At 62.8% G+C, this 57304-nt stretch carries 46 protein-coding genes, 1 tRNA gene and 2 pseudogenes (1 of these 49 cut by a window edge); 22 read left to right on the top strand and 27 right to left on the bottom strand.

The features are described 5' to 3' along the window. A protein-coding gene (locus NKJ78_RS25980) for an ABC transporter substrate-binding protein (protein WP_023723360.1) crosses the window boundary here: on the bottom strand, positions 1–558 show its 5' portion. 495 nt of this gene lie to the left of the window's left edge; 558 of the gene's 1053 nt are visible here — the first part of the coding sequence; the start codon lies at positions 556–558; its stop codon lies beyond the left edge, outside the window. Between the two features lie 229 nt (positions 559–787). On the opposite strand from NKJ78_RS25980, the gene NKJ78_RS25975 reads away from it, so the two are divergent. The 5 genes and pseudogenes from NKJ78_RS25975 to NKJ78_RS25955 all read left to right on the top strand — a co-directional run bounded on the left by NKJ78_RS25975 (position 788) and on the right by NKJ78_RS25955 (position 4199). Next, positions 788–1594 (top strand): IclR family transcriptional regulator, encoded by an 807-nt coding sequence (locus NKJ78_RS25975; RefSeq protein WP_023723361.1) that lies wholly within the window; start codon positions 788–790, stop codon positions 1592–1594. Between the two features lie 1488 nt (positions 1595–3082). After that, the gene (locus NKJ78_RS25970; protein WP_023704493.1) at positions 3083–3400 is read left to right on the top strand and encodes a hypothetical protein; all 318 of its coding nucleotides are present in this window, start codon (positions 3083–3085) and stop codon (positions 3398–3400) included. 47 nt (positions 3401–3447) lie between these two features. Continuing rightward, a complete protein-coding gene (locus NKJ78_RS25965) occupies positions 3448–3576 on the top strand; it encodes a hypothetical protein (protein WP_352460428.1) in 129 nt (42 codons plus the stop codon). Positions 3577–3757: 181 nt separating this feature from the next. Further along, a pseudogene (locus tag NKJ78_RS25960) lies at positions 3758–3877 on the top strand (zinc-binding dehydrogenase); the annotation flags it as partial. Positions 3878–3944: 67 nt separating this feature from the next. Continuing rightward, a complete protein-coding gene (locus NKJ78_RS25955) occupies positions 3945–4199 on the top strand; it encodes a hypothetical protein (protein WP_023681865.1) in 255 nt (84 codons plus the stop codon). Between the two features lie 139 nt (positions 4200–4338). Here the strand turns inward: NKJ78_RS25955 and NKJ78_RS25950 are convergent. Then, a tRNA-His gene (locus NKJ78_RS25950) sits at positions 4339–4415 on the bottom strand. A gap of 345 nt (positions 4416–4760) precedes the next feature. Further along, positions 4761–5219: a phasin gene (locus NKJ78_RS25945; protein ID WP_352460427.1), complete on the bottom strand. Its 459-nt coding sequence runs from the start codon at positions 5217–5219 to the stop codon at positions 4761–4763. Positions 5220–5543: 324 nt separating this feature from the next. Here NKJ78_RS25945 and NKJ78_RS25940 point away from each other — a divergent pair, with 324 nt between their 5' ends. Then, entirely contained in the window at positions 5544–9548 is a 4005-nt protein-coding gene (locus NKJ78_RS25940; RefSeq protein WP_352460426.1) for a PAS domain S-box protein, read from the top strand. Between the two features lie 265 nt (positions 9549–9813). Here the strand turns inward: NKJ78_RS25940 and NKJ78_RS25935 are convergent, their stop codons facing one another. Then, a complete protein-coding gene (locus NKJ78_RS25935) occupies positions 9814–11784 on the bottom strand; it encodes an acetoacetate--CoA ligase (protein WP_352460425.1) in 1971 nt (656 codons plus the stop codon). Between the two features lie 368 nt (positions 11785–12152). Here NKJ78_RS25935 and NKJ78_RS25930 point away from each other — a divergent pair, with 368 nt between their 5' ends. Continuing rightward, positions 12153–14006 carry an AsmA family protein gene (locus NKJ78_RS25930; RefSeq protein WP_352460424.1) on the top strand — a complete coding sequence of 618 codons (1854 nt, stop codon included), beginning with the start codon at positions 12153–12155 and terminating at the stop codon, positions 14004–14006. Positions 14007–14048: 42 nt separating this feature from the next. On the opposite strand, the gene NKJ78_RS25925 is transcribed toward NKJ78_RS25930, so the two are convergent. The 7 genes and pseudogenes from NKJ78_RS25925 to NKJ78_RS25895 form a co-directional block, all read right to left on the bottom strand. Continuing rightward, positions 14049–14867 carry an ABC transporter permease gene (locus NKJ78_RS25925; protein ID WP_023669326.1) on the bottom strand — a complete coding sequence of 273 codons (819 nt, stop codon included), beginning with the start codon at positions 14865–14867 and terminating at the stop codon, positions 14049–14051. Next, entirely contained in the window at positions 14864–15829 is a 966-nt protein-coding gene (locus NKJ78_RS25920) for an ABC transporter permease subunit (protein ID WP_352460423.1), read from the bottom strand. The genes NKJ78_RS25925 and NKJ78_RS25920 overlap by 4 nt, the downstream gene beginning before the upstream one ends. Before the next feature lie 9 nt (positions 15830–15838). Beyond that, positions 15839–16978, bottom strand: a complete 1140-nt coding sequence (locus NKJ78_RS25915; protein WP_352460422.1) for an ABC transporter ATP-binding protein — start codon at positions 16976–16978, stop codon at positions 15839–15841. Between the two features lie 83 nt (positions 16979–17061). Beyond that, positions 17062–18159 (bottom strand): polyamine ABC transporter substrate-binding protein, encoded by a 1098-nt coding sequence (locus NKJ78_RS25910; RefSeq protein ID WP_023681872.1) that lies wholly within the window; start codon positions 18157–18159, stop codon positions 17062–17064. Positions 18160–18583: 424 nt separating this feature from the next. Beyond that, positions 18584–19536, bottom strand: a pseudogene (locus tag NKJ78_RS25905) (DMT family transporter). A gap of 161 nt (positions 19537–19697) precedes the next feature. Next, on the bottom strand, positions 19698–20597 hold the full coding sequence (locus tag NKJ78_RS25900; RefSeq protein WP_031253330.1) for a DUF2167 domain-containing protein: 900 nt from the start codon (positions 20595–20597) through the stop codon (positions 19698–19700). Between the two features lie 150 nt (positions 20598–20747). Continuing rightward, positions 20748–22175: a helix-turn-helix domain-containing protein gene (locus NKJ78_RS25895; RefSeq protein WP_023738250.1), complete on the bottom strand. Its 1428-nt coding sequence runs from the start codon at positions 22173–22175 to the stop codon at positions 20748–20750. A 250-nt stretch (positions 22176–22425) separates the two neighbouring features. Between NKJ78_RS25895 and aceA the strand changes: the two genes are divergently transcribed. The 3 genes from aceA to NKJ78_RS25880 all read left to right on the top strand — a co-directional run bounded on the left by aceA (position 22426) and on the right by NKJ78_RS25880 (position 24748). Next, positions 22426–23715 carry an isocitrate lyase gene (gene aceA / locus NKJ78_RS25890; protein WP_352460421.1) on the top strand — a complete coding sequence of 430 codons (1290 nt, stop codon included), beginning with the start codon at positions 22426–22428 and terminating at the stop codon, positions 23713–23715. 51 nt (positions 23716–23766) lie between these two features. Then, complete coding sequence (locus tag NKJ78_RS25885; RefSeq protein WP_023669318.1) at positions 23767–24009, top strand: SMc00767 family acetate metabolism repressor; 243 nt, start codon at positions 23767–23769, stop codon at positions 24007–24009. A gap of 277 nt (positions 24010–24286) precedes the next feature. Beyond that, on the top strand, positions 24287–24748 hold the full coding sequence (locus NKJ78_RS25880) for a response regulator (RefSeq protein WP_023697301.1): 462 nt from the start codon (positions 24287–24289) through the stop codon (positions 24746–24748). 30 nt (positions 24749–24778) lie between these two features. Here the strand turns inward: NKJ78_RS25880 and NKJ78_RS25875 are convergent, their stop codons facing one another. Continuing rightward, complete coding sequence (locus NKJ78_RS25875) at positions 24779–25480, bottom strand: HAD family hydrolase (protein ID WP_031201930.1); 702 nt, start codon at positions 25478–25480, stop codon at positions 24779–24781. A gap of 86 nt (positions 25481–25566) precedes the next feature. Here NKJ78_RS25875 and NKJ78_RS25870 point away from each other — a divergent pair, with 86 nt between their 5' ends. The 5 genes from NKJ78_RS25870 (at position 25567) to NKJ78_RS25850 (ending at position 31428) form a co-directional block, all read left to right on the top strand. Then, the gene (locus NKJ78_RS25870; protein ID WP_156929752.1) at positions 25567–26382 is read left to right on the top strand and encodes a class I SAM-dependent methyltransferase; all 816 of its coding nucleotides are present in this window, start codon (positions 25567–25569) and stop codon (positions 26380–26382) included. Between the two features lie 2 nt (positions 26383–26384). Next, on the top strand, positions 26385–27353 hold the full coding sequence (locus NKJ78_RS25865) for an ATP-grasp fold amidoligase family protein (protein ID WP_050589025.1): 969 nt from the start codon (positions 26385–26387) through the stop codon (positions 27351–27353). Positions 27354–27455: 102 nt separating this feature from the next. Further along, entirely contained in the window at positions 27456–28892 is a 1437-nt protein-coding gene (locus NKJ78_RS25860; protein ID WP_023681878.1) for a glutamine synthetase family protein, read from the top strand. Positions 28893–29019: 127 nt separating this feature from the next. Further along, positions 29020–30306, top strand: a complete 1287-nt coding sequence (locus NKJ78_RS25855; RefSeq protein ID WP_352460419.1) for an NAD(P)/FAD-dependent oxidoreductase — start codon at positions 29020–29022, stop codon at positions 30304–30306. A 276-nt stretch (positions 30307–30582) separates the two neighbouring features. Then, positions 30583–31428 (top strand): SH3 domain-containing protein, encoded by an 846-nt coding sequence (locus NKJ78_RS25850; RefSeq protein WP_352460418.1) that lies wholly within the window; start codon positions 30583–30585, stop codon positions 31426–31428. Positions 31429–31449: 21 nt separating this feature from the next. Here the strand turns inward: NKJ78_RS25850 and NKJ78_RS25845 are convergent, their stop codons facing one another. Both NKJ78_RS25845 and NKJ78_RS25840 read right to left on the bottom strand, forming a co-directional pair. Further along, a complete protein-coding gene (locus NKJ78_RS25845) occupies positions 31450–32745 on the bottom strand; it encodes a Mur ligase family protein (RefSeq protein ID WP_352460447.1) in 1296 nt (431 codons plus the stop codon). A 180-nt stretch (positions 32746–32925) separates the two neighbouring features. Further along, positions 32926–33672 (bottom strand): SDR family oxidoreductase, encoded by a 747-nt coding sequence (locus NKJ78_RS25840; RefSeq protein ID WP_027049416.1) that lies wholly within the window; start codon positions 33670–33672, stop codon positions 32926–32928. A gap of 321 nt (positions 33673–33993) precedes the next feature. Between NKJ78_RS25840 and zwf the strand changes: the two genes are divergently transcribed. From zwf to edd, 3 genes are all read left to right on the top strand, one after another. Further along, a complete protein-coding gene (gene zwf / locus NKJ78_RS25835) occupies positions 33994–35463 on the top strand; it encodes a glucose-6-phosphate dehydrogenase (RefSeq protein WP_023669307.1) in 1470 nt (489 codons plus the stop codon). After that, a complete protein-coding gene (pgl, locus tag NKJ78_RS25830; RefSeq protein WP_023727769.1) occupies positions 35445–36161 on the top strand; it encodes a 6-phosphogluconolactonase in 717 nt (238 codons plus the stop codon). Before zwf ends, pgl begins: the two co-directional genes overlap by 19 nt. Positions 36162–36225: 64 nt before the next feature. After that, on the top strand, positions 36226–38049 hold the full coding sequence (gene edd, locus NKJ78_RS25825) for a phosphogluconate dehydratase (protein WP_023815092.1): 1824 nt from the start codon (positions 36226–36228) through the stop codon (positions 38047–38049). A 67-nt stretch (positions 38050–38116) separates the two neighbouring features. Here edd and NKJ78_RS25820 read toward each other — a convergent pair whose 3' ends face one another. From NKJ78_RS25820 to NKJ78_RS25805, 4 genes are all read right to left on the bottom strand, one after another. Beyond that, positions 38117–39775: a vWA domain-containing protein gene (locus tag NKJ78_RS25820; RefSeq protein ID WP_352562727.1), complete on the bottom strand. Its 1659-nt coding sequence runs from the start codon at positions 39773–39775 to the stop codon at positions 38117–38119. A 149-nt stretch (positions 39776–39924) separates the two neighbouring features. Next, positions 39925–40923: a GlxA family transcriptional regulator gene (locus NKJ78_RS25815; RefSeq protein ID WP_032891834.1), complete on the bottom strand. Its 999-nt coding sequence runs from the start codon at positions 40921–40923 to the stop codon at positions 39925–39927. Positions 40924–40940: 17 nt separating this feature from the next. Continuing rightward, on the bottom strand, positions 40941–41840 hold the full coding sequence (gene folD, locus NKJ78_RS25810; RefSeq protein WP_023669302.1) for a bifunctional methylenetetrahydrofolate dehydrogenase/methenyltetrahydrofolate cyclohydrolase FolD: 900 nt from the start codon (positions 41838–41840) through the stop codon (positions 40941–40943). A gap of 355 nt (positions 41841–42195) precedes the next feature. Continuing rightward, positions 42196–44484 (bottom strand): GumC family protein, encoded by a 2289-nt coding sequence (locus NKJ78_RS25805; protein WP_352460416.1) that lies wholly within the window; start codon positions 44482–44484, stop codon positions 42196–42198. 198 nt (positions 44485–44682) lie between these two features. Here NKJ78_RS25805 and NKJ78_RS25800 point away from each other — a divergent pair, with 198 nt between their 5' ends. Next, a complete protein-coding gene (locus tag NKJ78_RS25800) occupies positions 44683–45978 on the top strand; it encodes a lipopolysaccharide biosynthesis protein (RefSeq protein WP_352460415.1) in 1296 nt (431 codons plus the stop codon). Here the strand turns inward: NKJ78_RS25800 and NKJ78_RS25795 are convergent. Genes NKJ78_RS25795 through NKJ78_RS25785 form a run of 3 tightly spaced genes read right to left on the bottom strand, consistent with a single transcriptional unit; the run spans position 45975 to position 48858 of the window. Further along, positions 45975–46898 carry a DUF6492 family protein gene (locus NKJ78_RS25795; RefSeq protein ID WP_023689339.1) on the bottom strand — a complete coding sequence of 308 codons (924 nt, stop codon included), beginning with the start codon at positions 46896–46898 and terminating at the stop codon, positions 45975–45977. The genes NKJ78_RS25800 and NKJ78_RS25795 overlap by 4 nt on opposite strands. Beyond that, positions 46895–47689: a WecB/TagA/CpsF family glycosyltransferase gene (locus tag NKJ78_RS25790; protein ID WP_023669298.1), complete on the bottom strand. Its 795-nt coding sequence runs from the start codon at positions 47687–47689 to the stop codon at positions 46895–46897. The genes NKJ78_RS25795 and NKJ78_RS25790 overlap by 4 nt, the downstream gene beginning before the upstream one ends. Next, positions 47686–48858: a glycosyltransferase gene (locus NKJ78_RS25785; RefSeq protein WP_023823677.1), complete on the bottom strand. Its 1173-nt coding sequence runs from the start codon at positions 48856–48858 to the stop codon at positions 47686–47688. The genes NKJ78_RS25790 and NKJ78_RS25785 overlap by 4 nt, the downstream gene beginning before the upstream one ends. A gap of 172 nt (positions 48859–49030) precedes the next feature. On the opposite strand from NKJ78_RS25785, the gene NKJ78_RS25780 reads away from it, so the two are divergent. From NKJ78_RS25780 to proC, 3 genes are all read left to right on the top strand, one after another. After that, a complete protein-coding gene (locus NKJ78_RS25780) occupies positions 49031–50029 on the top strand; it encodes a glycosyltransferase family 2 protein (RefSeq protein WP_352460414.1) in 999 nt (332 codons plus the stop codon). Continuing rightward, positions 49998–51317: an O-antigen ligase family protein gene (locus NKJ78_RS25775; protein ID WP_352460413.1), complete on the top strand. Its 1320-nt coding sequence runs from the start codon at positions 49998–50000 to the stop codon at positions 51315–51317. Before NKJ78_RS25780 ends, NKJ78_RS25775 begins: the two co-directional genes overlap by 32 nt. 88 nt (positions 51318–51405) lie before the next feature. After that, positions 51406–52221: a pyrroline-5-carboxylate reductase gene (proC, locus tag NKJ78_RS25770; RefSeq protein ID WP_023669294.1), complete on the top strand. Its 816-nt coding sequence runs from the start codon at positions 51406–51408 to the stop codon at positions 52219–52221. Between the two features lie 22 nt (positions 52222–52243). On the opposite strand, the gene NKJ78_RS25765 is transcribed toward proC, so the two are convergent. The 6 genes from NKJ78_RS25765 to NKJ78_RS25740 all read right to left on the bottom strand — a co-directional run bounded on the left by NKJ78_RS25765 (position 52244) and on the right by NKJ78_RS25740 (position 56995). Next, complete coding sequence (locus tag NKJ78_RS25765; RefSeq protein WP_023827899.1) at positions 52244–53143, bottom strand: MBL fold metallo-hydrolase; 900 nt, start codon at positions 53141–53143, stop codon at positions 52244–52246. A 276-nt stretch (positions 53144–53419) separates the two neighbouring features. Then, positions 53420–53602, bottom strand: coding sequence for a type II toxin-antitoxin system VapC family toxin (locus tag NKJ78_RS25760; RefSeq protein ID WP_352460412.1), 183 nt, complete (start codon positions 53600–53602; stop codon positions 53420–53422). A gap of 29 nt (positions 53603–53631) precedes the next feature. Beyond that, on the bottom strand, positions 53632–53811 hold the full coding sequence (locus NKJ78_RS25755) for a type II toxin-antitoxin system VapC family toxin (protein WP_245261319.1): 180 nt from the start codon (positions 53809–53811) through the stop codon (positions 53632–53634). Continuing rightward, positions 53811–54053 (bottom strand): type II toxin-antitoxin system VapB family antitoxin, encoded by a 243-nt coding sequence (locus NKJ78_RS25750; RefSeq protein ID WP_023669292.1) that lies wholly within the window; start codon positions 54051–54053, stop codon positions 53811–53813. The genes NKJ78_RS25755 and NKJ78_RS25750 overlap by 1 nt, the downstream gene beginning before the upstream one ends. An 80-nt stretch (positions 54054–54133) precedes the next feature. Beyond that, positions 54134–55447 (bottom strand): NAD(P)H-dependent oxidoreductase, encoded by a 1314-nt coding sequence (locus NKJ78_RS25745; RefSeq protein WP_023732375.1) that lies wholly within the window; start codon positions 55445–55447, stop codon positions 54134–54136. Between the two features lie 153 nt (positions 55448–55600). After that, positions 55601–56995, bottom strand: a complete 1395-nt coding sequence (locus tag NKJ78_RS25740; RefSeq protein WP_352562726.1) for a multicopper oxidase family protein — start codon at positions 56993–56995, stop codon at positions 55601–55603. Positions 56996–57304: the final 309 nt, after the last annotated feature.

Genomic DNA, 57304 nt, shown 5'->3' with positions numbered 1-57304 from the left:
CCTGTCATCGCTGACCGAAACCCCGGCGGGGCCATTGAGGATCAGGATCTTGCCCTTGCCGCCGATGGCGTCGATCAGGAACTTGGCGGCCTGGTCGCCCCACTGCGAAGAATCGGTATTGACCTTGGCGGTGACCTTGTCGGTATCGACGAGGCTGTCGAAGTTGATGATGGCGATGCCCTTGGCGCAGGCATCGGCCAGAACGCGTGCAGGTGCGGTCGACGAACCGGCGATCAGGATGATGGCGTCGACATCGGAATCGATCATCGACTGGATCTGCTGGATCTGGACGTTGGCGTCGCCCTGAGCGTCGGTGACGACGAGCTTGTCGACCAGTCCCTGCTTCTTCAGGGTCTCGACTTCGGCTTCGATCGTGCCTTGGGTCTGCTTCATCCAGGTCGGCACGGAATAGATGTTGGCCCAGCCGATCGTGTACGGCGCCTTGCGGTCGCCCTTGATGCAGTTGGCGGCGGCATTGGCTGCCGAGCCGGCGCCAAAGCTCAGCACGAGACCGAGGCAAAGCGCGCTGGCGGATGCGAAAAACGGTGATTTCATCATGACTGTTCCCTTCAGAGGTTGTGGCCTCGACGTGCAGAACAAGGGCGAGGAAACCCGTCGGTCGCCGGATCTTGGAAACCGTGTGTCGCCTCGGGATTTGTCTGCGTCAGGCTCGTTAGTTTGTCTGGTATTTCAGACAATGTGTCTGTATATCGGACAAACTGGATGCTAGACCGAGCCTTGACATCTTTCAAGCGCCTTGAGACGAGAACCGAAATGATTTTGGTGGATGGTCATGAGCGACGGCACTAACGATGCGATCGGGAAGGAAGCCGGCGCGGAGCCGCGCAACGGCGAACGACGACGCGGCATTGACCGCGTCATCATGCTGCTCGAGGCGTTGCTGCGGCACCGCGCGCCAATGCGCGTCGGCGACATCGCCAAAATGATCGGCGCGCCGCGTTCGACCACCTACGAGATCGTCAACAGCCTGCTCGACGCCGAAATGCTCGAAAACGTCGGCGGTGAAGGTTACGTCTATTTCGGACGCGCCATGCATCTGTTCGGCTGGGCCTACTCACATCACAATGCCCATTACCGTCGCATCATCGAGACCTTGGATAAGTTGGCCGCCGAGACAGGCGAGACGGTCCAGCTATGCGGCCTGCGTGGCAACAAATACGTCGTTCTTGACTGCCGAGATTCGCCGGGCCCGTTCCGGATCTCAAGCGATGTCGGGGTTGAGGTGCCGATCCCATGGACGGCATCCGGACGGCTGCTCCTCGGCCATATGAACGAGCAAGAGTTGAGGGATTTCATCCCATCTGGCGACTACAGGCTTCCCGACGGCCGCATCATTGCACCAGCCGAATTCTTTGCCGATGTTGCCTTGGCCCACCGGCAGGGTTTCAGCGAGACCACAGCCTTGGCCGACCGTTTCACCTGGTGCATGGCGGCCCCCATCCGTGACGGCCACGGCGCCATCAAAAGGACCTTGTGTTTGGTGTTACCCGTCGACACGCCGGAGCCACGGCGCGACGAACTGCTTGCGTTGCTGCGCGAGCGCGCCCGTGGACTGTCTCTGGCGGGAGGCTGACGATCAGCCGTCGTGCCCTCAGGTTGAAGCCTCTTAAAGGCACATGGATTCCGCTCTTCCCCATTGGTTCCATTTAGGTTCCGGACCTTAGTCCCATAGTCGGTGGATAAGGTCCGAACCAGGGAACACGCAACCGGAAGCCACATTAGGAGAAGACCGTCGATCAAAGTCCCTTCATCGCCGGTTGAGGATCCCGCCGCTCTTACTGTCGAGAGCGCGGCGGGATCCTTACGCGCGGAGCGAGCACATGAGATTTGTCGAGATTTTCACAGATGTGCTTACGGCCCTGCTTCTCGCTTTATTCGTGTGCGGGATATTCGCTGTTTTCGGAGGCCATCTGGTTCCTCCACGCTACGCAAAGATGGTGTTGCTGCCGGACCTCGATAAGATGACGACTGCATCATCTACACCCAGCTTGCCCGATTCCATCGACTTGCAACTTCAAAAGCGCCCAGAGGTGCAAAGGTCTGCCGGCGTGACACAGCGCGCAGTCGGTCTGGAGCCGCCAGTGCCATCCAGCAAGCGGTAAGAATCAGCGGAGGTTTTGTGGCTCCCCAGCTATCAGAGAGCGCCGGCGATTATTGACAGACCCGGCTCTTGAAATTGGCTGAAATCGCCGCTCCACATTTCCGCATCTGTTTGAATTGTGTCTATCAACTAGTGCGAACGCTATGGCGAAGCAGGTTGAGCTGGCGGCGTTCCTGGCTGATCCCCGCCAGTGCTTGATCGCGGCGTGGGATCCTTGTCGAGCTTGGGATTTCGGTCCACCGGTTCGCCATTCACATCATCGGCCTTGGAGTTTGCAGGGTCCGTTTGGCCAGGATTTGGGCTGTAAGTATCTGGCGATGGAACCCGGCTGTTTTGCTGTGTCGCCGGTGTCTTAGCCTGCTCGCCATAGATTTCAGCGATCCCCCAGGCAACGAGCGCCAAGACAAGGCCTGCCAAGAGCACGCCAAGGACCGGTCGCCCCAAGCCACCCTGCCTGGCCCGCTTTTCCGGAATGTTTCTGCTCATGATCGCAACCTTGGGCTAAGAGGAGTGGCCCGCGCTCCAGGAGCGAAGACGCGAGACGGTCAAGAGTTCCGGACGTTGGCCATGCGGCGAACAGGGAACTCGCTGCACATACCGAACTCGCTGGCGCTGTTGATGTTCCCACGGAATACAAACAGCGCGCCGCCGGGAGCCGGACTGGCAATTTGGGTTGGAGTGGCTGGAACGAGCCAGCTCAAGGTCAACGAGCGGCGGTGTGCGTAAGCGGGCATTGCGAGCCAGACTGGAACTTTGCCGAATCTGCCGCGTTGCCGACCATGGCCGACTACAACGAGACCACCAATCCGGTGCTGACCGGTTGCAAGGCCCGCGTTGCCACCAGGGACATCTGTTTGAAGGCTATCTGAAATTTGCTCCTCGTTGTCGGCGATTCCGCCCAATGGAACATCCTGATCCGCTCGCGGTTGGGGAAGCCCGGGCCAGCTCAGGAGCATCATCATGAACGTCGAACGTAACCCGGCCGAAGACAGAGGCGATATTCAGTCTGGGGTGACAGAGGACAAGACGCCGGGATTCGACCCGGCGGCGGCGCCTATGGAAACCGATGCCGAAGCGGCAGACACCGGCGCCGTGCCGGTTCCCGCAGCGACGGGCACGCCGGCTTTCGCTAATCAAGCAAGCTTCGCCAATGCGATGCGGCGGCCGGACGACGAGAGCGCCCCGGCCCCGAGTAAAAACGGCCCGGTGCTGGCCATTGTCGCGCTTGTCGTCGTTGCCGCCGTCGTGTTCGTTGTCGCCGCGATGCTGGCGCGATAGCAGATCCTGCGCTTGCGCCAAACCTCTGCCCTTGGACGCGTTCAAGGATGTGGCCGTGGGCAGCAGGCGATCAGCGGCTGGAAAAGCAGGTTGCAGCCGCGCATGCCACGCCGGCCGGCACCCCGACCGAGCAGCATTGCGGCATGGCCGAACCCCGTTCGGTCGCCAAGGGCTGAGGCCGGATGCTCGTTGGAAGCGGGAACATTTCACATCGAGCCAAGTTCGGGCTCGCAGAGCTTGTCGTCAAGGAACAGCACATGCAGGCCCTCACATGGCACGGCAAAGGCGAGATACGCTGCGATCAGGTGGCCGATCCGACGATCCAGGATGAACGCGACATCGCTGCAGAAAGTTCGGAACGGCGATATCGACCCGTCATTCCATCGGGCTGGCCCCAAGGCCGGGCCCGAACTTTACAAAACCTTCCGCGAGAAGGAGGACGGCTGCATCAAAGTCGTGATGCGCCCGCACGGCTGACCGTTCTGCCTCAGTGGCCCGACTATGTTGTCCGGCCGTCTGCATGCTGAAAAGGCGAGAGTTGAAAATGGCCAAGGACAAACCCGTATCGACAAACCCGGCCGCCACACCTTCGGTCAGATCGCCTGAGGCCACCGGCCTGCCACATCCCCGTCGCGACGCTGAAAACAGCGATTCCGGCGCCAAGCCGACGGCGCCCAAGACCGCTGGCGCCCAGCAAGCGTCCAGATCGCCGCTCGACAGCCGTATTGCAAATCGCAATGCCGGCCGTCCTCGTCAGGCAGGCACGACGCCTCGGCCGACCGACGAACCGCTGGAGTAAAATGAAACCTTAGATGCGGCGCGGGTATCTGCACCGCGGTGTGTGTGCAGTCAGGGTCTTCCTGCCCTGCCGACAGCGCCATACAGGTCTTGATCTCCCGTGGATCGCCGGGATCGGCTTACTTTAGCGGAAAATTCGATGGTACCGTTGGCTGGGATCGAACCAGCGACCTCCGGATCCACAATCCGGCGCTCTAACCATCTGAGCTACAACGGCACGTTCGCCTGAGCCAGATCGTGGTGAAAATTCATTCTCCGAGATCCGCTCTGTCGTTCGGCGATGCGTCCAATACGGTCTATCAGAGACTAATTCAAGGCCTTTGATAAGGCAAAGCCGGTCTCCCAACAGACGCCCGTTTCTTCGGCAAAAGAAAAAGGCCGGCGGGAGGAGGTGCCGGCCTTTTCCTGTTACGAGCCAGCGGGAGGAGGTGCTGGCTGGTCACCCCGGAGAGCAGAGGGAGGAGGTTCCACTCGCCGGCTATTCATTTGGACAACTCTATCGCACACCTATTTGTCTGACGAAATGCGACGTTTTGATGCATCGCAGAGTTGTGCGCAATTATTAGGCGGCCTTGATGTCCTTCAGGGCCTTCTCGAAAGCGGTCTTGACCGGCTTGGAGACGTCTTCGGCAGCCTTCGAAGCAACAGCCTGGAAGTCCTTGGCCTGCTCGACGGTGGTCTCGACGCGCTTGCGCAGGAAGGCGGTCTGCAGTTCGACCACTTCCGACAGCGACTTGGCGCCGACGAGGGCCTCGAGATGCGAGAAGCCGGCTTCGGCATTGGCGCGCAGAGCGGCGATGGTCTTGAGCGACAGGTCGCTGGAAACGGTCTTGGCAGTCTCGAAGGTCGATTCCAGGACTTTCTGGGTCTCTTCGGCGCCGGTCTTCAGCTTGGAGTAGGCTTCCTTCGACTGCTCGACGCCCTTTTCGGCGAAAGCGCGGATCTGGTCGGTTGCCTTGGAAGCGTCGAAGCTCGGGAATTCAACGTTTTCGATGGTCTCAGCGGTCTTGGCCTTGGTCATTTTCCATCCTTTCGGGGTAGCGGCTTTGACAAAAAGCCGTCTCGTTCATGTATGATGGCAATATAGCGGTTTTTTTGTGCGATGCAATATCTTTGTTGCAGTGCACCATAATTTCTTCCCACGCGTTACCCCAAGAGGTTACCCAAGGGCATTCCGAGGGGCTGTTAACCAAGTGGCCAGAGATTCCACCTGCTTCCCGCCATGGCTTGTGGACCTTCGCCGCGCGGGCTTTTATTAACAAAGCGTTAACTGCAAATTGCCCGCCTTGTAGGTTCGCCAAGAGGGGTTCGCCAAGAGGTTTCACCGAAAGGGTCCGCCAAGCGCATGCCTTCCGAGAACTACTCTTTCCTCGATGTCGCCGTGCTTGATGCGGTTCGCCAGCGCTTCGCCGCCGGCGACGCGATCGCGATTCTGTCGGCCGACCTCGAACAGGTGATCTGGGCCAACGGCCCGGGCGCTGCGGTGTTCGGCTATCCCGATATCGAGGCCATCATCGGCGCCTCGGCACAGCTGCCGCTGATCGCCAGGCGCCAGATCATGGCGACCGCGGGCTTCCCGCAGATCGGCAGCGACCGCGCCATTACGGTACGGCTGGCGACCGGCATCACCAGCCGCGCCGTCGGCTTCCTGGCCAGTGCGGTGACTATGCCGGACGGCGAAAGCGCCATCATGCTGGTGGTGCCGGCAGCGCAGGCCGGCTCGCGCAGTGCTGCCGACGTTGCGGCCCGCGCGATCAGCGGCTTTACCGAAGACGGCCATTTCATCGCCTTTGTCGACGCCGCCGGCACTGTCGAGGCGGCTTCGGATGGCTTTGGCGCGCTCGCCATCCGGCCTGAGACGCTGGCCGCGCTTGTCGCCGACGTGGCGAGCCAGGACGACCGCATCGTCAAGCGGCTGGTCCCCGGCGGCGCCACGTCCTATCCGGCCGGCTTCGCGCGCCTGACCGAGTCCAGGCATCTGCTGGTGGTCATCGACGAGGATCAGCTCGGTGAGGAAAATCCTGTCGGCGAGCTGGATGCCGAACCTGCTGCAGCGCAGGTCGACGATGGCCCGGCGCAAGCCGCCGCGGAGGACGCGGTAACGGTGGATGCGGTGGCTGACCACCCCCCCGCAAGCGGGAATCAGGGCGCCCCACTCGCGGCCGCGCCTGATGTCGGGGAGACAGGTCCGGCTGCCACCGAGCATGATGCTTCGGCGTCAACCGATACAAAGGCGGACCATCGCGAGCAGACGACCGGCCGCGAGCAGGCGGCGAATGACAGCGCGCCGGCGCAACATGATCATTGGTACTTCCATGCCGGCGAAGAGCCGCAGGCGGGCGAGCCGGACAGCCCGGCGCAGGCCGAGCCGGACTCTGTTTCCCCGGCCGAGAGTGCGCAGTTGGACAGCAGTGCCGCTGCGCCCGCCCTGCCGTCTGACGCAGCCCCACCGGCTACGCCTCCCGCCAAACGTGAGATCGACCGCTCGGCGCCGCCGCTGCGCTTCGTCTGGCGCACCGACGCCGACGGCAAGTTCAGCGCGCTGTCGCCGGAATTCGGCGACATTGTCGGCAAAGCCGCCGCCGACGTGATCGGCCGCCGCTTCAAGGACGTCGCGACAACTTTCGGCCTCGACGCCTCGGGCGAGATCGCGGGCCTGCTTGAACGGCGCGACACCTGGTCGGGCCGCTCGGTACTGTGGCCGGTTGCCGGCTCCGACCTGAAGATACCGGTCGATCTGGCAGCACTGCCTGTCTATGGCCGCAGCCGCGCCTTCGAAGGTTTTCGTGGTTTCGGCGTCGCCCGCGGCGGCGATGCGGTGGTCGATCCGGAAGCAATCGGCATGGCGCTGGTCCCCAATGGCGCGCCAGCGGCAGCAGCCGAGCCGGCCCCGGAACAGCCCGTGGCGGAAGCTCCCAAGGCGGCCGATCCGTTCGAGGGCGAAGTGCCGGCGCTGACCATCGTGCCGAAGCAGGAACGTCGTTTTGCCGATAAGGTCATCCGGCTGGCCGAGCATCGGCAGCCCGCCAACGACAAGCAGCCGACAAGCGAGAGGGGCCTGTCGACGCTGGAGCGCAGCGCTTTCCGCGAAATCGGCGAGCGGCTGAAGAAGGACAATCCCCCGCCGGAGCAGCCGGAGACTGCCAAGCAGGCCGAACCGGCCAATCCGGATCAGGTAACGCCAGACCAGGCCAAGGCAGATGAGCCCAAGCCGGATCATGTCGAGGCGGACCAGCCTGAAACAGCCGCGCCAGCCCGACAACCCGCCGAGGTCTCGAGTCCGGACGAAGCCGGCCCGGCTGCCGTGGCTGAACCATCGGCAGCCGCACCCGAAAGCGAAACGGCTGAGGCCGAACCGCCGGAAAGCGATGCCGAGGACGAAAAGGACCTGACGCGGCTTGACGGCGAGCAGCCGGACGACGGCCTTGCGGACGGCGAAGCAGGCGAGGCGAAGGCGCCGACAGTGTCGCGCTCCCTGCTCGACTATGCCGATCCCGAACCAGGCTCCGTCACCGAAGACAGTACGGAAGCAACGTCGTCCAACGACGAACTTGCGCCGGCTTCCGAACCGGATGATACGCAAGCCCAAGAGATCGTCGAGGCCGCAGAGCCACAGCCGGTTGTTGCCGAGACGCCGGCCAATGCCGGTGAAGACGACAGCATGACGTCGGCCGACTTCCGCGATGCCGAGGACAATGAGGATTGGGCGCCGTCCGACGAGGCGACTGACTCGGCCGTGGAAGACGGGGACAAGGCCGGCGATGCGGACACAATGCCGGCAGAACCACAGCGCCTGAAAGTGCCGCCGCTCAAGCTTGAGGGGTTCATGCCTTCGGCATTCTCGGCCGGAGATGAACACAAGGCCCCTGACACGTCGATCCTCGGCAAGCTGCCGGTGCCGCTGCTCATCCATTCGGGCGACGAGCTTCATTACGCCAATGAGGAATTCCTCGGCCTGACCGGCTATGACACGCTTGAGGACCTGAGCGACGCCGGCGGGCTCGACGCGCTGTTTGCCGACCCCTATTCAGAAACGGCCGGCGAAAGCGACCACACACTCAAACTGAAGACGCGCGAGGGCCAGGAATTTCCGATCGAAGCCATTTTGCGTTCGGTGCCGTGGCGCGCCGGCAAGGCGCTGATGCTGGTGGTGCGACGTACCGGCGATAACGAGCCGCCGATGGTTGCGCATCTCGCAGCCGAGGAGCAGACGCAGCCCGATGTCTCCGAACTCAAAGCGCGCATTGCCGAGATGCGCACCATCATCGACACCGCGACCGATGGTGTGGTGTTGATCGGCCGCGACGGCGACATCCGCTCGATCAGCCGGCCGGCCGAGGCGCTGTTCGGCTTCGACAGCGACGACGTCACCGGTAAACCGTTCGCCTCGCTGTTTGCCATCGAAAGCCAGCGCGCGGCGCGCGACTATCTGAACGGCCTGTCCGAGCCCGGCGTGGCGAGTGTGATGAACGATGGCCGCGAGGTGATCGGGCGCGAGGCGCAAGGGCGCTTCATCCCGCTGTTCATGACCATCGGCAGGCTGCCCAATGACAGCGGCTTCTGCGCCGTGGTGCGCGACATCACGCAGTGGAAGCGGGCCGAAGAGGATCTGACCCAGGCGCGCGCGGTGGCCGAGCGCGCCTCCTCGCAGAAGACCGATTTCCTCGCCCGCATCAGCCACGAGATCCGCACGCCGCTCAACGCCATTATCGGCTTTTCCGAGCTGATGGTGGACGAGAAGTTCGGCCCGGTAGCCAATGACCGCTACCGCGACTATCTCAGAGACATCAACCGCTCGGGCAACCATGTGCTCGATCTCGTCAATGACCTCCTCGACATTTCGAAGATCGAGGCCGGCCAGCAGGAAATGGACTACGAGGCGGTGTCGCTCAACGATACGCTGGCCGAGACGGTGGCGATGATGCAGCCGCAGGCCAACCGCGAGCGTGTCATCATTCGCTCCAGCTTCGCCTCGCGACTGCCCGAAGTGGTCGCCGACCTCAGAAGCGTGCGCCAGATCGCGCTCAACATCCTGTCCAATGCCATTCGTTATACGCAAGCCGGCGGACAGGTGATCGTGTCGACCGCCTATGAAACCTCCGGCGACGTTGTCATGCGGGTGCGCGATACCGGCATTGGCATGAGCCATGCCGAGATCGAGCAGGCGCTGAAGCCGTTCAAGCAGATCAATGCGCTGAAGCGCGGGCGTGGCGACGGCACCGGTCTCGGCCTGCCGCTGACCAAGGCGATGGTGGAAGCCAACCGCGCCCGCTTCACCATCACCTCGACGCCGGGCGAAGGGACGCTGGTCGAGGTCGCCTTCCCGTCGACGCGGGTGCTTGCCGAATAGGGCCGGCCATTCCCGGGCGAGAATCCCGGACAAAGAAAAGGCGTCCAACAGGACGCCTTAGATGGGATTTGCTGTCACAACGGGGGCTTGAGCGAATCTGATCCTCAGGGGACGAGGAACGGGATTTCTCCCTCAAGTTACGTGCGACTATCGACGCCGGGCCTTAACAACTCCTTACCGGCCGTCCAAAAAATTTACGAATGTGTACCACTCATGAAATCTAGGTAAATTCGACCGACATATCTGGTTAACCATCCCGGCCGCGTCACTCAGCCAGCTGCGGCAGGTTCCTGAACAGCTCCAGCGCCTCTGGATTGGCCAACGCTTCCTTGTTCTTGATGGAGCGGCCATGCACCACGTCGCGCACTGCAAGCTCGGTGATCTTGCCCGATTTGGTGCGCGGAATGTCGCTGACGGCGACGATCTTTGCCGGCACGTGGCGCGGGCTGGCGCCGCTGCGGATCTTGGAACGAATGCGCTTTTCCAGATCCTCGTCCAGCGTCACGCCGGCGGCCAGCCGCACGAACAGCACGACGCGCACGTCATTGTCGAAATCCTGGCCGATGCACAGCGCCTCAAGGATCTCCGGCATCTGTTCGACCTGATTGTAGATCTCCGCCGTGCCGATGCGCACACCGCCCGGATTGAGCGTCGCGTCGGAACGGCCGTGGATGATCATGCCGCCATGCGCGGTCCATTCGGCGAAGTCGCCGTGGCACCAGACATTGTCGAAGCGCTCGAAATAGGCCGCATGGTATTTCTTGCCCTCAGGATCGTTCCAGAAGCCGATCGGCATCGACGGAAACGCCTTGGTGCAAACCAGCTCACCCTTTTGCTCGCGGATCGGCTTGCCGTCATCGTCCCATACATCGACGGCAAGGCCGAGGCCGGGACCCTGGATCTCGCCGGTCCAGACCGGTTGCGTCGGTACGCCGAGCACGAAACAGGAGACGATGTCGGTGCCGCCGGAAACCGAGGCCAGATGTACGTCCTTCTTGATGCCGTCAAAGACGAAGCGGAAATCCTCCGGCGACAACGGTGAGCCGGTCGAGGAAATCGCCCGCACACTCGACAGATCATGGCTGTGGATAGGCTTGAGCCCGGCCTTGCGCACGGAATCGATGAATTTGGCTGAGGTGCCGAAAAAGGTCATCTTCTCGGCATCGGCGAAGCTGAACAGCACATTGCCGTCGGGGTGGAAGGGTGAGCCGTCATAGAGCAGCAGCGTGGCGCCCGAGGCCAGGCCCGACACCAGCCAGTTCCACATCATCCAGCCGCAGGTGGTGAAGTAGAAGAAGCGGTCGCCTTCGACGAGCCCGGCATGCAGCCGGTGTTCCTTGACGTGCTGGACCAGCGTGCCGCCGGCCGAATGGACGATGCATTTGGGAATGCCGGTGGTACCTGACGAAAACAGGATGTAGAGCGGATGCGCAAACGGCAGCCGCTCGAACGTGACCGCTTTGGCGGCAAAGGGTGACAGCGCCTCTTCGAGCGCCACGGCCTTATCGATGACCGCGGCGATGTCACGCGACGTACCGAGATAGTCGACGATCAGGACCTTGGCTACTGTTTCGAGCTTCGCTGCAACGGCAGCGATCTTGTCGGCGACCTCGATTGCCTTGCCATTGTACCAATAGCCATCCGGCGCAATGAATATGACCGGCTCGATCTGGCCGAAACGGTCGAGCACGCCCTGCTCGCCGAAATCGGGGGAACAGGACGACCAGACCGCGCCGATGGAGGCGGCCCCCAGCATGGCGGCGACGGTTTCCGGCATGTTGGGCATCATGGCCGCGATGCGGTCGCCCTTTTTCACCTTGAGCGACAGGAAAAGCTGCTGAAAGCGCGAGGTCAGCTGGTTCAGTTCGCTCCACGACAGCCGCCGCTCGATCTTGTCCTCGCCGCGAAAGACGATCGCGTCACCGGAACCGATCTTCTTCAGCAGGTTCTCGGCGAAGTTCAGCGTCGCATCGGGAAAGAACGATGCGACGGGCATCTTGTCGCCATCGACGAGCACGGTCTCGCCCGCATCGGTCCCTTTGTCGCCGACAATGCCGCAAAAGTCCCACAGCAGGCTCCAGAAGCCCTCGCGATCCTCGACCGACCAGCGGTGCAGTTCGGCGTAGGAGGCGAAGGATGTGCCGCTTTTGGCCGCTGCTGCCTTCATGAACGCGGTCAGTGGTGCTGCGTCGATCTGGTCTTGCGTCGGGGTCCAGAGCGGTGCTTCGGCAGCCATGATCGATCCTCCTTGAAGCCCGTCGCGTCGCAAGATAGATATGCTTTTGTTTTGATGCACGTCGTTGTCCCGGAACCGCTGCACTCTTCCGGGCGACATGCACTAGCCTCAGCTTTACAGGCGCCGCTGTCCCAAAAACGCCGCGCCTCGTAGCAGGCTGAAGCTGCATCGCTTATGCCTACCACCGTGCGGCAGAGCAAGATTTTGTTCCGCTAAAACTCGGCCATATGTTCGCAATTGCCATCGCCGGGCCATAAAGACTTGAAATGCCTCAGCCCTAAGTCGTAGTGACGACTGGAAGGCGTGGTGACAACTGGCGGTTACACCCGTCAGGCGATTTTTATCGGAATGAAAGCAACCGGGGCAATATGCCATCACCTTTGATCCGGCGCGGAATATGGGCGATCGGCGTTGCCGTGCTCGTCATCGCGCTGGTCGTCGCCGCTCTGCCGCTGTTTGCCTCGACCCGGATCGTGCGCGATCGCATCGCCTGGGAGATGAGCGCGTGGAGCGGTTTCAGGGTCACCATCGCCGGTTCGCCGCGCATCGAGGTGTGGCCGAAGTTCCGCGCCATATTGAGCGACGTCACGCTGTCGCAGTGGACCGAGACCGACGCGCCGCCGGTGATCGAGGCCGAACGGGTCGAGGTCGACCTTTCGGCCATGGCGGCGCTGCAGGGCGATGTGGTGTTTTCGACGGCGCGGCTGGTGCGGCCGACGATCCGGGTCCAGCGCGCCGCAAACGGCATGTTCCTGCCCGCCATACCAACGGGCGGACGCATCACCCGCTCCATCGACACGGCGCGCGGCGTGGTCAACGCCGATCCGACGAAGCCGGATCTGAGCAAGCTGCCCGCCGATCCGTTCGGCACCGTGGAATTCAGGGACGGCCGCATGGTCGCCTCCGTCGGCGGCAAGGACGTCGAACTGCTGACCAGCCTGTCCGGCCAGGCGAGCTGGGCAGCGATGAACAGCAACGCGACCTTGTCGGCGACCGGAATCTGGCGCGGCGAGAGCGTCACCGTCGATGCCGCCTCGCCCAAGCCGCTGGTGCTGTTTGCCGGCGGCGCCGCACCGGTCACGTTTTCGTTCAAGGCAGCGCCGGCCAGCTTCTCGTTCGACGGCACGGCCAGCATGTCGCAAAACGCCTATTTCGATGGCCAGGCGAAATTCGCCGCGCCCTCGCTGCGGCGCGTGCTGGAATGGTCGCAGGCCGGCATTGCCCCTGGTACGGCGATCGGTTCGGTCTCGATTTCGAGCAAGATCACGGCGACCGCCGGCCGCGTCAAATTCGAAAACACCGCGGTGACGCTCGACAGCAACCCGGGAATGGGGGCCCTGGATTTTTCGTTCGGCGACGCCTTGCCGGTGATATCAGGCACACTCGCCTTCGATACGCTCGACCTCAGGTCGCTGTTTTCGGCCTTCACGCCGCTGGCGCCGACCGGCGAGACCGGTCCCGGCGAAATCGACACCAGCTTCGCCGACCGGATCAATCTCGATCTGAGGCTGTCAGCGGCACATGCCTCGGCCGGCGCAATCCAGCTTGCCGACGTCGCCGCCACGGCGCAGGTGAAGAACGGGCTTGCCGTCTTCGATATCTCCGATGCGTCGGCCTTTGGCGGCAACGTGCAAAGCAGCCTGCGTTTCGACCGCAAACCGGAGGGCTCGCAGGTCGAGATCCGGCTGCTCGCCTCCGACATTGACGGCGCCGCTTTCGGCACCGCGGCCGGAATGACGCGGCTGGTGCCGGCCAGCACCGGCACTGTCTCGGTCATTCTCAAAGGGCCGGGCAAATCCTGGGACTCGATCTTCGAGAACGCGGACGGCTCGGTCTCTGCGACGTTCGGGCCTGGCGCGCTGAGCGGGCTCAATTTGCCGGCATTTCTGAAGCACACGGAACAGGGCGGCTTCTTCGCGCTCGACGACGTCTCGGACGGGACACTGCCGATGGACGGCGCCGAGCTCAAGGCCACCATCTCGAAGGGTGTGGCAAGGCTGGACAAGGCCGAGGCCAATTCGGCGAAATACAAGGTCTGGCTGTCCGGCATCGCCTCTTACGGCGGACGCGGGCTGGCGCTTTCGGGGGGTGTCACCCAGGCCGACCCGGCAGCGGCACCGGTCAATGGCCAGCAGGGATCCAACCAGTCGTCATTCTTCGTCGGCGGCACCTGGAGCACGCCGTTCATCTCGCCGATCAGCCGCGGCGTCTCAGGCGAATAGGCGGTCCCTTACCGGAACCGCCCTATCCCTCGTTTGACGCAATCAACCGCGCTGCGCGGCCTGCTCGTCGAGCTGGCGCTGCACCTCACGCCGCTTGTTGGCGACCGAAGCGATGATGACGCCTACCGCCACGACGGCGATCAGGATGGTGCAGGCGGCGTTGATTTCCGGCGTCACGCCGAGACGCACCTGGCTGTAGATCTTCATCGGCAGCGTGGTGGCGCCAGGCCCGGAGGTGAAGGAGGCGATGACCAGGTCGTCAAGCGACAGGGTGAAGGCCAGCATCCAGCCGGAGACGATGGCCGGCATGATGACCGGCAGCGTGATCTGAAAGAAGGTCTTTACCGGCGTTGCGCCGAGGTCCAAGGCAGCTTCTTCCAGCGAACGATCGAACGACACCAGGCGCGACTGCACGACGACAGCCACGAAGCACATGGTCAAGGTGATGTGAGCAAGCGTCACGGTCAGGAAGCCACGGTCGAGACCGACGGCAACGAACAGCAGCAACAGCGACAGGCCGGTGATGACTTCCGGCATGACCAGCGGCGCAAACACCATGCCGGAAAACAGGATGCGGCCGCGGAAGCGGGTGTAGCGGGTCAAGGTCAGTGCTGCCAGCGTGCCGAGCACGGTTGCCACAGTGGCGGAGATGACACCCACACGCGCGGTCACCCAGGTGGCGTCCATCAGCCCCTGATTGTGGAACAGCGAGGCATACCATTTGGTCGAGAAGCCGCCCCAGACGGTGACCAGCTTCGACTCGTTGAAGGAGAAGACGATGAGCAGCACGATCGGCAGATAGAGAAAGGCAAAGCCCAGCACGACCGAGGTGACGTTGAAGCGGCTCCAGGTGGCGTTCATTTGTCCTGCTCCTGGGCGCGTGCCTGGGCCTGCTGGAAGAGCATGATCGGCACGATCAGGAGCAGCAGCAGGATGACGGCGACGGCCGACGACACCGGCCAGTCACGGTTGGCGAAGAATTCATTCCACAAGGTCTTGCCGATCATCAGCGTCTGCGAGCCGCCGAGCAGATCGGGAATGACGAACTCGCCGACCGCTGGAATGAACACCAGAAGGCAGCCGGCAATGACCCCGGGCAGTGACAGCGGGAAGGTGATCTTCCAGAAGGCTGATGTCGGCGGGCAGCCGAGATCCTTTGCCGCCTCGATCAGCGAGTAATCCATCTTTTCCAGCGACGAATAGAGCGGCAGCACCATGAATGGCAGGTAGGAATAGACGATGCCGATGAAGATCGCCGTGTAAGTGTTGAGGATGATCAGTGGCTGATTGATGATGTGCAGCGACAACAGCAGCTGATTGAGCAGACCCTCGGGCTTGAGGATGCCGATCCAGGCATAGACGCGGATCAGGAACGACGTCCAGAACGGCAGGATTACCAGCATCAGCAATGTCGGACGGATCGTCGCCGGCGCGCGGGCCATGCCGTAGGCGATCGGGAAGCCGACGAGCAAGGTCAGGATCGTCGAGACTGCAGCGATGATAACGCTGGTCACGTAGGCTTTGAAGTAAAGCGCGTCCTGCGTTAGCCAGACATAATTGTCGAAGCTGAGTTCGCGGGAGCGGACAAAGAACCCGGACATGCCGTCCCTGAAATCGAGCGTCGGCGTGTAGGGCGGCATGGCGATCGCCGACTGCGACAGCGAAATCTTGAAGACGATGATGAACGGGATGAAGAAGAAGAACAGCAGCCAGAGATAGGGCACGATGATGACGAGCCGGCTGACGAAGCCGGCACCGAGCCGCGTCAGGAACGGTTTGGCCGCGGCCGATGGACCGGCGTCAGTGAGTGCAATGTTGGACATGGCCGCCCCCTACCGTGTCAGCACGACGCCGGCATCCGGCCGGAAGGAGACCCAGGCGCGGTCGTTCCAGGTCAGCGGGTCGTCGGTGACGCGTGCAGCGTTGAGCGCGCTTGCCCTGATGATCTGGCCGTCATCCAGCCTGATGTGGTAGACGGTCATGTCGCCGAGATAGGCGACGTCGTAGACCTCGCCCTCAAGCGCATTGACGGCGTCGGCCGGTTTCGTCGAGGACACCTTGATCTTCTCCGGCCTGATGGCGAAGACGATGTCGGAACCGGCCTTTGTATCGGTGCTGTTTTCGACGACGATCTGGGCCCCTGTCGCGCCGGTGATGCGCGTGGTGTTTGCCGCACGCTCGGCGACCTTGCCCTCGAACATGTTCACATTGCCGACGAAGTGGGCAACGAAGCGCGAACTGGGGGCTTCATAGACTTCCGCCGGCGTCGCCACCTGCATCACCTCGCCCTTGTCGATGATGGCGATGCGGTCGGCCATGGTCATCGCCTCTTCCTGGTCGTGGGTAACGACGACGAAGGTAAGGCCGAGATTTTGCTGCAGGTCCATCAGCTCGAACTGCGTTTCCTCGCGCAGCTTCTTGTCAAGCGCGCCGAGCGGCTCATCGAGCAGCAAGACTTTTGGCCGCTTGGCAACCGAGCGGGCGAGCGCGACGCGCTGGCGCTGGCCGCCCGACAATTGGTGCGGCTTGCGCTTGGCGAACTGCTCGAGCTTGACTAGCTTCAGCATCTCGGCGACGCGCTTTTCGATATCCGGCGCCGGCATACCTTCCTGCTTGAGGCCGAAGGCAATGTTCTTTTCCACCGTCATATGCGGGAACAGCGCATAGGACTGGAACATCATGTTGACCGGGCGGCGGTAGGGCGGGATGCCGCGCAAGTCCTGGCCGTCGAGAAGGATACGGCCGGCGGTCGGCTCCTCGAAGCCGGCAAGCATCCGCAGCAACGTCGACTTTCCGCAGCCCGACGCGCCGAGCAGGGCGAAGAACTCGCGCTCGAAAATGGTCAGCGACAGATTGTTGACGGCGGTGAAGTCACCGAACTTCTTGGTGACGTTCTCGAATTGGATATATGGCTTGGCGTTCGGGTCGTTCCATGGCGCGAAATCCCTGCGGATGCTGCCAAGCGATTTCATGTCCCACTCCGTCCTATTTTTTTGCTTCTTGCCCCAGAGAAGAATGGTCCCGGCAGGTGGCTGCCGGGACCATGTCGCATTGCTTACTGGCCGGTGACGATCTTGGTCCAGCTGCGCGTGATCAGGCGCTGGGTCTTGGGATCGTAGGGCTGGACCGTATAGAGCTTTTTCAAGGTCTCGGCGTCCGGATAGACCGCCGGATCATCCAGCAGCGCCTTGTCGACGAACTGCTGCGAAGCCTTGTTGCCGTTGGCGTACAGCACATAGTTGGACGACTTGGCGATCACTTCCGGCTTCATCATGTAGTTGAGAAATTCGAGTGCCTCGGCGGCATGCGGCGCATCAGCGGGAATCGCCATCTGGTCGAACCACATCTGGGCGCCTTCCTTGGGCACGGAATAGCCGATCTCGACGCCTTGCTTGGCCTCGACCGCGCGGTTGCGCGCCTGGAAGACGTCACCCGACCAGCCGACCGCCAGGCAAATATCGCCGTTGGCGAGCGCGTTGATGTATTCGGACGAATGGAATTTGCGGATATACGGCCGCACCTTCAGCAACGTCTCCTCGGCCTTGGCGATGTCGTCAGGTGAGGTGCTGTTCGGATCGAGGCCGAGATATTTGAGCGCCGCCGGAATGATGTCGGCCGGCGAGTCCAGCACATAGACGCCGCAGTCCTTCAGCTTGGCCAGGCTGTCGGGATTGAAGAACACATCCCAGCTGTCGATCTTGTCGGTGCCGAGTGCTGCCTTCACCTTCTTGATGTTGTAGCCGATGCCGACCGTGCCCCACATGTAGTTGATCGAATATTCGTTGCCCGGATCGTATTTGGCGGTGCGCTCCGAAACCGTGTCCCACATGTTGGAAATGTTGGGCAGCTTCGACTTGTCGAGCTTCTGGAACACGCCGGCCTGGATCTGGCGGGCCAGGAAGTTGCCGCTGGGCACGACGACGTCATAGCCGCTGCCGCCGGCAAGCAGCTTGGTTTCGAGGATTTCATTGGAATCGAAGGTGTCGTAGACGACCTTGATGCCGGTCTCCTTGGTGAAGTCGTCGATGATCGAACTGTCGATGTAATCCGACCAGTTGAAGACGTTGACGACGCGATCCTCGGCATGGCCGCCGACGGCGAAAAGCGTCAGAAATGCCGAGGTTGCCGAAAGCCAGAGCGCTTTGCGGATCATGCTGTTCTCCTTTGATGAGTGTTCCTTCGCCAAGTCGTCGCTGTTCGAGCGCGATTGGGCATTTGCTTCAGAGTATTGAGCTTTCCGGGCAGCCACAAGCATGAACTTCCAGCGCCGTCCGGGCGGTTCGACGAGCGGCAGATGATGGCTATGTGTGCCCGCATGGCGGGCGCGCTGACGCCGTCAGAGGCTTTCGCCGTGGCGCGGGCAGGGATACGACGCTGTGGTCCGGTCTTGGTCCGACCGGCGGGGACACTTGGCAAGATAAGCCTGTCTTGTTGTTGCCGTGCCCCAGCCTGCCCGTGCCGCAGCAAGGTTGTCAATGGCCCGCGCGGGGCAAGCCCGGTCCATATGGCGTGCGGCTTCGTTAATTAGGAAAGACGAGCCTAATAGGGAGAGACGTTGTCAACCAAGGGAAAGGCGGTCAATTAGGCGATGGCAGGCCGCTGGTCCCCGGCCGTGCAGCCTCGCCTGGCGCTTGAATTCAAGCCCGATATGGAGGAGCAGCGCGGCGACCACCACCGCGCCGCCGATGATGGTGCGCACCGAGGGCACCTCGCCATGGACGAGCCAGACCCAGATCGGTCCGAGGATCGGCTCGAACGTGCCGAGGAGTGCTGCGATCGCCGCCGGAACCAGCCTCGCGCCGGTGGCGAAGAAGGCAAGGCCCAGCCCGAGATTGATGACGCCGAAGGCAAACAGGAAAGCCATGTCGTGGGCCGACGTGGCAAACTGCGTGGCTTGCGATGCGGCGAAAGCCGCTGCCAGCATCGTGCCGAGGCACGTCGCCGGCGTCATGCGCACATGGGCGAAGCGCCGGGTGATGACAGTGGCGATCGAGAACATGACGGCGATCAGCAGCGACAGCCCGTCACCGATGGGCGATACGGCGCCGTCGAGCGATTCCGACACCATGATGGCGACGCCGGCGATGACGGCGGCGATCGCCACCCAGGTCGCGACGGCGACGCGTTCGCGAAACAGCACCCAGGCAAGCAATGCCGCCAGCAGCGGCACACCGGCCTGCATCAACAGGATATTGGCAACGGTGGTGTAGGCGAGCGCGACAACGAAGCACGTCGACGCCGTGGCGAAACAGACGGCCACGGCAAGGCCGGGCAGGCCCATGTCGCGAAACAGCCGCAACATGCCGCGCCAGCCGTCGCGCCAGGCCATGAAGCAAATCAGGAACACAGCCGCCCACAGCGATCGCCAGAACACCACGGTCCAACTGTCAGCGGTGTCGATGAAGCGGGCGATGGTGCCGCCAAAGCTCCACATCAGCGCCGACAGGAACACCAGCAGCAAGCCGACCCGCTCTTCGCGCGGCGAGACGATCGGCGGTGCGGCGATTGGAGAAGATGCGGTATCGGTCATGGGGTGCGACTGTCGGCTATCTCGGGGCGGCATGATGCACAATGGACGACAGAAACGTGCCGTATTCGCCTAGCGCATAGGCTACCGCCGGACGTGATCCAGCCCGGCATTCCCTTTGGCGCACCGCCAACCGGCAGCCATACGGGCAAACACCGCCGTTTCTAGGACGTGCCCTTGTTGCCGCGGATAAAGCGCCAAAGACCGGCCAACGGTACCAGCAGCAGAATGCCGAACTTTTTCAGGGCGATGACCGCGACCGCAATCAGGCCGGCCTTTGCCGCGAGTTTTCCGGCGATGAGGCCGCCAATGCCAACCGCGGCGACCGTGTCGGTGCCGGGCAGAAAATCGGTGTATTTCTTGCCGGTGTTGAAGTCCGCCACGCCCAGCACTTCGTCCAGGCTCTGCTTGATCTCCGGCAATTGTTCAACCGTAGCGATGTAGCTCATCACGAAGACGCCTTCCCGGCCGAGGAAACGGACGTCGTAATTGAGCGTGTGGACGGTATCGTCTCCGAACTGCAGTTCCTTGGCCCAGTGCAGCCGCTTGTGGACGAAATCATAGACCGGCGGCGAGGCCCAGCCGATTAGCTTGATCGGGGGAAAGCCGTCCTTTACCCGCTGATCGTTGGCCGACAATGTGTCCGCCTGCATGCTGCTCAGCAGTTCGGTGTAGTCGATGGATGCGGCGTCGGCGTCATCGACATGGCCGATCTTTTCATAGCGCAATTCGATGCCCCAACCCTTGCCGGCGATGGGCTCGTACTTGGCCGGGAAGATCATGCCGATTGCTTCGGACGCGGTATCAGGCGGATTGCCCCAGGCCTCGGTCAGGACGGACGTCGCGTCCTTCTTGCCCAGAAAATAGAACTTGTCCTTGAGATCGAGATGGATGCCTTCGGGAAGGTCGACCGCGCCGGTCTTTGGATCGATCTTGTCCAGGAATGCCTTGCCGTCGTCACTATACTGTTGATAGTCCTTGAAGAATTCCGAGGATTTTTCTGCCAGAACAGGCCCCGCCAAAAGGGCAAGCGCCACGCCAAGCCACAAAGCTTTCCTGTTCATAAGCCGTCCCCCCTTGGCTGCCCTGCAGCTCACCTTCGATAGCGCAGCGCCGATGCTTAATCAATATTTGGTTCGGCGATGGTTCGGGCCGCGCTCTATTGCTTTAGCGCAAACAGCTGCAGTCTTCCGCGACCTCCAGCCCGAGAAGCATCACTGGAAATCGAAGGCGCTCAGGCCCGTCACCATCTCGTCGAGGCCCAGCGGACGGGTCACCGGCGGCTCGGCGCGGGCGAGGCAGCCGATGCGTTCGCACAGCCGGCAAGCGGGACCGACCAGCGTGGCGGCGCCCTGTCCGGCCTTTGCCGGCAGCCCGGCGCCATAGACGATCTCGTCGCGAAAGCCGATATCGCAGCCCAACAGCAGCGCGGTGCGGCGCGGACGCTCGGAGAACGAACCCTGCGGCCCCTCGAGCGTGCGTGCGATGCAGAGGAACTCGGCGCCGTCGGGCATTTCAACCGCCTCGACCAGGATTTGGCCAGGCGAAGCGAAAGCGGCATGGACCGGCAGTTTCGGGCAGCCGCCGCCAAAGCGGCTTTGCGGAAAGCCCTGGCCACCGGCCTTGCGGAAGCGGTTACCGGCATTGTCGACCTCGAGCATGAAGAACGGGACCCCGGACAAGCCAGGACGCTGCAGCATGGTCAGGCGGTTCGCCGCCTGTTCGAAGGAGACGCCGAAACGCGAGCGCAGCACATCGATGTCGTAACAAGCCCGCACGGCGGCGGCATGAAAGGCCTGATAGGGCATCATCAAGGCATGGGCGGCGTAGCGGCCGAACTCGAAGCGGGCGAGCCGGCGGGCTTCGTCCGTACCGAGCTTCAGCGCCTGAATTTCGCCGGCGACAGCGACCGTCATGCGGATCAGGCAGGCCTCCATGGCGACTTCGCGCAACTGGTCGAACGGCGACAGCCGCTCCGATAGAAAAAGACGCTGCGAATGACGGTCATAACGGCGGCGCCAGTTCGGCATGGTGGCCACCGGCAGCACCTTGACGACGATGCCATACTCGCGCTTCAGCCACGCCTTCAGCGCGCCGAACAGATCGTCGCCGGGGTCGAGCACCGAGGTGAAGGCCTCGGCCTCCTCCTCGAGTGCTGCAAAATGGTTCGGCCGGCGCTCGAAAATCTCGTGCACTTCGTCGATCGGCAGCCGCGCACCGGACAGCGCCGTGGCGCGGCCCTCGCGCGCCAGAAGCTCGTTGAGATCGGACAGCCGCTCGACCTGCTCGCGGTAAGCGCGAAACAGTTTTATCATCGCAGCCGATGCGTTGGGGGCGGCCTCGGCCAGTTCGATCAGTTCCTGGTCCCCCGGCAATTCACCGGCAAGCAGCGGGTCGCCGAACACTTCCTTCAAGGCCGAGATCGACCCTCTCGCCTCACCCTGCAATTCATGCGGGTCGACCTTGTAGACAGAGGCCAGCTTTAGGATCAGCTGCACCGTCAGCGGCCGCTGGTTGCGCTCGATCAGGTTGAGATAGGACGGCGAGATGCCGAGCCCCTCTGCCATCGCTGTCTGGGTCAGGCCTTTGGCGATGCGGATGCGGCGGATGCGCGGCCCGGCAAAGATCTTCTGGTCGGCCATCGGCTTTCCTTGACAGGAAATTTACACGACTTGCGAGCGATGAACGGCGCACCATCTTTTTACAATCATGACAGATTTACAGCGGCAGGCAGTCAAACACAACACAGGTTTTCTCTTATTTTCTACCGGAAATAGCGGTTTTCCTCGCTCTCGTCGCGGCGCAATGTAAATGATGTCACACACAGACGACGCACACTATCCCAGGGCGCGGCGTTTCAAGACACTGGCATCGATTGATCTGGAGTGACCAATGACTGATTTTTACAATCTTGTCCCATCCGCGCCCGAAGGCCGCTTCGACGGCATCGAACGACCCTATTCGCCGGACGATGTGAAGCGGCTGCGCGGGTCGGTCCAGATACGCCAGAGTCTTGCCGAAATGGGCGCCAACCGGCTGTGGAAGCTCATCCACGAGGAAGACTTCGTCAATGCACTCGGCGCCATGTCGGGCAACCAGGCGATGCAGCAGGTGCGTGCCGGGCTGAAGGCAATCTATCTCTCGGGCTGGCAGGTAGCCGCCGACGCCAACACCGCGTCGGCCATGTATCCGGACCAGTCGCTCTATCCCGCCAATGCGGCGCCCGAACTGGTCAAGCGCATCAACCGCACGCTGCAGCGCGCCGATCAGATCGAGACCTCGGAAGGCAACGGCCTGTCGGTCGACACCTGGTTCGCGCCGATCATCGCCGATGCCGAGGCCGGCTTCGGCGGACCGCTCAACGCCTTCGAGATCATGAAGGCGTTCATCGAGGCCGGCGCTGCCGGCGTCCACTATGAGGACCAGCTGGCCTCTGAGAAGAAGTGCGGCCATCTCGGCGGCAAAGTGCTGATCCCGACCGCCGCGCATATCCGCAACCTCAACGCGGCGCGTCTGGCGGCCGACGTGATGGGCACGCCGACGCTAGTCGTGGCACGCACCGATGCGGAAGCGGCAAAGCTTCTGACCTCCGACATTGACGAGCGCGACCAGCCTTTCGTCGACTACGATGCCGGCCGCACGGTTGAAGGCTTCTACCAGGTCAGGAACGGCATCGAACCGTGCATCGCGCGCGCCGTTGCCTATGCGCCGCATGCCGACCTGATCTGGTGCGAAACATCCAAGCCCGATCTGGCGCAGGCCAAGAAATTCGCCGAAGGCGTGCGCAGGCATCATCCGGGCAAGCTGCTCGCCTATAATTGCTCGCCGTCGTTCAACTGGAAGAAGAACCTCGACGACGCGACGATCGCCAAGTTCCAGCGCGAGCTCGGCGCCATGGGCTACAAGTTCCAGTTCATCACGTTGGCCGGGTTCCACCAGCTCAACTTCGGCATGTTCGAGCTGGCCCGCGGCTACAAGGCGCGGCAGATGGCCGCCTATTCCGAGCTGCAGGAAGCCGAGTTCGCGGCCGAAGTCCACGGCTACACCGCGACCAAGCACCAGCGCGAGGTCGGCACCGGCTATTTCGACGCCGTCTCAATGGCGATCAGCGGCGGCCAGTCCTCGACCGCCGCCATGCATGAATCGACTGAGCACGCCCAGTTCAAGCCGGCAGCGGAATGAACCGGTCGACATACCAACAGAGGAAACGCCCGAAGGGCAAGGGAGAAGAAAATGGCATCCATAAGCCGCGTCAAGGAACGTGCAGAAGAGCAGTCCACCACGATGAGTGTCGACCAACAGGCGACCATCCGCATGCTGGCCAACGACCTGCACCGGCTCAATCAATCGGTGATGAAGGCAGTGGAGGCCGGCGTCTCGGTGGAACTGGTGCGCTCGGCCCGGCATCATGGCGGCGACGGCAATTGGGGCGACCTGCTGATCCCGGTGATCGTCACGCAGAAGAGTCACGGCTGATCTTTCCCTTACGGAAGCTTTGTGCTTGTGGAATCTATGGGCCCCGCCGTTCACTGGCCGATTTCAACGTCACCCGCGGGTTTTCAGCGCGGGTGACTTTCGCTTTTGAGCGTAAACTTAACTACAGTTCGAAAACAGACCTTGTCTCCGGGGTTTAATATTTCCAGCTATATTTCGCAGGTCCGTCATTTCAGCTTGACATGGCGGGCGATCTCACGCCAATTGGCTCTCGGATTTCAACCCTGCATTGAAGCAGCGCCGAGTGCCCGCCCCGCCCATGTGCCCTGTGAACCGCGAGACCGACACCGCCAAACATCTGAATTCGTCAAGCAGGGACGCGAACTCCGAGATATCAACGGATTTCTCCCACGTGCTGGTCGTTGGAAGATCGCCGATTAACCGGGTGGTGGTGTCGAAGATCGTCGAGAAGTCCGGACTGAAGCCGATCTCCGAGTCGCCCGAAATGGCGGCAAAGACATTGCGAACCCTCATTCCGGGCGCCGTCGTTCTCGATGGCGGCCCCGACAACGAGGACTGCCGCGCGCTGATGGCGGCCATCGACGCCTTGCGGCGGACATCTGGGCGGTCGCTCCCCAAGGTGATCCTGCTTTCAACCAAGACCGGCACGCCCGACAGCCTGGGCCTGTCGAGCGTGGTCGATGTGGTGGTAACCAAGCCGATCACCACCGAAAGGCTGCAGCCGGTGGTCGACCGGCTGATCAGTCTCGGGCGCGGCTGATCGCAATCCGCCCGAACGCGTGCGGGGCGGTCAGCCTTCCTTGCCGATGCTCTCGATCAAAGCCGGCAGTTCGCCAAGATCGACAAGCTGACGAAAACGCGGTGCCTCGACCGGCGGCTCGACGTGTTCGAGCACCCAGGTCAGCTCGTGCGGCACATACACACCCCAGCTGCCGGCCTCGATGGCCGGCACCACGTCCGACTTGAGCGAATTGCCGACCATCATGCTGGTCTGCGGGCTGCCGTGGCGGCCAAAGATCCTGGCATAGGTGGCGGCGCTCTTGTCGCTGACGATCTCGACGGCATCGAACAGGTCGCCAAGGCCGGACGCCGCCAGCTTGCGCTCCTGGTCGAACAGATCGCCCTTGGTGATCAGCACCAGATGGTAGGCGCCGGCGAGCCTTTCCACGGTCTCACGCGCATGCGGCAAAGCCTCGACCGGATGTCCCAGCATGTCGCGGCCGGCGGCAAGGATTTCGGCGATGGTCGACCCCGGCACACGGCCCTCGGTCACTTCTATTGCCGTCTCGATCATCGACAAGGTAAAGCCCTTGATGCCGAAGCCGTAGACGGCAAGGTTGCGCTTCTCGGCCTCCAGCAGCCGTGCCGAAATGTGCTCGGCCTCGCCATGGTCGGCGAGCAGGGTTGCAAAATGCTTCTCGGTCAGGCGGAAGAACTGTTCGTTCTGCCATAGGGTATCGTCGGCGTCGAAGCCGATAGTGGTCAGGGGCATGGTCGACTGTCCCGTTCAAGTGAAGGCAATGATGTAGACGTTGTCGCCGCACACTGCTAGCTACGGCAAGGGAATGGTGGGAAGCAATGCCGGAATTGGGCGCCTGGAAGCGTGAACTGGAGCAAATTGTGGGCTCCTTGCCAGGGCGTACTCCGACTGAACTCATAAATGCCATCCGAGATCTTGGCATCGCCATGGGACACGATACCGGCGAGGCGTTGCTTGAAACCTACCCGGAGATCCTTTCGTACCGACCGGCGCTGACCGCCGCATTCGGCAAGATGGTGCAGGAGCAAGATACCGCCGAGATCAGGCACATGCTGGATCAGGATCTGAGCGGTCCGGCATCCTTCGGGCAGATCGCAGCGGGAAAAACAAGCATCGGCGTGCTGTCATCCAGGGATGCGTATAATCGCCTGAACGAAGTCTTCGATCACGTCGATTTCGGCAGCTGCTGCCGCGCTGTCATGGTCGGCTGCGGAGGGCGTCCGTTTACGATGTTCCGCATACACGACCAGACTGTCGTCCCCGAAATCATCGGTCTCGATATTGTGCCTGAAGCGGTCGAAACGGCAAACAGGCTTGCGGCCAAGCTCGGCTATGTGCGGATGCGGGCCGAGCTTTGCGACGGCCGCGACTATGACTATGGCGAGGCGCAGGTCGTTTACGTCGCCAGCATGGTATCGCCCAAGGCAGCGGTGGTTTCTCGCATAGCCGATACCGCGCCTCAAGGTGTGCAGATCGTCTTGTGGGAGCCGGTCTCGCTTGGCAGGCTGTGGGTGGAAAGCGTAGAAAGAACGCTTGATCCCCGGCTTGCGGTTACCGGCCGCACGAGCATCCATCGAAATATGACGCGGGACGTGTTCGTTGCACGCGGGAGTGTTCCCAGGCCAGCAAGCTGATCATGCCAGGGCTGCGGATGAGCGACCGCGTGCTGCTTACCCTGGTACAGGCATGGTGCCTTGTCCGCCATCCGATGATTTGCGCCCGCACCTTCAATCATAGCGGCGTGCTGCCCGATCCGGCAAGGCCCGCTTCCTATGCAGACAAGTTCCTGTGGCGCAAGATTTTCGACCACAATCCCTTCTTCACCACGGCTTGCGACAAGCTCGCCTCGAAAGCCTACGCTCTGTCCACCTGTCCAGAACTCAAGACGGCTGCGGTTCTGTGGTCCGGATATGACGCGGCAGAACTTCCGGCGGAGCTGCTCACCGGCAATGTCATGGTGAAGGCCAATCATGGCTGCCGCTGGAACATGATGGTGCGCAACGGTGAGGTAGACAGAGCTAGGCTGCGCCGGCGTACGGCACGCTGGATGCGCCACCGCTACGGCAGGAAGCTCGGCGAATGGGGCTACAAGCACGCCAGCAGGCGCATCCTCGTGGAAGAGATGCTCCTCGAGGACGGTCAGCCCGTTGCTTTGGAGTACAAATTCCACGTGTCTAACGGGACGACGGCCTATGTCTATGCCGCGCGTCGGGATGAACACGGCAACGAACAGAAATGTCATTTCGACCGTGACGGAACCTACGCGCCGCCACCGCCAGGCAGCGGCCCCCAGTGGATCCGGATCGACCTGCCGGCATCCTTCCCGCGCATGCTTGCCATCGCCGAGCGGCTGACCGCGCCGTTCGATCACATGCGATGCGATTTCTACGAAATCGAAGGCGCGATCTTCTTTTCCGAATTCTCGGTCTATCCGCTATCCGGCAAAGGCATCATCAACACAAGGCTCAGGGATCTGTGCGCAGACAGCTGGAACCTCAGCCAATCCTGGTTCCTGACCGCGCCGCAAAGCGGATGGCGCAGGCGCTATGCCGGTGCCTTGCGCAGATGGCAGGGCGCAAATGCGCCGCCCGGCAAGGCCGTCTGACATAGGCCGTTCAGCCTCGTTGCCGCACCTATCGGGCCGGCTCCCCTTCCCTTCCATCACCGGCAACAGCTATACTGTGATAATTGCAACCCAAACTGGTGAATGATGCCGCCTGCGAAAAAGGAAGTCCGTCCGTCGACCCGCGGAGGACGCGTCCGAACGCCTGCCTTCGTGAAAAATCAACGCGGCGTGAAGAACTGGAAGGAAGTCAGCGCCTGGCTGGAATGGCGCGGCATCGAAGACATAGAATGCATCACGCCTGATCAGGCTGGCGTCGCGCGCGGCAAGATGATGCCGTCGAAGAAATTCACTTCCAACACCTCGCTGGCGCTGCCATCGGCAGTGTTCATGACGACGATTTCGGGCGGCTATCCCGAGGACGGCAACGGTTTCCACTATCCGGAGGATGATGGCGACCTGAAGCTGATGCCGGATCTGTCGACGTTGACCGTGGTGCCGTGGGAAGAAGACCCGACGGCCGCCGTCATCTGCGACCTCGTCCATCAGGATGGCCGTTCGGTCGAGTTCACGCCGCGCAACGTCCTGAAGCGCGTGGTAGCAGCCTATGACAAGCGCGGGCTGAAGCCGGTGGTGGCGCCCGAGATCGAATTCTACCTGGTGCGCAAGAACCCCGACCCGGATTACCCATTGACGCCACCAGTCGGGCGTTCCGGGCGGCCAATCGGCGGCGGAGCGGGCTATTCGATCGCCGGCGTCAACGAGTTCGACGAACTGATCGACGACATCTACCATTTCTCCGAAAGTCAGGGCCTGGAGATCGACACGCTGATCCACGAGGAAGGCGCCGGCCAGCTCGAGATCAATCTGCGTCACGGCGATCCGGTCGAGCTCGCCGACCAGGTGTTCATGTTCAAACGCACCATTCGCGAGGCAGCGCTGAAGCATGAGATCTATGCCACCTTCATGGCCAAGCCGATCCAGGGCCAGCCAGGTTCTGCCATGCACATCCACCAGTCGATCATCGACAAGAAGACCGGGCTGAATATCTTTTCGGCGAAGGACGGCTCGGAAACCGACGACTTCTTCCATTTCATCGGCGGCATGCAGAAGCATGTGCCGAACGCGCTGGTGATGTTTGCTCCCTACGTCAATTCCTACCGCCGGCTGACGCAGTCGGCCTCGGCGCCGGTCAACAACAAATGGGGCTATGACAACCGCACCACGGCGTTCCGCGTGCCGCGCTCGGATCCGGCGGCGCGGCGTGTCGAAAACCGCATCCCGTCTTCCGACGCCAACCCCTATCTGGCGCTGGCGGCCTCACTTGCCTGCGGGCTGATCGGCATCACCAACAAGATCAAGGCCGAGCCTCCGGTGCTGACCACCGCAAACGCCGATGAGATCGACCTGCCGCGCGGCCTGCTCGAAGCCGTCGACCTGTTCGAGGGCGACGAGGAGCTGTGCGCCCTTTTGGGCAAGTCCTTTGCCGCAACCTATGCAGCGATCAAGCGGGCGGAGTTCGAGACCTTCATGGAAGTGATCAGCCCGTGGGAGCGGGAGTATCTGTTGCTCAACGTGTGAGCGGCGACTTCGTCGTGTGAATGGTGAATAGTGAATGCTGAGTAGTTTCATATTGGATGGATGAGCGCAGACGACGTGCGTCTCGCAGCCATTCACCATTCACCATTCACCATTGGCTGGTGTCCCCATGCCTTACCAATCACCTATCTCCCCCGGTCGCTCCTGGTACGAAGACACAGCCGGACCACGCGCTGAGTACCCTGCCCTGGACGGCGACCGCAGCTGCGACGTCGTCGTCGTCGGCGGTGGCTTCACCGGGCTGTCGGCGGCCGCTCATTTGGCCAAGGCGGGAGCCGACGTCGTTCTGATCGAAGCGCATCGCTTCGGCGACGGCGCTTCAGGGCGCAATGGCGGCCAGCTCGGCACGGGCCAGCGCGCCTGGGCCGAAGAGATGGAGGCCGAATACGGCTTCTCCCGCGCCAAGGCGCTGTTCGACCTTGCCGAAGAGGCGAAAGCGCACCTGCTCGAATTCGCCGCCGTCAACCAGATCGACATCGACTATATGCCGGGCCAGTTGTCCGTGGCGCACAAGCCGCGTTATCTCGACGACTACAAGGCACATGCCGAGATCATGGCCGGCCGCTTCAATTATCCGCACATCGCCTTCATGGATGCCAGGGAAACGGCCGAACGCCTGGGCTCCACACGCTACTTCGGCGGCACCCGCGACACCGGCACCGGACACATCCACCCGATGAAGCTGGTGATCGGCACGGCAAAGGTCGCGGCAGCGGCCGGCGCGCACCTGTTCGAGCAGACACTATCGACCGGTGTTACCTCCAGCGGCGGCAAGGTCAGGGTGACGACTTCGAGAGGCACCATCACCGCCCAGAAATGCCTGATTGGTGTAAATGCCTATGGCGGCACGCTTGAGCCGGTGAGTGCCGCGCACATCATGCCCATCGGTTCCTTCATCGGCGCGACGGTGCCGCTGGGCGTCGATTCGAAAGTGCTGCCGGGCGGCGAGGCGGTCGACGATTCGCGTTTCGTCGTGCGTTATTTCCGCAAATCCAGGGATGGAAGGCTGCTGTTCGGCGGGCGCGAGGTCTATGGTGTCAACGATCCGAAGGACATCCATGTCCATATCCGCCGGCAGATAGCCGAGCTTTATCCGGAACTGAGCGATGTCGAGATCACCCATGGCTGGGGCGGCTATGTCGGCATCACCATGCCCAGGAAACCGTTCGTGCGCGAGGTGATGCCCAATGTGATCTCGGCCGGAGGCTATTCCGGCCACGGCGTGATGCTGTCGAACTTCTTCGGCAAGCTCTATGCCCAGACCGTCGCCGGCAACCGCGACAGACTGAAGCTGATCGAGGACCTGAACATCCCGGCTTTTCCCGGTGGCCGGCGCTTTAGAACGCCATTATTGTTCCTGGCACTGAACTGGTTTGCCCTGAGGGACCGAATATAGGGAAAGTATCTCATATCAGCCGGGGCTGGTACTGAGCCGATTCTATTGAGCTGTTGGTTGCCGCAACGAGACGTTGCAGAATCCTTAACAAGAGCGCACAATTCCCCTTGAGGGCGCACTGATGCCACAATCAAGGGCAAAGGATGCCGGTTCTGGGCGATTGAACGGGGACTTCTGCGGGCCTGCCCGCTTTGTTGTTGGGACCGATGCCGATCGAATGCCGGGCTGCCGGCGCCGATCGAAAGAACACCGGCTCATCTTTTGGAGGTGGCAAGAGTGAACGAGCCCTTCAGTTTCGGCGCGCCGGAACGTCGGCGCTTCGCCATGCAATTCGGTTATGACATGCGGCCCTCCTTCTGGCAGGGGGTGCGCACGAATTCGCATCTGGTGATCGCCGCGGTCGGCACCGCAGCGCTGCTTGGCGTGGCGGGCATAGCGCTTTGGCTGGCATTGCCGGCCAACGACCGGCAAGCGATCGCCAGCACACAGCAGAACGTTCCGACTTTTCCGGTCAAGACGACCAAGATTGCCCCGGTCGCAGCGACGGCTGCCGCGGTAGCGGCGCCACAAGCCGCGCGCAAGGGCGACGCGGTTTCATCGACGGTCGCTGTGGGTGGGGCTGCGATGCCGCCGCTGTCGGCCAACGATCCGCGCTGGACTGCGGAGCAATCCAACAGCGACCCTGCCGCGACGCCATCCGATCAGGCGCCTACCGAGCAGGCTGCCGCCAAACCGTCCGATGCCGCGGCATTCGAAGAACCGGCGGCCCAGGGCGACGCCACGACGCAGTTGTCAAAGGTCGCTGCTCCCGCCAATGACGACGACGCGGAAACCGCCGCCATACCGACGCCAAAACCGCAACTTCCAGACGAGCAATCTTCCGCCGCAACGAACGATACCCAGGCCAAGGCCAAGCCACAGAAGGTGGCTGCTGCCGCCGGCACCGGACGCATCCTCAGGAGGGTGACAATGCGCAGCGGTCCGCAGAAAAACGCCGCCGCCATGGGCACCGTGCCCGCCAAGTCGTCGGTGCAGGTGGTGAGTTGCAAGAAATGGTGCCAGATCGTCTACAACGGCAAGCGCGGCTGGATCTACAAGAGCTACATCAAGACCGGGGCTTGAGACACAAGCCGCCAGATCTGGTCAGCCGCCGAGCAACCACCTGAAACGGTGTCTCCTGCGAGCAAGTTTGCGCTTCGCCAGGAAATCCCGGTGTTCCTCGAACGGCACCTCACAGAGGCCGCACATTTGGCAGCTTTCGGACTTGCCGCATAGCGGGGTCCAGCATTTCACATCGTGCGTCCAGGCGAGCGCGATCCTTTCCAGATGAAGGTTAGACGAACTTTTCAGCAGAATCAGTTCTCCTGGGACCGCCGTCTGTTTGATGTGATCCGAAACTTCCTTGGGACTGCGAAGCTCAATGAACCGGCCGCTGTCGCGGTCGGCCTGGCTGGCGCGCGAGCGATGCGCATTGTCGCCCGTGTAGATGACCTCATCGGCGATTTCGCGCGCGATCTTGTATGCACTGCCGTATTTCCTCGGCGAGCCGGCGAAGTCGGATATCTGCCCAAGCACAATGCGCTTGCGAGCGACCTTGGCCTTTGCGATCATCTCCAGGGCAATGTTGAGCGAATGCCAGGGCGCTTTGGCCGTATCGACCAGGAATTTCGGACCCGCTGATACCTCTTGCACCGTAGAGCGGTTGGGCAGTGGTGCAAACGATGCCGTTCTCGCTACGACTTGCTCTGGCGGGACGCCAAGTTCCAAGGCGGCGGCAACAGCCGCTGCAGTCGGCAGCCAGAATTGCTCGCCGGGAAAAGGCGCTTGAATATTCAGGCTGCCACCGCGCCAATGAAGGGTGAACCGCAGCAATTCCGGATACGCGGCATGCACGTCACTCACGCGGTAGTCTGCCTCGCCGGACTGGCCGAAGGTCGCAATCCGGCATTTCGCGCCAGACGCCATGCCGATCACCAGTGGGTCATCGCAATTGAGAACCGCAAGTCCATCGGGTTGGAGTGCCTCGACCAGCGCCCGCTTCTCTCCCGCCACAGCTTCCAGAGTCCTGAACTTGCCGAAATGCTCCAGACGGATCATCGTAACCACCGCCACACTCGGCTTCAGCATCTGCGCCATGGCGCTGATCGTGCCGAAGTCGGAAGCGCCGGCTTCAAAAACGACGTAATCGACTTTGCCGGCCTTCCTCAGGCGCTTGTAAAGCGTTCGAACCAACACCTTCATAGTGTTGGCCAGAACCTGTGTGTGGACCGAACCGTGGCCAGCCAGGATGTGTCCAAGCAGGCTTCCCGCCGTCGTCTTGCCGGAGCTTCCGGTAACGCCGATGAAAATCGCCTTGCTTTGTGCCCGCGCACGCGTGGCCAGGTAAAGCCGCAGCCGCCATCCAAGATCGTAGCGACTTTTCTGCTGCCTGATCTTCATCACCCGCCAACACTATCCAGGATCCCGTTATGCCTTTCGGGGGATCGAGAAGTCAAACTGGGGTCCGGCGTGACGACGTCAACTGTTCGTTCCTCGGCCGGCCGGCGCACCGATGCGAACTTTTGCCGACATTGCTCTGTCTGCCATGCATTGCGAACAGCGAGGTACTTCCCGAATTGCTCAAATGCAGCGGCCGCCGTCGACCTCCAGCGCCACACCGGTGATGAAGGCGGCTTCGTCCGACGCAAGCCAAAGCGCAGCGTTGGCGATATCGAGCGGCGTCGACAGACGGCCGAGCGGTATCGAGGCACGGAATTTCTCGCGGATCTCGGGCGTGTCAGTGCCCATGAATTTCTCCAGCATGCCGGTCTCGCCGGCGACCGGGCAAAGGCAGTTAACGCGAATGTTCTTGGGCGCGAGTTCGACCGCCATCGACTTGGTCGCGGTGATCGCCCAGCCCTTCGAGGCATTGTACCAGGTGAGCCCCGGCCGCGGTCGCAGACCGGCGGTCGAAGCCGTGGTCAGGATGACGCCGCCGCCCTGCCGCTCCATGATCGGCACCACGGCAAGTGCGGCGTGGTAGATCGCCTTCATGTTGACTGAAGTGATCAGGTCGAAGGTCGCCTCGTCGACGTCGAGCATGTCGCCATTGCGATGGGTGTAGCCGGCATTGTTGACCATGATATCGATGCGGCCGAAGGCGCTTTTTGCGGCATAGACCATCTCGTCGAATTCGGAACGCTGCGAAACGTCGGTCTGGGTCCAGATCGCGGCCTGGCCGATCTCTGCTGCAACGCGCTCCGCGCCCTTGGCGTTGAGGTCGGCGACGACGACCTTGGCGCCCTCTTCGGCAAAGCGCCTGGCCATGCCTTCGCCGAAACCTGACGCAGCACCCGTGATGACGGCAACCTTGTTTTCCAGACGCATGCTTTTTCCGCTCATTGAAGACCCACCTCGCAAGCGCATTTTCCTTTTTGTTCGATGCGTGTCTGTCTCCCAGAACCGCTTCGCACTTCTGGGCGACACGCATTAGCTTTCGTCACATTCCCGCTTTATGTTGCAGGCGCGAAAGCCCCGGGACCATCGCTTGACGAAAAGCCTCCGGGTGGCAGCCAGTGTCAAGGCACATTTGGAGCGAATCAATATGCAGTGATTTGGCCTCGATGTGACACCATGGCACTGGATAGTTTAAATCGATTAGATTATATCCTGCCGCGTCACAGCGAGCGGCGTCAAAGCGGACAGACCATGACCAGCCAGATCATTCCCGTCGAGCCTTTCGACTTCATCATTTTCGGTGGCACCGGCGACCTGTCGGAACGCAAGCTGCTGCCCTCGCTCTACCACCGCCAGCGCGACCACCAGTTTTCCGAGCCGACCCGCATCATCGGCACCTCGCGCTCCAAGATGAGCGACGAGGAATTCCAGGCTTTCGCCAAGCAGGCGATTTCCCAGCATGTTAAGCCGGCCGACATCGACGCCGAGGAACTCAAGACATTTCTTGCCCGGCTGTCCTACGTATCGGCCGACGCGACGACTGGTGCCGGCTTCGACAAGCTGAAAAAGGCGATCGGCGAAAGCGACCGCATCCGCGCTTTCTATCTGGCGGTGGCGCCGGCGCTGTTCGGCGACATCTCGCACCAGCTGAAAGCCCACAATCTCATCACGCCGAATTCACGCATCGTGCTGGAGAAGCCGATCGGCCGCGACCTCGATTCGGCGCGCAAGCTCAACGACGTGGTTGGAGACGACTTCCACGAAAGCCAGATCTTCCGCATCGACCACTATCTCGGAAAGGAGACGGTGCAGAACCTGATGGCGTTGCGCTTTGCCAACGCGCTCTATGAGCCGCTTTGGAATTCTGCCCATATCGACCATGTGCAGATCACGGTGGCCGAGACCGTCGGTCTTGAAGACCGCGTCACCTACTACGACAAGGCCGGCGCGCTGCGCGACATGGTGCAGAACCACATGCTGCAGCTGCTCTGCCTGGTTGCCATGGAGGCGCCATCGTCGATGGATGCCGATGCCGTGCGCGACGAGAAGCTGAAGGTGCTGCGGGCGCTGAAGCGCATCAACGGCAATGAGGCACCCAAGCACACCGTGCGCGGGCAGTACCGCGCCGGCGCCTCTGCAGGCGGCGCGGTGAAAGGCTATGTCGAGGAACTCGGCAAAGACAGCTCCACCGAGACCTTCGTCGCCATCAAGGCCGAGATCGGCAATTGGCGCTGGGCCGGCGTGCCGTTCTATCTCCGGACCGGCAAAAGGCTGGCGACCCGCGTTTCGGAAATCGTCATCGAGTTCAAGCCGATCCCGCATTCGATCTTCGGCGACAGCGCCGGGCCGATCTCAGCCAACCAACTGGTGATCCGGCTGCAGCCCGACGAAGGCGTCAAGCAGTTCATCATGATCAAGGATCCAGGCCCGGGCGGCATGCGGCTGCGCCAGATCCCGCTCGACATGAGCTTTGCAACATCTTTCGACGGTCGCGCGCCGGACGCCTATGAACGGCTGATCATGGATGTTATCCGCGGCAACCAGACGCTGTTCATGCGCCGCGACGAAGTCGAGGCGGCATGGAAGTGGATCGACCCGATCCAGAACGCCTGGGAAAGCGCCAGGCAGGAGGCGCAAGGCTATACGGCCGGCACATGGGGTCCCTCGGCCTCGATTGCGCTGATCGAACGCGACGGGCGGACATGGCACGAAAGCAATTGAGCGAGCCCGTCTATAACTGGAACGGCTTTGCCGGGCGCCAGGATCTGGCGGCAGCCCTTGCCGGCAATGTCGCGGCGCGCCTGACCAAGGCCATCGACGAGCGCGGCACGGCCCTGCTTGCCGTTTCCGGCGGCACCACGCCGGCAAAGTTCTTTGCAGCACTTTCGGCCATTCCGATCGCCTGGAACAAGGTGACGGTGACGCTGGTCGACGAACGGTTCGTGCCGGCCTCCTCGCCGCGCTCGAATGCGGGGCTGGTCGCGGCCAACCTGCTGCAGAACAAGGCGGCTGCCGCGCACTTCGTGCCGCTCTACCATGAGGCGGCAAGCATCGAGACCGCCGCGGCGGCCGACGATGCGGCGCTGAAGGCTCTGCCCTGGCCCCTCGATGTCGTCGTGCTCGGCATGGGCGGCGACGGCCACACCGCCTCGTTCTTTCCCGACGCCAAGAATCTCGGCGATTTGCTCGACCCGGCCTCATCAAGGATCGTGCTGCCGGTTCACGCGGCAAGCGCCGGCGAACCCCGGTTGACGCTGCCGCTGGCGCGGATCGTCGACGCCGGCTTCATCGCGCTGCATATAGAAGGCGAGGACAAGCGCACCGCCTTCGACGGTGCGATGGGACCGGGTGCGAAAAAGCCCATCCGCAAAGTGCTCGAAGCGGCACCCATCCCGGTAGAGGTGTTCTGGGCACCCTGATTTCACGCAAAGCAGTCCCGGCAGACGGTGGAGGACGTTCTTCCGGGGCTCGAAAGGACCGACCATGACAGCCAGACGCGACATCGAAGCCATCACGGAACGCATCCGCCAACGCTCGAAAGCCGGCCGCGAGCGCTATCTCGGCCGCATCGCCGAGGCCTCCAGCCGCGCCGCCAACCGGGGGGTTCTGTCTTGCGGCAACCTCGCGCATGGCTTTGCCGTCTGCAGCCCGTCTGAAAAGCTGGCGCTCGGCGCCGACAAGGTGCCGAACCTCGGCATCATTACCTCCTACAATGACATGCTGTCGGCGCATCAGCCCTTCGAAACCTTCCCGGCGCTGATCAAGGATGCCGCGCGCGAAGTCGGCGGGATCGCGCAAGTGGCCGGCGGCGTGCCGGCCATGTGCGATGGCGTGACCCAGGGACAGCCCGGCATGGAGCTCTCGCTGTTTTCGCGCGACGTGATCGCCATGTCCGCGGCGATCGGCCTGTCGCACAACATGTTCGACGCCGCCGTCTATCTCGGCGTCTGCGACAAGATCGTACCGGGGCTTGTGATCGCGGCTCTCACCTTCGGCCATCTGCCGGCGGTGTTCGTGCCGGCCGGGCCAATGACGACGGGCCTGCCCAATGACGAGAAGGCCAAGGTTCGCCAACTCTATGCCGAGGGCAAGGCCGGACGAGCAGAACTGCTCGAAGCGGAGTCCAAATCCTATCACGGGCCGGGCACCTGCACCTTCTACGGCACCGCCAATTCCAACCAGATGCTGATGGAGATCATGGGCCTGCATACGCCCGGCGCGTCCTTCGTCAATCCAGGCACGCCGCTGCGCGACGCGCTGACGCGCGAGGCGACCAGGCGAGCCCTGGCGATCACCGCGCTCGGCAACGCCTACACGCCGGTAGGCCGCATGATCGACGAGCGCTCTTTCGTCAATGGCGTCGTCGGCCTGCACGCCACCGGCGGCTCTACCAACCACACCATCCATCTCATCGCCATGGCCGCGGCGGCCGGCATCACGCTTACCTGGCAGGACATTTCCGACCTGTCGGAAGCGGTGCCGCTTCTCGCGCGCGTCTATCCGAACGGGCTTGCCGACGTGAACCATTTCGATGCCGCCGGCGGGCTCGGCTTCCTGATCCGCGAATTGCTCGACGAAGGCATCCTGCATGAGGATGTGCAGACGGTATGGGGCGAAGGCCTGCGGCCCTATGCGGTCGAGGCCCGGCTCGGGGAAGACGGCAGCGTCGTGCGTGAAGCCTCGCCGCTGCAGAGCGGCGACGAGAAGGTGCTGGCACCGTTCAAGAAAGCCTTCCAGCCGACCGGCGGCCTGAAGGTGCTTGCGGGCAACCTCGGCCATGCCGTCATCAAGACGTCCGCCGTGAAGCCGGAACGCCGCGTCATCGAGGCGCCGGCCAAGGTGTTCGACAGCCAGCAAGGCCTCAACGAAGCCTTCAAGGCCGGCACGCTGACCGGCGACTTCATTGCCGTGATCCGCTTCCAGGGCCCGAAGGCCAACGGCATGCCGGAACTGCACAAGCTGACCACCGTGCTCGGCATCCTGCAGGATCGCGGCCAGCGCGTCGCGCTGGTCACGGACGGGCGCATGTCTGGCGCTTCCGGCAAGGTGCCGGCGGCGATCCATGTAACGCCGGAAGCGGTCGAGGAAGGGCCGATCGCCAGGATCCATGACGGCGACATCATCCGGCTCGACGCCGATGCCGGCACGCTGGAAGTGCTGGTGCCGGGGCCCGAGCTCGCGCTGCGCCGCACGGCCGACATCGATCTCATCGGCAACGAGTTCGGTTTCGGCCGCGAGCTGTTCGCCGGTTTCCGCCAGCTGGTCGGCCGCGCCGACCATGGCGCCAGTGCTTTCGGAGCAGCCTGACCAGATTGCCCTATCCATGAAAAAGGGCGACTCGTGGCCGCCCTTTTTTGCGTTCGTCCATACGATCCTATTGCACCGTGAGCTCGGCTCGCTCGCCGGCCTTGACTGTTACGGTGCCTTCCTTCGAGCTGTTGTCCGACTTCTCCGAAACGACCACATAATCGCCGGTCGCTATCGCCGCCTGATACTTCTGGTCGTAAGCGTAGCCAAGCGACTTGCGATTGCCGTTGATGTCTTTCTTAGCCTCGAAAATCTCGATCTTTGAAGCGCCGGGCGCGGTGATTGCCAGCACGCCGGCGTTCATGGCGACCTTCACATCCTGGAATTCGCCGACCTTGACGGTGAACGGCTGCTCGACGACGGCGAGGTCGACCGTCGCAATCAACACATAGTCATCGGCCGGCAGATCGAACTTGCTGTCAGGGCCATAGGAGTAGGTCACCTCTTCCCTGGTCCCGTCGATCTTCTTTTTCGCCTTGAAGACCTTGAAGCCAATGCCTGAACCATCGGCCTTGTCGCCGCCGGCAACATAGTAGGCGTTGGCCACGACATGCCCGACGCCGACGATGATGTCCTTTTCGACCGTCTTGCCGGCAGCGAGCGGAATCGTCTCGGTAGCCACGCCCTGGCCGATGGTGACAGTCACTTTCTCGTCGCCGGCCGGCAACACCACCTTGGTGGTGCCATAGTAGGTCGCGGGGTTATCGGCGCTCGGATAGTCGATCACGACAGCCGCGCCATCGACAACATCCGCCCCCACGCTTGGTCGCGGATGAATGATGAGCGTGCCGGCATTCAGGGTGAAGAGCGGCTTGTAGATCTGGCTTGCCTCGACCTTGATCTTTTGTTCGGACTTGGCCTCCCCGTCGCGCGCGACGATGATGTAGTCGCCCGGCTCCAGATTGCCCTTGTAGGCGCCGTATTCGGTGGTGACGTTGTCGCCGCGCGTGCCATCGGCCTTGGCCTTGTAGACCTCCCAGGCATTGCCGTCGGTGATCGGATCGCCGCCTTCCGCCATGACCACGCTCGGGATGAAATTGAATTCGGGCTTTGCCGGTTCAGGGGCAGGCGCCGGAGCGGGTTCGGGTGCCGGCGCCGGAGCCGGCGCGGCGACGGTTTCGATCAGTGCTTCCTGCAGCGCCTTCTCGTCCGAGGCCTGGATATATTTGCCGCCGGTGTTGTCGGCGAGACAGGCAATCTGCTTGCCCTCGTCAGCGGTCAGGCCGAAGCCGACGACGTCGACGGTGAAATCGACGCCTGAGGCCTCCAGTTCCTTGCCCAGCGCGCACGGGTCACCTTCGCAGGTTTCAAGCCCATCGGTGATGAGAACCACGGTCGCCTTGTCCTCGGTGTATTTCAGAGCTTCGGCCGCCTGCTTGACGGCTGCGGTCAGCGGCGTCTTGCCTAGGAATTTCAGGCTGTCGGCAGCGGCCGAAATGGCGCTAGCCGAGCCGGCTTGCGGCGGCACGATCAGTTCGATGTCGTCGCAGCTGCCCTTTTCGCGGTGGCCATAGGCCATGAAGCCGATCTCGTCGTCGCCCGGGACCGACTGCAGCACGGTCCTCAGCGATTCGCGCGCGATCTCGAGCTTCGGCTTGCCGTCGATCTGGGCCCACATCGAGCCCGAAGCGTCAAGAATGATGATGACCTTGTTGGCGGCAAAGCCGAGCGAAGTCATCGACAAAAGGAGCAGCGCCGCAGCGATGCTCCGCAAAAGTCCCGCCATGGAAATCTCCTTGAGACCGCCCTCTGATCCGCGCCGGAAGCTATTTGACGGCGCGTCCGGGCACAAGCCCCGGAGCGGGTCACGAACGGTTGCCGTGTAACAGGATCGGCGCCGGCCGAGGCCTGTTCCGAGGCCGGCTCAGCACCGCGTCAGTACGTGGTGCGCCGCTCTTCGGAAGGCGGACGGCCGAACTGCAGCCGGTAGCTCTGGGCAAAATAGGAATGCGAGGTGAAGCCGGTGGCGATGGCCACGTCGAGGATCGGCATGTTTGTCTGGCGCAGCAGTTCGCGCGCCCGCTCAAGCCTGAGCCGCATGTAGTAACGACCGGGCGTGACGCTCAAATGGCGCAGGAACAAGCGCTCGACCTGGCGCACCGACAGGCCCGCCGATTTGGCAAGCTGCACGGCTGATAGCGGCTCGTCGAGATGGTCGGCCATCAGTTCGACGATGCGCCTTAGCTTCTCCGACTTGCCGGTCAGGTCGCGCTCCGGCCCGACGCGCTGGCGGTCGCCGGCGGAGCGGATGCGCTCATGCTGGAACTGGTTGGCAACGCCGTTGGCGAGGTTCGAGCCGAAGTCGCCACGCACGATCTCCAGCATCAGGTCGATCGAGGTCGTGCCACCGGCGCAGGTGTAGCGCTTGCGGTCGATCTCGAAGACGTTGCCGGTGCAGTTGATGTCGGGAAAGCGCTCGACGAAGCCGGCCCGGTTTTCCCAATGAATGGTGCAGCGATAGCCTTCGAGCTGGCCGGCTTCGGCCAGGAGGTAAGAGCCGACCGACAACGCGCCGAGCGCATTGCCGCGCCGGCCCCAGCTGCGCAGCGCCGCCAGCACCTTGCTCTTGCCGGGGAACTCGACCGACAGGCCCACCGACACGAATAGGATATCGACGGGCGGCAAATCGGCGACGGCATAGTCGATCTTGAGCGGCAGGCCGTTGGAGGCCATGACGGGATCGCCGTCGGCCGAGACCGTCGTCCAGCCATAGAAATCGCGGCCGAGCAGGCGGTTGGCCGAGCGGAAGGTATCGATCGCCGCTGCCAGCGAAAACATCGAAAACTTGTCGACCAGCAGGAACGCGAATTGCCGGCCCCCTTGAACGGGATCATCCACGACCGGCCGTTCAGAGGGTACAGTAAGGTTCGGCAAAGAAGCTGCTTTCTGGGTCAGAAGGAAGGCCGCTTCAAGCCGGCCGCAAGGTAGGCTGAGGCTAACGTATTGGCCATCAGCATGGCAATGGTCATCGGTCCGACACCGCCGGGCACGGGGGTGATGGCGCCGGCGGCCTTGGCCGCTTCGGCATAGGCTACATCGCCGACGAGGCGGGTTTTGCCTTCGCCCTTCTCGGGTGCGGCAATGCGGTTGATCCCGACATCGATCACGGTGGCGCCGGGCTTGACCCAGTCGCCCTTGATCATTTCGGGCCGGCCGACGGCGGCAACCAGAATGTCGGCTGTGCGGGCCAGTGCCGGCAGATCCTTGGTGCGGCTGTGGGCGATGGTGACGGTGCAGTTGGCGGCAAGCAACAGATTTGCCATCGGCTTGCCGACGATGTTGGAGCGGCCGACGACGACCGCGTTGAGGCCGGAAAGATCCTTGCCGCGCACGCGTTCGATCAAAAGCATGGAGCCGGCCGGCGTGCAGGGCACGAAGGCTGTTTCGAGTTCGCCGGTGCCGAGCTTGCCGACATTGATGAAATGAAAGCCGTCGACATCCTTTTGCGGTGCGATGGCCTGGATGATCTTGCCGGCATCGATATGGGCGGGAAGCGGCAGTTGCACCAGAATGCCGTTGATGGCCGGATCGGCGTTGAGTTCGCCGATGATCTTCAGCAGTGCCGCTTCGGACGTGTCGGCCGGCAGCGTGTGCTGCAGCGAATGAAAGCCGCATTCCTTGGCGGTGCGCGACTTCGACGCGACATAGACCTGGCTTGCCGGATCCTCGCCGACGATGACCACCGCCAAGCCGGGCTGGGCCTTTCCCTTGGCGACCAGGTCCTCGGTCAAGGCCTTGACCTTCTGAACCACGTCTGCGGCGACGATCTTTCCGTCAATCACTTCGGCCATGAACCATCCTCGACATCATTCCAGCCAAGGCGCGGCGCGCGCCTTGAACGTTGCTTCGTGCATGTCGTTGGCCCAAACGTTCCGCCCATTCGGGTAAAGCCCGACGGCAGCGCTTTTTTGGGCGCCATGCTGCGCAGCATTTTCACGAAATTTGGCCTAAGCAATCCCGTCAAAGCGCCGTCAAATGCCGTAAACTCGAAACCGGCAGCTTTTATTCTGTGCTGACGGGCTAGAGCGACTCATCCTTTCACGGAAAGGCTGAACCGCTCTATTTCTTGTTTTGACGCAATTCCCAAGGGAAAGCGCGCTACGCGCTTTTCCCGGGAAAACCGTTTCACACTTTTCCTGGAATTGCTCAGAAATAGCGGCGGTGCGAACGGCTTTCGGTGAGTTCGCGCACCGCTTCGCGAAATTCGCGCAGGCCGGCACGGATATCGTCGATTTGCGCCTGCTGGTCTTCCGGCACCGCCCCAGCGGGCTGCGGAGAAGACCCCTGCTCGGACGCCACGGGCATCGGCTGAGCCTGCGAATAGGCATAGTCAGCCGGCTGACGAGGCCGCGCGTAGCCAGGCTGCTGCGCAGGGGATTTGGCGTGCGGAACCTCGTTCCGGAAGTCCGGCTGGCGATAGCCCAAAGGCTCCTGCACCGGCCTTGTATATTCGGCGGCTGGTTGGGCGCGGTAGGTCTCGACAGGTTCGCCTGACGTCCCGCTACCCGGCGCGGCTTTGCGCATCGCCGAGAACAGTCCGTCGAACAGACCTGGGCTCCGGGCGGGAACGGCCGCGGTCGGCAACACCGGAGGTGCTGCCGGTGGCGGCGCCACAGGCAGCGGCGCGCGATAGACCTTGTCCTCGACCGGAGGGCGGCGCTCGTCCATTCTGCCGCGCGAACGCGAATTGGCAGCGCCGCGCAGGCTGGCAAAGGCGCCGCGCATGGCGCCGACACCGATGCCCGAAGCAAGCCCGAGCAGCAGGCCGGCCAGCGCTATTACAGCCCGCGACGGTCCGTTGGGTTCGAGCGGCGGTTGCGCGGGGGTCATCAGATTGATGTTGGTGGTGTTGATGTTTTGCTGTTCGCCGGTCTCCTTGGCGCGCAGAAGGTACTGTTCGTAGACGGAGCGTTTGGCGGTGGCATCGCGCTCCAGTTCGCGCAGGCTGACCAGATCGCTGTTGACGTCGCCGCTCTGGACCTTTGCCTGAGCCAGGCGGGAAGCGAGATCCTGCTCGAGCTGGACCGAGCGCTTCAAATCGACCTGTAGCGACGAGGCGATGCGGCGCAGTTCGCCTGCGATGCGCTCGCGCGAGCCGTTGAGCTGGGCACTGAGCGCCTGGTATTCGGGATGACGCGGTCCCAGACGCACGGCGGCGCGGTCGGCCTCCTGCTTCAAAGCTGCATATTGCGCGCGCAGTTCGCTCATCGTGTTGGAATTGATTTCTTCCGGCAACGTGCCGTTGATGACCGAATTGACGTCCAGCGAACGCGCCGACGCGGCCCGGGCATTGAGTTCCAGCGTACGGGCCCGGGTGACTGAGAGCTGCTCGTTGAGCTTCAGCATCTGGTCGTCGCTGATCAGATGGCCCTGCGCGTCGACGAGATCATGCGTGGCCCTGAAATCCTCGACCTTGCGCTCCGCTGTCTCGACATTCTTGCGCAGGTCATCGAGCTTGGCCGTCAGCTGGTCCGTCGCGCGCCCGGCCATCCCGAACTGGTATTGGGCCGCCTCCTGCTGGAAAACGTCCCTGGTCCTATTGGCTATCTCCGCCGATTTGTCGGCGCTTTGAGTGGTGGCGCTGATGGAAACGACAAAGCTCTTGCCGCTGCGCTCAACCGACAGGCTCTTGGCCAGATTGCCGACCGCCAGCGCCTGGCGGCGCACTTCACCGCCGCCGCCAGGGCCATCCTGGCGCGACAGTATCGAGCGAATGAGCGACAGGACGCCAAGGCCGCCAGAGCCCTGTCCGTTGAATTCCGGATCGTCGACGAGATTGAGATCGGCCACGACCTTGTCGAGGACCTTGCCGGATGTCACCATCTTGATGCGGGTTTCGACAACAGCCAGCGCCGCATCGGGCTGCCCGACCGGTTGGGTGAGATCGTTGTCGGAAAGCTTCAGGTCGCCTGGCTCGATGACCATCTGTGTGGTGGCTTCGTATTTCTTCGGTGTCGAAACGGCGACGGCGACGCCGAGCACCGTCCCCAATATCGTCGTCGAGACGATCAGCAACTTGGAACGACTAATGCCGCGGACGACCTGGAGCGGATCGATCAGCGGTTTCCATTCCTGCCCGTCATCGTCGTCGCGGTCCGGTCGCTGCTCGTGGAAAGAGCGGGGCTCATAGGCGGCGTGCTGCTGACGCCGGCCGGAAATAGGCTCCTCACGCGCGCTGCCGGCCGAAACGGGTTCGCCGTCGGCCTGGAACTGCGGCGGCTCGGGCGGTGACGTTGGCGCCGGATTCGACCGCGCCTCGCGTTGCGAGCGGGCTATGCGGTGACCCGTGGCGGCATCCTCGCGCCATGACGGATCCACCCGGTCACCGATCGAGACCGCCGACGCATCCGCCGCCTCATCGCCGCGCACGGCTTTGCCGAGCGCCAGGAGGGAACGCTCGCGCCTCCAGTCTTCACGGTTTTCCCTGTCGACCATTGTCTCGAAACTTTACCTTCGACGGCGCGGGAGCGGCGGTCGGCCAATCGTTAAGTCACGCTAAACAGGCATGGGAAACAAAAGGTTAATTTCCGAAGTCTGCAAGTGAAAGTTTCTCGCTTCGCCACGCATTGCCGGGATCTGTAAAATGGCGTCAGAACCGCACGTTAAGCTTTCCGGCTTACGGCTTTCCTCGATATGACGCAGGCCAGCGACATACCGCAAAGGCGGACATTCGCCCGCATCGGCACCTTCCTTGCCGAAAGACGGGGGCTGGTTCGCGACTATCTTTCAGCCATCAGCGGCGCCGGCGGGCGGCTGGTGTTCTCGCTTGCCTATTTCATCGCACTTGCCAACACGCTGTCGATTGCCGAGTTCGGCATGTTCGCCACCGCCTCGGCGGCCGGCGTCATGCTGTCGCGCATCCTCGCTTTCGGCTTCATCTCGGCGCTTTACCGCACAGCCACCATCCGCCCCAATCTGATCGGCACCTTCACCGCCGGCTTCCTTTTGCTTGGCGCCGTGTCCCTGCCGCTGCTGGCGGCCGCCTCGTGGGGCGTCTACCTGATCTTCTTCGCCAGCACCGTTCCGCTGGCCGTCTTTGCCGCAATCGTCTTTGCAGAGGCGCTTTTGTGGCGGCCGGTCGAGGTGGTGCTGATCGTCAACAACGGGCTCGGCAAATTCGGCCGCGCCGCCGTGCTGTCGATCGTGGCCACGGCGTTCCGCGCGCTGGGCGCCGTGCTGTTCATGCTATCGGGCCAGCACAGCGTCTGGATCTGGTCGTTGTTCTACATCGGCGCCAACGCCGCCTCGCTGCTGCTGGCCTTCGGCTTCTATTATCCACGCCAGCGGCTGAGGCTGCGCACCGAGCTCTATCTCAGGCGGCTTGCCGATTCGATCTATGTTGCAGGAGCCGAAGTGCTGTTCTACCTGCAGTCGGAATTCGACAAGCTGCTCGTGCTGGCGATCGGCGGGCCGCATCTGGCCGGCATCTATGCCATCATCATGCGGCTGGTCGACCTGACGGCAATCCCGATCCGCACCTTCTCGATGATGCTGGTGCAGAGGATGATGCGGGCGCCGGAGCTGTTGTCGCGACTGCGGGTCAAGAGCGGTATCGAAGCCGGCGTGTTCCTGGTGTCGACATTGGCACTGGCCGCACTCGGCATCGTGCTGCATTTCTTCCCCAATGCGCTTGGCCGGAATGTCGCCGAGGCGGCGCCCTTGGTGGCATTGGCAATCGGCGTGCCGGGACTGCGCAACCTGGTCGAATACCAGGCCGAGCTGCTGTTCGCGCGCGGCCAGACCGCGCTCAGGGCGCTCAACCTCGGCCTGCTGGCGGGGCTGAAGGCGGTGCTGTTGACCTATGTGCTGACCACGATTGCCGACACGTCCAGGCTTGTCGTATCGCTCAATGTCGTCTTCCTGCTGCTCTATCTCGCCTCGGCGCTGCTGACCTATTCGGCGCTGCGCAAGCCCGCCAAGGCAATCTAAGCCAATCCGATCAGGCGGCGGATGCGGCCGATATCGGTGCCGATGAAGGATTGCATGCCGATCGCCACCTGCCCCGGTGCCATAGCGGCGACGAAGCTGCGGAATTCGTCATCCGACAGCGCCTCCCCGGTCCAGTGCACGCGGCAGAATTCCTCCGAGCCGTGGAAATGGCCGGCGCCCCCCAGCACATCGTCGACATAGCGGCCATAGATCATGCATTCGGAGAACCGGCGCACTGAAGCGATGACCTCGACCCAGCCGCGCGCGTGCACCTTCTCGATCTCGGCGCACATCGCCGTCACGGTCTGACGGCGCCAGGCGATCAGCGTCGAAATATAGTCGTGGTTCGAAACTTCGGATGCATCGATACCAATCGCCGAGGCCGCATTGCGCGACCAGATGCGATGCTCGTCGTGACCGTCGCTCGACAGCACGCCGTCGCGCCGGAACAGCCGCACCTTGCCGTCGCGCCAGAAGGCGCTCAGATCGAATGGCTTGAGGAAGGCGACGTCGGAATCGCAGAAGACCAGCACGTCTTCTCCAGCATGCGCAGCGATGGCGATGCGGCGCAGCTGCTGCACATGCCAGCCGCGCAGCGGCTGGGTCTTGAGACTGAGCCAGATGCGACGGCGAAAGAGGCTCATCGGATCGTCGAACACACGCAGCCAGCGCGGTAGCAGGTCGCGCTCGTCGACAATGCTGCGGCGGTCGTTTTCCAACTGGCGAAACAGCGCCACGTCGCGGTGCTCGACCAGAATGTAATGATGCGCCACGCCGGAGACATGGCGGTCGAAGGTCTCGCACAACAGGCGGCAGCGTTCGAAATCCGGCGCATAGCTGGCGGTCACCACCGCCGCCGTCGGCGTTTGCGGCAGGGCACCGGTCTCGGCTGCAGGGCTCGGCACGACGCGGCTGTTCACCGCAACTCTCCGGCGGGCTCGGGCCGACGCGAGAATTTCTGCCTGACGACACGCAGCAGGAACACCGGATTGCCGACGACGTAGCGGCGCCACAGCCGGCCGGGCTCGATGCACAGACGGAACAACCATTCGAGCCTCAGCTGGCGCATCCACAGAGGCGCCCGCGGCACCGTGCCGGAGAGAAAATCGAGCAGCGCGCCGACGGCGATCGGCAGCGTGCAGTGGCGGGCATCGATATGACGGGCGATCCACAATTCCTGGCGCGGCACGCCCATGGCCACAAGCAGCACGTCGGGCCGCAATGCCTCGATGCGATCGACGATCGCCTGCTCTTCGGCGGGGGAGAAATAGCCGTCATGGATGACGACGAATTCGTGCTGCACCGCCAGAGCGGCTAGCCTGACCGACGCCGCCTCGGCGTTGGCGCGGGTGGCGCCAAGCAACCCGACGGTCAGCGGCCTCGCCGATGCCTGCAGAAAGGCCGGAATGAGATCAGTGCCGTTGAGATTGTCCGGGAACGGCGCGCCGTAGAGCAGCTTTGCCGCCAGATCGACGCCAACGCCGTCTGGCAGGATGAGGAAATCGTCGAGCGCCTCGGCAAAGACCGGATCGGTAGAGGCGATGTTGGCGTTGTGAGCGTTGAGAAAACTGACCTTGGTGAAGCGCCGCTCGGCAATCAGACGAGCGAGCAGCGCGATCGCGTCATCCCAGCCGATGGCAAGGACCGAAATGCCAAGGATCGTCTTCAGCGTATCGAGCCCGAAGGCGGCGCGGGCGGTGTGCATGTTCATGCAAACACCTCCTCCCCCACCGACCCGAGCTTTTCCAGGCCGAGCCTGATGGCGGCATCCAGTGCCTTGATCTGCCGGCGGTGAAAGGCGCTGCCATCGACATCCTTGACATCGGCCGCCGCTGCCTCCAGCGCGCCGGCGAAGGCGGCCGGATCGTCGGTGACGAAGCAATTTGCCGGGCGATGATCGATGCCGCGCAGCGAACGGCTGGTGGCGACCGACGGCAGGCCGAGCTCGAAGGTTTCGATGGTCTTGAGCTGAACGCCGCTGCCCGCGGTGCTGATCAGTGGAATGACGGCGGCGCCGCGCACGAAATTCTGGGCGTCGGACACGCGGCCGACAAATTCGACGCCGGGATGGGCAGAGGTGATATCCGACGGCATGTTGCCGGCGACCCTGATGCGAAAGCTCCGGCGAAGATGCGGCACGACTTTTTCCAGGAACCAGTCGAGGCCGATGCGGTTCGGCTGCCAGGTCCAAGTGCCGATCAGCGCCGCGTCGCAATCGATGCGGCGCGGCTTGACCGGCTTTGGCGCCGTGGCAGTGGTCACCAGCGGCAGCACCGCCGAGCGGTCGTCGCTGGCAACGCCGAGTGCGGCGCGGTCTTCCTCGGCCAGCGTGAAGACGAAGCGAGCCCGGCGGCAGAGCCGCTCCTCCATGGTCTTGAGCAGCCTGGCCTCGCGGGCAAACAGCAGGCGCTGGAAGCGACTGTTTGCTGCTGCCGCATTCTCTTTGGCCGAACCATGTTCGACATTGTGGGCGACGAAAATCGAGGGACGGTCGGCGAACAGTTTTTCAAAGGCGCCGGCGAACTGCACCGAATTCAGGACATAGCCGTCGAAGGGACCGGCGCGCTCGATCGCGGCACGGACTTCGCTGTCGGAAACCGCGCGCAGCTTCACGGAAGCGAAGGTGAGCCCTGACAGCACCGCCTTGCCAAGCCAGGCGAGCTTCTGCCGCGCCGAGGCGCTTTCCGTGCGCACGTCGACGGCGCCGAGCACGATGGTGTTTTCGTTGTCGCTGGGCGCCTTGCCCGGCCAGATGAAGCCGATGACGGTGACGCGCACGCCGGCGCGCCGCAAGGCGGCGATGATCGCAGCATTGGCGATCTCATAGCCCGAAGCGAGAGCGCCGTCGGGCACGATCGATGTGGCGAACAGCAGATGCATCTCACCTATCCAGGCGTCAGCGACTAGCAAAGCTGGGTGAACCCTTGATTAAATCACGCAACGCAACGGCTGAAAGGCGCGGACCGGCAGGCGCCGCTGCGAAAGGTGATTAACGAAACGTTATCGTCGCGGTGTTATCGAAAGCCAGATTCAAAACATGCGGCTGGAGCGGATGATCCCTTTGCCATCGGACGGTTCGGTATCGATTGCGGGACGCTCTCCGGGGCTCGCCGCAGAGACGATGGAAGCCGTCGTCACGCTGCCGACCTTCAAGCGGCCGCAACTGCTGCTCGAAACGCTGGCGTCGCTCAAGGCACAGCAAACCAGCCGGCGCTTCGCCGTCATCGTCATCGAAAACGAGGCCGAGGCGCGTGAGGGCGCCCAGGCGGCCGTGCCGCTGTTCGAACGCGACGATATGAAGGGCATGGTCATCATCGCGCATGAGCGGGGCAATTGCAGTGCCTACAATGCCGGCTGGCAGACGGCGATCCTGCATTTTCCGGATTTCCGCCACCTGCTGGTCATCGACGATGACGAGATCGCCGACGCGGACTGGCTGGAGCGCATGTGCAGGACGGCGGAGACGCTTGGCGCCGACATTGTCGGTGGCCCGCAAGTGCCGGTGTTTACCGATCCTGCTCACGCCAAATGGGCCGAGCACCCGGTGTTTGCGCCGCCCTATCGCCAGACCGGGCGCGTGGCCGCACTCTATTCCTCGGGCAACCTTCTGGTCGGGCGCAATGTGCTCACCATCATGGGGCCACCCTTCCTCGACCTGCGGTTCAACTTCATGGGCGGCGGCGATTCCGACTTCCTCAGCCGCTCGGCGCAGAAAGGTTTCGTGCTTGGCTGGTGCGCCGAGGCAAAGGTGCGCGAAGGCGTTCCGGCCCGGCGCGTCGAGGCTGACTGGATCCGCGCCCGATCCTTACGCAACGGTGTAATCTCGACGCTGGTCGAAAAGAAGAAGCGCGCCGGCACGCCATTCGCCGGCGCCCAGGTGTTTGCAAAAAGCCTGGCGCTGCTGATAGCCTCGCCCGTGCGCGGCGCAATCAAATTGGCGCGGACAGGATCGCTGTCGACGGCGCTTTACCCCGTCTATGTCTCGCTCGGCCGCGTGCTTGCCGAATTCGGATACGCCAATGAGCAATACAGGCAGCCTGAGAAGAACTGACGAGCTGCTGCTGGGCGGCATCGTCACCCGCGACGGCGTGGCGACGGCGATTGCCGCGCTGTTGTTTGCCGTCGTCATCGTGTCGTTCCGGCCGTTTCAGCCGGCAGGCGCGGAACTGACCGGCGACGGCGGCGACATCGTCAACCAGCTCGGCTTCAGTTCGCTCGGCGCCATTTCGATCTTCTCACTGCTGACGTTCGCCGACCCCAAGGTGGTGCGCTCGCTGCTCAGCCCGTCCTGGATTCTGATGCTCGGCTTTTTCATGCTTTCGGTCATCGACGCGACCGACCCGTCCTCGGCCATGCGCGCGGCCTTCTTCACGCTGCTTGGCGTTCTGACGATAGCGACGGTCCTGGTGCTGCCGCGCGATGCCGACAGTTTTTCGAAAGTCATCATATTCTGCGCGATCGTCGTTATCGGCCTGTCCTATATCGGCCTCATCGTCTTTCCGCATGAGGCCCTGCATACGGCCGATTCGCAGGAGCCCGAACATGCCGGCCTGTGGCGTGGTGTGTTCGCCCACAAGAACATTGCCGGACCAATCATGGCCTGCTTCAGCTTCGCCGGCCTCTATCTCTTCCGGCGCGGCCAGAAATTCTGGGGCGTGGCGATCTTCGGCGCGGCGATGATCTTCATGCTGCACACCGGATCCAAGACGACGGCCGGCCTGGTGCCGTTCTCGATCCTGATCGTCGTGCTGCCGGGCCTGATCGGCATGCGGTTCGGCACGCCGATCCTGTTTGCACTGGCGATCATTGCGACGGCCATCGGTACCTTAGGCATCGTCTTCATCCCGCCGGTGAAAGAGCTGGCGGCCACCTATTTCCCCGACCTCACCTATACCGGGCGCACGACGCTGTGGGAGTTCTCCGGCGAGATGCTGGCGAAGAAGCCCTGGACCGGCTACGGCTATGAAAGCTTCTGGGGCACGCCGCTGCTGCTGAGCCAGGACCAGCCTTTCGACCGGGCCTGGGACATCCGGACCATCGTGCATGGCCATGACGGCTATCTCGACATTGCGGTGCTGATGGGCATCCCGGCGCTGTGCGTTGCCGTCTACACTTTCCTGATCGCGCCGCTGCGCGACTACATGCGCATCCCGCCGCGCAAGGAGAACATCTATCTCGGTGACTTCTTCATGATGGTGGTGCTGTTCACGGCGCTGAACGCGTTCCTGGAAAGCTTCTTCTTCCATCGCGGCGACCCGGTGTGGCTGTTCTTCGTGCTCGGCGTGCTTGGCTTGCGGCAAGTGTCGCTGCGGCCGATCGCGGTACGCCGGCGACCTTGACCGGCTGGCCTGGATCCAGCACCCCTTGAGGGGCTTTCCCGTCTGCCCGCTAGCGTCTAAGGAGAACCCTTGTCTCGGAGGGCTCTCAATGACGATCAGGCTTGTTCTCGCCGGTTGCGGCAATATGGGTTACGCCATGCTTGCGGGCTGGCTGAAATCCGGCAAGCTTGCCCCGCAAGCCGTGTTCGTGGTCGAGCCCAATGCCGAATTGCGCAAGCGCGCCGAGCACCTCGGTTGCAGTGTCGCCGCGGACGCGAACGGCATCCCCGCCGACGCAGAGCCCGACCTCGTCGTCATCGCCGTCAAGCCGCAGGTGATCCGCGACGTCACCGCCGCCTACAAGCGCTTCGGCGACGGCAGGACCACCTTCGTCAGCATCGCCGCGGGCACGCCGGTCGCCACCTTCGAGCACATACTCGGCCATCTCGCGCCTGTCATCCGCTGCATGCCCAACACGCCGGCCGCGATCGGCAAGGGCATGATGGTGGTCTATTCCAACCCGCTGGTGACCGACGACATCAGGCGTTTCGTTGCCGAGCTGCTGTCGGCCAGCGGTGTGGTGACGACGATCGACGACGAAGGCCTGATGGACGCGGTGACGGCGGTTTCGGGGTCCGGTCCGGCCTACATCTTCCATTTCATCGAGGCGCTTACGGTTGCAGCCGAGAAGGCCGGGCTGCCGACCGAGACCGCCAGGCTGCTGGCCATGCAGACCGTCTATGGCGCTGCTGCACTCGCTGCCGAAAGCGGCGAGGAGCCCGGCGTCCTGCGCCAGCAGGTGACCAGCCCCAACGGAACCACGGCAGCCGCCCTTGCCGTGCTGATGGGCGAAGACCGGCTGACGAAGCTGCTGACCGAGGCGGTGGAAGCCGCGCGGCTGCGGTCGGTGGAATTGGGGAAGTAGCCGAGACGCTCGCGGGGCCGTATCAGCCCCACTTCATCTCACCCTTGGCGACCTTTGCGCCCAGTTCCAGGGACGAGACGTCAAGAAGATCGGGATAGCGCCGCTTCATCGCTGCAATCAGCTCGACGCTGGATTTCGCTTTTTCGGCTTCCTTATTGAAAGCTTCGAGGTAGGCGCGGGTGAATTCCACGGCCGCCAGACCGTCCGGTGCACCGGCTACCTGATGGGACGGCACCACGATGTTGGGTTTGCGGGACGCGATTTCGTTGAGCGCGGCAATCCATTTCTTGCGGTCGTCTACGGTTGGCTCGTCGGCAACCCAGACATGTACGCCGGACGAGATCAGCACGCCGCCGAACACCGCTTCAAGGCTGGGCACCCAGAGATACCGCCGGTCTTTCAGATCGGCGACGGTGACGATCTCGATCTTGTTTCCTTCGACTTCAAGTGAGGTGATATCGGATGCCTCGGGAATGACGACATCCGCCAGGACCTTCGGTCCATTGTCCTTGAGCTGCGGGCCCCAGACATCCAGCTTGGCTTGCACATTGGCTTTGATGGCCGCCACCGTCGCAGCGGCCGCGATGATCTTGGCGCCGGGGAAAGCATCCGCGACGGGATGCAGGCCAAAATAATAGTCAGGGTCGCTGCAACTGACATAGATCGTCGTCAGGGTCTTGCCCGTCGCCTTGATCGCATCCGCGACCGCACGGCCATCGGACAGGGTAAATCCGCCGTCGAGGAGGATGGCTTCTTTTTCCCCGGTCAGCAGCACCGGCGTGCGGCGGAAACCATTCTCGTCAGCCTGAAAATAGGTCCATTCCAGCTTGGCGGCGGCCCTAGCTGCAAAAGCCAGAGGCTGAAGCATGGCAACCATGCCCGTTGCCAGAAGGGTTTTCATTGTTTCGCGTCTTGTCCAAATGGTTTGCAAGATTTCAACCTCAATGGGGTTCAACTGATCGTTCGGAGATTGGCATCTCGGCATCGTTTGAAAAACCCGGATCAAAAAGACAGACTATATGAATGGATCATACAATGGCAGCCGATGGTCTGCGCCGTCAGCACGAGCGCAATGACCAGGCGTGTTGCGCGAGCAGGTCAACAGCCCCATGGCGCGACCGCGGCAGCATTTGGCCTGCTAGGCGGGAGCGGCTGACGAAGCTGCTGCTGACCGAATCGTGGAACTGGGGGAGTAGGATCAGGCCAGATGGGTGTGGGAAAAGCCTTTCCCTTTGTAGAGCGAGGGCATCCCACGGCTTTTTGCCGAGGCATATGACAGGCAGTCAGCGAGGTTGAGCTGAGCCGGGTGGCCGCGACCTTTGCCATAGTTCGAAAAAGCCTGGATCGCGAGCTTGGCATCACCTCTTTCGATCGGAACCACCTCGATCGCGGCTTCGCGCAGGAAGTCTCCTATTGCCCTTTCGGCGAGAGCGGCTCCACCACCAACTTCGACGAAAGCCGCATCGCCGCTTCGAGCACGACCAGCGGAGATGTTATCCGTATCGAGGCCTGCCCGATCCGGCGGCTCCAATCGGCGGCGTCTTCCTCTCCGGCGAGGACAGCGATCACCACCGAGGTGTCGATGAACATCAGGAATGTCCCCACATCTCGTCGATCTCATCCTTGGTCAAATCCCTGCCGCCGCTTCCCGCCTTGGCCTTCAGATCGTTCGATATGGCGGCCAGCCGCTCAGCCAGCGGAACTCGTTCACGTTCGCGCTGAAGCTCGGATTCGAGCGCCTCGATCACCGCCTCGGTCATTGAAATCTTTCGCTTTTCGGCAAGCTGCCGGGCGAGGTCACGGGCGCGCGGGTCTCTGATCTGGAGATTCATCCTGGAAGCCTCCGTTCGGTGCCACTACAACATAGGGAGTTGTCATGACAAGGCCAGCCCGACTGGCCTGTCATCCAATCTCAGCTCCCGTACAGCATCTCATCCTGCAGCTTGCGCAAAGCGAACAGCCTGGTCGTGCGGTCGGGTGTGGCGTTGTCGGTGGTGATGAGCTCGCCCTTCCTGACCGGCTTCAGCACCTTGCCGCCTTCGAGCAGGCCGACCGCGACGGCGCTGACGGCGCGGGCCTCTTCGACGGTCATTGTCCAGGAGCGGTAGCAGGTCTCACCGATGGCATCGAAGGTCTCGCCCATGGCGAGATCGCGCTTGGCGACCGCGCAGACCTCGGCCACCGGCTTCGGCAGCGGCACCATGTCGGGGCGGCCGTAGAGCATGATACGCGCTGCCGTCAGCGGCACTTCCAGCGAGGTCAGATGGTAGGGCCGGAAGAAGCTGTAATAGGGGCCGTGGCCGATATGCAGATCGTCCATGCGCTCGACGATGCGCGGATGCGTCGCCTCGACGATGACGAACACGCCCGGCGCCACACCCTTGCCGATCGTGTAGTCGACAACACCCTTCTTCGACAGGATGCCGCCATCGGCGCGCGGTATCAGCACCTTGGCCAGCTGGTCGCGGTCGGCCTTGGGCCCGTGCATGCCCGGCACATCGGGCACCAGCCCGGTGGCGTTGGCGATGGCGCACATCTCGACCATGGTTTTCGAGCCGTCTACGAACTCGACCAGCATGCGCGGGTTCATGTTGCGGCGAAGGGCTTCCTCGCGATAGTCATCCGGAACGGCATCGTGGTTGAGCGGGTTGTTCTTGCCCTTGCCAGCCGAGACGATGGTGTAGCCGAGCGCGGAGGCAAACTCGATCAGCTCCATGCAGCTCGACGGCTCGTCGCCGGCGCCGACCGAATAGACGACGCCGAGCCGGTCTGCCTGCTGCTTGAGGTAGCAGCCGATCGTGACGTCGGCCTCGACATTCATCATCACCAGGTGCTTGCCGTGCTCCATCGCCTTCAAGTCGAAATCGGCGGCGACACCAGGCTTGCCGGTGGCGTCTATGACGACGTCGATCAGCGGATTGGTGACCAGCATCTCGTTCGTGGTAATGGCGATTTTGCCCGCCTCGATCGCCGCGGTGACTTTCGAGCCCCTGTCCGCCTCGACCGCCATCGCCTCATCGCCATAGGCGATGCGGATGGCGTCACGGGCGGTGTGCGGGCGGCGTGTCGAGATGGCCGCGACCGAGATGCCGGGCATCAGCATGCCTTGCGTGACCAGGTCGGTGCCCATTTCGCCGGAGCCGATGACGCCGATGCGCACCGGGCGGCCCTCGGCGGCGCGCCTGGCGAGATCGCGGGCCAGTCCGGTCAGGGCGACATTGGTCATGCAAGCGTGTCCACGGCTTCTTGATTGCAGGCGGGAATAGCAGGGAACGGCCCCGCTTTGCCAACGAAACCGGCGAACACCGGCAATTTCTCCGGCAACAGGCCCGGCCGGTGAAGGCCAACCCCGGTAGAGGCTGATTGACCCGCCTCGGCGTCAAACCACCCTGATATAGCTCGTCATGCCGGTTTTCTGATGTTCGATGATGTGGCAGTGCAGCAGCCAGTCGCCGGGATTGTCGGCGACGAAACCGAGCTGAACCTTCTCGTTGGGCTGCATGAGATAGGTGTCGGAGATGACCGGCTGAACCTTGCGTGTCGACGACGACAGCACCTTGAAGCTCATGCCGTGCAGATGCATCGGATGCGCTTGCGGCGTCAAATTCTCCATGTCGATGACATAGTTTTTGCCGAGCTTCAGCTCGGCCAAAGGCGCGGTCGGGTCCGGCGTGTCGCCCGGCCACGGTACCTTGTTGATGGCCCAGAAGGAGTAGCCTAGCGTGCCGCATATGCTGTCGCTCGGCACGTTTTCCGCCGTGGCGCTGAGCGAGAGCGCGATGTGTTTCGCGCTGGCGAGATCCACCTCCGGCACTGGGTTGGCCTCCAGCGGTGCGAGGTCTCGCAAATCGCGCTTGAGCGAGCTGCCGGTGGCGCGCAAGGTGGCGAGGACCTTGGGTTTGGTGCCTCTGATGTCGCCCAGGCTGACGATCGCGCCCTCCTGGTCAGGCATGCGGATGGCGAGCTCCATGCGCTGCCCCGGTCCGAGCAGCAAGGCATCGGGCGCAAAACGCTGCGGCACCGGATTGCCGTCGAGCGCGATGACCGCGGCCTCCGCACCCTCGACGCGAAAGGCATAGATGCGGGTGACATCGGTGATGGCGACCCGCATCCGCACCAACCCGCCGGCCGCCGCGTCGAATTGCGGCTGGTCGAGCCAGTTGGCGGTGCGCACCGTGCCATAGGTTCCGGTTTTTGCGGCATCGCGCGGCCGGAATTGCTGGATGAACTGCGCGTCGTCGCCGAGGCGCCAGTCGCGCAGATTGACGATTGCCTCGGCGTCGAATTTGGGATCGTTGGGGTTTTCGACCACGATCACGCCGGTCAACCCATGGCCCATCTGCTCCAGCGTGTTGCAATGCGGGTGATACCAGAACGTGCCGGCGTCGGGCGGCGTGAAGGCGTAGTCGAAATGATCGCCGGTATAGACGTAAGGCTGAACTAGGAAGGGAACACCGTCCATCTTGTTTGGAACGCGAATGCCGTGCCAATGGATGGTCGTCGGGTCGTCGATGGCGTTGACGAGACGCGCGGCAAAGGGCTCGCCTTTTTTCATCCGCAGTACAGGCGGCATGCCTGATTCACCATACGTCAGGACATCCCGGGTCTCGCCCGCATCCATGAACCTGGCCTGGATCTTTGCCGTCTTGAGCACCACCGGCTCAGGTGTGACAGCTGCCCAACCGCTGAGCCTGGTCATTGCTGCCAGCCCGACGCCGCCACCGCCGGCAACCGCAGCCGTTTTCAGAAGCCCGCGGCGGGTGAATAGGGTCATGGAAAGCTCCGACGAAAATCCGGCTGTGTTGGCGCTCTGGATGGCGGCGGCTACCGGCGCGCTGCCGATACTGCCACATCGCCTCCCGATCATGCCATGGCGAGCCGATGACATTTGCTTGCGCACCAGCGTGAACGCTGGTGCCACCGGTTAGCCCGCCAAGGTTTGCCCGGCACGTACCCCTACCCTTAATCCCTCCCCACAAGGGGAGGGAAAGCTGCGGCGCGCGGTTGTGTGCGTCAAGTTCTGCAAAATGGGGCGGCCATGATGCTGGTCATGCGGCTTGGCGCAGAGCGAGCTTCTTGTGCT

It is taken from the genome of Mesorhizobium sp. M0037 (assembly GCF_040323635.1).
Classification (GTDB): domain Bacteria; phylum Pseudomonadota; class Alphaproteobacteria; order Rhizobiales; family Rhizobiaceae; genus Mesorhizobium.
Note: the sequence above shows the minus strand (reverse complement) of the source record. Positions and strands in the feature narration are given on the sequence as shown.

Excerpts from the sequence above, each read along its gene's own strand:
- NKJ78_RS25940 (WP_352460426.1), top strand. The coding sequence starts at position 5,544 with ATGCCTTCCGAGAACTACTCTTTCCTCGATGTCGCCGTGCTTGATGCG.
- NKJ78_RS25855 (WP_352460419.1), top strand. The coding sequence starts at position 29,020 with ATGCCTTACCAATCACCTATCTCCCCCGGTCGCTCCTGGTACGAAGAC.
- NKJ78_RS25955 (WP_023681865.1), top strand. The coding sequence starts at position 3,945 with ATGGCCAAGGACAAACCCGTATCGACAAACCCGGCCGCCACACCTTCG.
- NKJ78_RS25865 (WP_050589025.1), top strand. The coding sequence starts at position 26,385 with ATGCCAGGGCTGCGGATGAGCGACCGCGTGCTGCTTACCCTGGTACAG.
- NKJ78_RS25925 (WP_023669326.1), bottom strand. The coding sequence starts at position 14,867 with ATGAACGCCACCTGGAGCCGCTTCAACGTCACCTCGGTCGTGCTGGGC.
- edd (WP_023815092.1), top strand. The coding sequence starts at position 36,226 with ATGACAGCCAGACGCGACATCGAAGCCATCACGGAACGCATCCGCCAA.
- NKJ78_RS25920 (WP_352460423.1), bottom strand. The coding sequence starts at position 15,829 with ATGTCCAACATTGCACTCACTGACGCCGGTCCATCGGCCGCGGCCAAA.
- NKJ78_RS25910 (WP_023681872.1), bottom strand. The coding sequence starts at position 18,159 with ATGATCCGCAAAGCGCTCTGGCTTTCGGCAACCTCGGCATTTCTGACG.
- NKJ78_RS25745 (WP_023732375.1), bottom strand. The coding sequence starts at position 55,447 with ATGACCAATGTCGCCCTGACCGGACTGGCCCGCGATCTCGCCAGGCGC.
- NKJ78_RS25845 (WP_352460447.1), bottom strand. The coding sequence starts at position 32,745 with ATGAAGATCAGGCAGCAGAAAAGTCGCTACGATCTTGGATGGCGGCTG.
- NKJ78_RS25965 (WP_352460428.1), top strand. The coding sequence starts at position 3,448 with ATGTGGCCGTGGGCAGCAGGCGATCAGCGGCTGGAAAAGCAGGTTGCA.
- NKJ78_RS25800 (WP_352460415.1), top strand. The coding sequence starts at position 44,683 with ATGACGCAGGCCAGCGACATACCGCAAAGGCGGACATTCGCCCGCATC.
- NKJ78_RS25880 (WP_023697301.1), top strand. The coding sequence starts at position 24,287 with ATGTGCCCTGTGAACCGCGAGACCGACACCGCCAAACATCTGAATTCG.
- NKJ78_RS25870 (WP_156929752.1), top strand. The coding sequence starts at position 25,567 with ATGCCGGAATTGGGCGCCTGGAAGCGTGAACTGGAGCAAATTGTGGGC.
- NKJ78_RS25860 (WP_023681878.1), top strand. The coding sequence starts at position 27,456 with ATGATGCCGCCTGCGAAAAAGGAAGTCCGTCCGTCGACCCGCGGAGGA.
- NKJ78_RS25780 (WP_352460414.1), top strand. The coding sequence starts at position 49,031 with ATGATCCCTTTGCCATCGGACGGTTCGGTATCGATTGCGGGACGCTCT.
- NKJ78_RS25750 (WP_023669292.1), bottom strand. The coding sequence starts at position 54,053 with ATGAATCTCCAGATCAGAGACCCGCGCGCCCGTGACCTCGCCCGGCAG.
- aceA (WP_352460421.1), top strand. The coding sequence starts at position 22,426 with ATGACTGATTTTTACAATCTTGTCCCATCCGCGCCCGAAGGCCGCTTC.
- NKJ78_RS25935 (WP_352460425.1), bottom strand. The coding sequence starts at position 11,784 with ATGGCTGCCGAAGCACCGCTCTGGACCCCGACGCAAGACCAGATCGAC.
- proC (WP_023669294.1), top strand. The coding sequence starts at position 51,406 with ATGACGATCAGGCTTGTTCTCGCCGGTTGCGGCAATATGGGTTACGCC.
- NKJ78_RS25970 (WP_023704493.1), top strand. The coding sequence starts at position 3,083 with ATGAACGTCGAACGTAACCCGGCCGAAGACAGAGGCGATATTCAGTCT.
- zwf (WP_023669307.1), top strand. The coding sequence starts at position 33,994 with ATGACCAGCCAGATCATTCCCGTCGAGCCTTTCGACTTCATCATTTTC.
- folD (WP_023669302.1), bottom strand. The coding sequence starts at position 41,840 with ATGGCCGAAGTGATTGACGGAAAGATCGTCGCCGCAGACGTGGTTCAG.
- NKJ78_RS25930 (WP_352460424.1), top strand. The coding sequence starts at position 12,153 with ATGCCATCACCTTTGATCCGGCGCGGAATATGGGCGATCGGCGTTGCC.
- NKJ78_RS25820 (WP_352562727.1), bottom strand. The coding sequence starts at position 39,775 with ATGGCGGGACTTTTGCGGAGCATCGCTGCGGCGCTGCTCCTTTTGTCG.
- NKJ78_RS25885 (WP_023669318.1), top strand. The coding sequence starts at position 23,767 with ATGGCATCCATAAGCCGCGTCAAGGAACGTGCAGAAGAGCAGTCCACC.
- NKJ78_RS25785 (WP_023823677.1), bottom strand. The coding sequence starts at position 48,858 with ATGCATCTGCTGTTCGCCACATCGATCGTGCCCGACGGCGCTCTCGCT.
- NKJ78_RS25875 (WP_031201930.1), bottom strand. The coding sequence starts at position 25,480 with ATGCCCCTGACCACTATCGGCTTCGACGCCGACGATACCCTATGGCAG.
- NKJ78_RS25975 (WP_023723361.1), top strand. The coding sequence starts at position 788 with ATGGTCATGAGCGACGGCACTAACGATGCGATCGGGAAGGAAGCCGGC.
- NKJ78_RS25945 (WP_352460427.1), bottom strand. The coding sequence starts at position 5,219 with ATGACCAAGGCCAAGACCGCTGAGACCATCGAAAACGTTGAATTCCCG.
- NKJ78_RS25805 (WP_352460416.1), bottom strand. The coding sequence starts at position 44,484 with ATGGTCGACAGGGAAAACCGTGAAGACTGGAGGCGCGAGCGTTCCCTC.
- NKJ78_RS25895 (WP_023738250.1), bottom strand. The coding sequence starts at position 22,175 with ATGGCCGACCAGAAGATCTTTGCCGGGCCGCGCATCCGCCGCATCCGC.
- NKJ78_RS25790 (WP_023669298.1), bottom strand. The coding sequence starts at position 47,689 with ATGAACATGCACACCGCCCGCGCCGCCTTCGGGCTCGATACGCTGAAG.
- NKJ78_RS25775 (WP_352460413.1), top strand. The coding sequence starts at position 49,998 with ATGAGCAATACAGGCAGCCTGAGAAGAACTGACGAGCTGCTGCTGGGC.
- pgl (WP_023727769.1), top strand. The coding sequence starts at position 35,445 with ATGGCACGAAAGCAATTGAGCGAGCCCGTCTATAACTGGAACGGCTTT.
- NKJ78_RS25915 (WP_352460422.1), bottom strand. The coding sequence starts at position 16,978 with ATGAAATCGCTTGGCAGCATCCGCAGGGATTTCGCGCCATGGAACGAC.
- NKJ78_RS25900 (WP_031253330.1), bottom strand. The coding sequence starts at position 20,597 with ATGAACAGGAAAGCTTTGTGGCTTGGCGTGGCGCTTGCCCTTTTGGCG.
- NKJ78_RS25840 (WP_027049416.1), bottom strand. The coding sequence starts at position 33,672 with ATGCGTCTGGAAAACAAGGTTGCCGTCATCACGGGTGCTGCGTCAGGT.
- NKJ78_RS25740 (WP_352562726.1), bottom strand. The coding sequence starts at position 56,995 with ATGACCCTATTCACCCGCCGCGGGCTTCTGAAAACGGCTGCGGTTGCC.
- NKJ78_RS25755 (WP_245261319.1), bottom strand. The coding sequence starts at position 53,811 with ATGTTCATCGACACCTCGGTGGTGATCGCTGTCCTCGCCGGAGAGGAA.